At 75.8% G+C, this 57,671-nt stretch carries 43 protein-coding genes (1 of these 43 running past the window's edge); 22 read left to right on the plus strand and 21 right to left on the minus strand.

Annotated features, from left to right (window positions below):
- Together CP968_RS02215 and CP968_RS02220 are read right to left on the minus strand one after the other, a co-directional pair.
- On the minus strand, window positions 1-192 hold the start of the coding sequence (locus CP968_RS02215; RefSeq protein ID WP_150516368.1) for an FAD-dependent monooxygenase. The gene continues 1,038 nt to the left of window position 1, outside the view; the window shows 192 of its 1,230 coding nt (coding positions 1-192); the start codon lies at window positions 190-192; the stop codon falls past the left edge of the window.
- A gap of 134 nt (window positions 193-326) precedes the next feature.
- Entirely contained in the window at window positions 327-1,211 is an 885-nt protein-coding gene (locus CP968_RS02220) for a UbiA family prenyltransferase (RefSeq protein ID WP_229885807.1), read from the minus strand.
- A 76-nt stretch (window positions 1,212-1,287) separates the two neighbouring features.
- Between CP968_RS02220 and CP968_RS02225 the strand changes: the two genes are divergently transcribed.
- The 3 genes from CP968_RS02225 to CP968_RS02235 are packed head-to-tail and all read left to right on the plus strand — an operon-like array spanning window position 1,288 to window position 3,937.
- Window positions 1,288-2,349: a type III polyketide synthase gene (locus CP968_RS02225; RefSeq protein WP_150516369.1), complete on the plus strand. Its 1,062-nt coding sequence runs from the start codon at window positions 1,288-1,290 to the stop codon at window positions 2,347-2,349.
- A 5-nt stretch (window positions 2,350-2,354) separates the two neighbouring features.
- Window positions 2,355-2,915 (plus strand): isoprenylcysteine carboxyl methyltransferase family protein, encoded by a 561-nt coding sequence (locus CP968_RS02230; protein ID WP_150516370.1) that lies wholly within the window; start codon window positions 2,355-2,357, stop codon window positions 2,913-2,915.
- Window positions 2,912-3,937 (plus strand): NAD(P)/FAD-dependent oxidoreductase, encoded by a 1,026-nt coding sequence (locus CP968_RS02235; RefSeq protein ID WP_150516371.1) that lies wholly within the window; start codon window positions 2,912-2,914, stop codon window positions 3,935-3,937. The genes CP968_RS02230 and CP968_RS02235 overlap by 4 nt, the downstream gene beginning before the upstream one ends.
- 83 nt (window positions 3,938-4,020) lie before the next feature.
- Here CP968_RS02235 and CP968_RS02240 read toward each other — a convergent pair whose 3' ends face one another.
- Entirely contained in the window at window positions 4,021-5,328 is a 1,308-nt protein-coding gene (locus tag CP968_RS02240) for a hypothetical protein (RefSeq protein WP_150516372.1), read from the minus strand.
- A 188-nt stretch (window positions 5,329-5,516) separates the two neighbouring features.
- Between CP968_RS02240 and CP968_RS02245 the strand changes: the two genes are divergently transcribed.
- On the plus strand, window positions 5,517-7,226 hold the full coding sequence (locus CP968_RS02245; protein WP_229885808.1) for a carboxylesterase/lipase family protein: 1,710 nt from the start codon (window positions 5,517-5,519) through the stop codon (window positions 7,224-7,226).
- Window positions 7,223-7,708, plus strand: a complete 486-nt coding sequence (locus tag CP968_RS02250) for an HAD domain-containing protein (RefSeq protein ID WP_150516373.1) — start codon at window positions 7,223-7,225, stop codon at window positions 7,706-7,708. The genes CP968_RS02245 and CP968_RS02250 overlap by 4 nt, the downstream gene beginning before the upstream one ends.
- 7 nt (window positions 7,709-7,715) lie before the next feature.
- Here CP968_RS02250 and CP968_RS02255 read toward each other — a convergent pair whose 3' ends face one another.
- From CP968_RS02255 to CP968_RS02275, 5 genes are all read right to left on the minus strand, one after another.
- Window positions 7,716-9,629 carry an SWIM zinc finger family protein gene (locus CP968_RS02255; protein WP_150516374.1) on the minus strand — a complete coding sequence of 638 codons (1,914 nt, stop codon included), beginning with the start codon at window positions 9,627-9,629 and terminating at the stop codon, window positions 7,716-7,718.
- Window positions 9,626-13,330, minus strand: coding sequence for a vWA domain-containing protein (locus CP968_RS02260; protein ID WP_150516375.1), 3,705 nt, complete (start codon window positions 13,328-13,330; stop codon window positions 9,626-9,628). Before CP968_RS02260 ends, CP968_RS02255 begins: the two co-directional genes overlap by 4 nt.
- On the minus strand, window positions 13,327-14,478 hold the full coding sequence (locus CP968_RS02265) for an ATP-binding protein (RefSeq protein WP_150516376.1): 1,152 nt from the start codon (window positions 14,476-14,478) through the stop codon (window positions 13,327-13,329). The genes CP968_RS02260 and CP968_RS02265 overlap by 4 nt, the downstream gene beginning before the upstream one ends.
- A gap of 285 nt (window positions 14,479-14,763) precedes the next feature.
- Window positions 14,764-19,722, minus strand: a complete 4,959-nt coding sequence (locus tag CP968_RS02270; protein ID WP_229885858.1) for a DNA-binding protein — start codon at window positions 19,720-19,722, stop codon at window positions 14,764-14,766.
- An 89-nt stretch (window positions 19,723-19,811) separates the two neighbouring features.
- Complete coding sequence (locus tag CP968_RS02275; protein ID WP_150516377.1) at window positions 19,812-20,681, minus strand: DUF4132 domain-containing protein; 870 nt, start codon at window positions 20,679-20,681, stop codon at window positions 19,812-19,814.
- Window positions 20,682-20,882: 201 nt separating this feature from the next.
- Between CP968_RS02275 and CP968_RS02280 the strand changes: the two genes are divergently transcribed.
- Entirely contained in the window at window positions 20,883-21,620 is a 738-nt protein-coding gene (locus CP968_RS02280) for a GmrSD restriction endonuclease domain-containing protein (RefSeq protein ID WP_229885809.1), read from the plus strand.
- On the plus strand, window positions 21,617-21,910 hold the full coding sequence (locus tag CP968_RS02285; protein ID WP_150521658.1) for a hypothetical protein: 294 nt from the start codon (window positions 21,617-21,619) through the stop codon (window positions 21,908-21,910). The genes CP968_RS02280 and CP968_RS02285 overlap by 4 nt, the downstream gene beginning before the upstream one ends.
- A gap of 77 nt (window positions 21,911-21,987) precedes the next feature.
- Here CP968_RS02285 and CP968_RS02290 read toward each other — a convergent pair whose 3' ends face one another.
- The 6 genes from CP968_RS02290 to CP968_RS02315 all read right to left on the minus strand — a co-directional run bounded on the left by CP968_RS02290 (window position 21,988) and on the right by CP968_RS02315 (window position 31,012).
- On the minus strand, window positions 21,988-23,061 hold the full coding sequence (locus CP968_RS02290) for a hypothetical protein (RefSeq protein WP_150516378.1): 1,074 nt from the start codon (window positions 23,059-23,061) through the stop codon (window positions 21,988-21,990).
- Window positions 23,062-23,119: 58 nt separating this feature from the next.
- On the minus strand, window positions 23,120-23,590 hold the full coding sequence (locus tag CP968_RS02295) for an ankyrin repeat domain-containing protein (protein ID WP_150516379.1): 471 nt from the start codon (window positions 23,588-23,590) through the stop codon (window positions 23,120-23,122).
- 178 nt (window positions 23,591-23,768) lie between these two features.
- The gene (locus tag CP968_RS02300) at window positions 23,769-23,966 is read right to left on the minus strand and encodes a hypothetical protein (protein WP_150516380.1); all 198 of its coding nucleotides are present in this window, start codon (window positions 23,964-23,966) and stop codon (window positions 23,769-23,771) included.
- Between the two features lie 248 nt (window positions 23,967-24,214).
- Window positions 24,215-26,392 carry a protein kinase domain-containing protein gene (locus tag CP968_RS02305; RefSeq protein WP_150516381.1) on the minus strand — a complete coding sequence of 726 codons (2,178 nt, stop codon included), beginning with the start codon at window positions 26,390-26,392 and terminating at the stop codon, window positions 24,215-24,217.
- Window positions 26,393-26,487: 95 nt separating this feature from the next.
- Window positions 26,488-28,953 (minus strand): outer membrane protein assembly factor BamB family protein, encoded by a 2,466-nt coding sequence (locus CP968_RS02310; protein ID WP_167536748.1) that lies wholly within the window; start codon window positions 28,951-28,953, stop codon window positions 26,488-26,490.
- A 37-nt stretch (window positions 28,954-28,990) separates the two neighbouring features.
- Complete coding sequence (locus CP968_RS02315; RefSeq protein WP_150516383.1) at window positions 28,991-31,012, minus strand: serine/threonine-protein kinase; 2,022 nt, start codon at window positions 31,010-31,012, stop codon at window positions 28,991-28,993.
- 412 nt (window positions 31,013-31,424) lie between these two features.
- Here CP968_RS02315 and CP968_RS02320 point away from each other — a divergent pair, with 412 nt between their 5' ends.
- The 3 genes from CP968_RS02320 to mtnB are packed head-to-tail and all read left to right on the plus strand — an operon-like array spanning window position 31,425 to window position 33,339.
- Window positions 31,425-32,009: a 1,2-dihydroxy-3-keto-5-methylthiopentene dioxygenase gene (locus tag CP968_RS02320; RefSeq protein WP_150516384.1), complete on the plus strand. Its 585-nt coding sequence runs from the start codon at window positions 31,425-31,427 to the stop codon at window positions 32,007-32,009.
- Window positions 32,006-32,731: an acireductone synthase gene (mtnC, locus tag CP968_RS02325; RefSeq protein WP_189828797.1), complete on the plus strand. Its 726-nt coding sequence runs from the start codon at window positions 32,006-32,008 to the stop codon at window positions 32,729-32,731. The genes CP968_RS02320 and mtnC overlap by 4 nt, the downstream gene beginning before the upstream one ends.
- Window positions 32,728-33,339 carry a methylthioribulose 1-phosphate dehydratase gene (mtnB, locus tag CP968_RS02330; protein ID WP_189828798.1) on the plus strand — a complete coding sequence of 204 codons (612 nt, stop codon included), beginning with the start codon at window positions 32,728-32,730 and terminating at the stop codon, window positions 33,337-33,339. Before mtnC ends, mtnB begins: the two co-directional genes overlap by 4 nt.
- A gap of 145 nt (window positions 33,340-33,484) precedes the next feature.
- Here the strand turns inward: mtnB and mtnA are convergent, their stop codons facing one another.
- Window positions 33,485-34,525, minus strand: a complete 1,041-nt coding sequence (gene mtnA, locus CP968_RS02335) for an S-methyl-5-thioribose-1-phosphate isomerase (protein ID WP_150516385.1) — start codon at window positions 34,523-34,525, stop codon at window positions 33,485-33,487.
- A 306-nt stretch (window positions 34,526-34,831) separates the two neighbouring features.
- On the opposite strand from mtnA, the gene CP968_RS02340 reads away from it, so the two are divergent.
- From CP968_RS02340 to CP968_RS02375, 8 genes are read left to right on the plus strand one after another with little or no spacing between them, the layout of a single operon-like run.
- Window positions 34,832-35,893, plus strand: coding sequence for a BMP family ABC transporter substrate-binding protein (locus CP968_RS02340; protein WP_150516386.1), 1,062 nt, complete (start codon window positions 34,832-34,834; stop codon window positions 35,891-35,893).
- Window positions 35,874-37,427, plus strand: coding sequence for an ABC transporter ATP-binding protein (locus CP968_RS02345; RefSeq protein ID WP_150516387.1), 1,554 nt, complete (start codon window positions 35,874-35,876; stop codon window positions 37,425-37,427). The genes CP968_RS02340 and CP968_RS02345 overlap by 20 nt, the downstream gene beginning before the upstream one ends.
- Before the next feature lies 1 nt (window position 37,428).
- Entirely contained in the window at window positions 37,429-38,538 is a 1,110-nt protein-coding gene (locus tag CP968_RS02350) for an ABC transporter permease (protein ID WP_150516388.1), read from the plus strand.
- On the plus strand, window positions 38,538-39,395 hold the full coding sequence (locus CP968_RS02355) for an ABC transporter permease (protein WP_150516389.1): 858 nt from the start codon (window positions 38,538-38,540) through the stop codon (window positions 39,393-39,395). Before CP968_RS02350 ends, CP968_RS02355 begins: the two co-directional genes overlap by 1 nt.
- Window positions 39,392-40,171 (plus strand): nucleoside phosphorylase, encoded by a 780-nt coding sequence (locus CP968_RS02360; protein WP_150516390.1) that lies wholly within the window; start codon window positions 39,392-39,394, stop codon window positions 40,169-40,171. The genes CP968_RS02355 and CP968_RS02360 overlap by 4 nt, the downstream gene beginning before the upstream one ends.
- Window positions 40,168-41,475: an amidohydrolase gene (locus tag CP968_RS02365; protein ID WP_150516391.1), complete on the plus strand. Its 1,308-nt coding sequence runs from the start codon at window positions 40,168-40,170 to the stop codon at window positions 41,473-41,475. Before CP968_RS02360 ends, CP968_RS02365 begins: the two co-directional genes overlap by 4 nt.
- The gene (locus CP968_RS02370; protein WP_150516392.1) at window positions 41,472-42,086 is read left to right on the plus strand and encodes a sulfite oxidase-like oxidoreductase; all 615 of its coding nucleotides are present in this window, start codon (window positions 41,472-41,474) and stop codon (window positions 42,084-42,086) included. Before CP968_RS02365 ends, CP968_RS02370 begins: the two co-directional genes overlap by 4 nt.
- Window positions 42,073-42,831, plus strand: coding sequence for a ferredoxin reductase (locus CP968_RS02375; protein ID WP_150516393.1), 759 nt, complete (start codon window positions 42,073-42,075; stop codon window positions 42,829-42,831). The genes CP968_RS02370 and CP968_RS02375 overlap by 14 nt, the downstream gene beginning before the upstream one ends.
- A gap of 107 nt (window positions 42,832-42,938) precedes the next feature.
- On the opposite strand, the gene CP968_RS02380 is transcribed toward CP968_RS02375, so the two are convergent.
- Window positions 42,939-44,369: a nucleobase:cation symporter-2 family protein gene (locus tag CP968_RS02380; RefSeq protein ID WP_150516394.1), complete on the minus strand. Its 1,431-nt coding sequence runs from the start codon at window positions 44,367-44,369 to the stop codon at window positions 42,939-42,941.
- A 327-nt stretch (window positions 44,370-44,696) separates the two neighbouring features.
- Window positions 44,697-45,428 (minus strand): helix-turn-helix domain-containing protein, encoded by a 732-nt coding sequence (locus CP968_RS02385; protein WP_150516395.1) that lies wholly within the window; start codon window positions 45,426-45,428, stop codon window positions 44,697-44,699.
- Window positions 45,429-45,969: 541 nt separating this feature from the next.
- Here CP968_RS02385 and CP968_RS02390 point away from each other — a divergent pair.
- Entirely contained in the window at window positions 45,970-47,685 is a 1,716-nt protein-coding gene (locus tag CP968_RS02390; RefSeq protein WP_268253222.1) for a nucleobase:cation symporter-2 family protein, read from the plus strand.
- A gap of 43 nt (window positions 47,686-47,728) precedes the next feature.
- Here the strand turns inward: CP968_RS02390 and CP968_RS02395 are convergent, their stop codons facing one another.
- Complete coding sequence (locus CP968_RS02395; protein WP_150516396.1) at window positions 47,729-48,451, minus strand: hypothetical protein; 723 nt, start codon at window positions 48,449-48,451, stop codon at window positions 47,729-47,731.
- A 105-nt stretch (window positions 48,452-48,556) separates the two neighbouring features.
- On the opposite strand from CP968_RS02395, the gene CP968_RS02400 reads away from it, so the two are divergent.
- Window positions 48,557-49,192 carry a TetR/AcrR family transcriptional regulator gene (locus CP968_RS02400; RefSeq protein ID WP_150516397.1) on the plus strand — a complete coding sequence of 212 codons (636 nt, stop codon included), beginning with the start codon at window positions 48,557-48,559 and terminating at the stop codon, window positions 49,190-49,192.
- Between the two features lie 134 nt (window positions 49,193-49,326).
- Here CP968_RS02400 and CP968_RS02405 read toward each other — a convergent pair whose 3' ends face one another.
- Both CP968_RS02405 and CP968_RS02410 read right to left on the minus strand, forming a co-directional pair.
- The gene (locus tag CP968_RS02405) at window positions 49,327-50,460 is read right to left on the minus strand and encodes a CU044_5270 family protein (protein WP_189828799.1); all 1,134 of its coding nucleotides are present in this window, start codon (window positions 50,458-50,460) and stop codon (window positions 49,327-49,329) included.
- Window positions 50,457-51,095 (minus strand): RNA polymerase sigma factor, encoded by a 639-nt coding sequence (locus tag CP968_RS02410; protein ID WP_150516398.1) that lies wholly within the window; start codon window positions 51,093-51,095, stop codon window positions 50,457-50,459. Before CP968_RS02410 ends, CP968_RS02405 begins: the two co-directional genes overlap by 4 nt.
- 560 nt (window positions 51,096-51,655) lie before the next feature.
- Here CP968_RS02410 and CP968_RS02415 point away from each other — a divergent pair.
- Window positions 51,656-52,642, plus strand: a complete 987-nt coding sequence (locus CP968_RS02415) for a hypothetical protein (RefSeq protein ID WP_150516399.1) — start codon at window positions 51,656-51,658, stop codon at window positions 52,640-52,642.
- 118 nt (window positions 52,643-52,760) lie between these two features.
- On the opposite strand, the gene CP968_RS02420 is transcribed toward CP968_RS02415, so the two are convergent.
- Window positions 52,761-53,498, minus strand: a complete 738-nt coding sequence (locus tag CP968_RS02420) for a dienelactone hydrolase family protein (protein WP_150516400.1) — start codon at window positions 53,496-53,498, stop codon at window positions 52,761-52,763.
- Window positions 53,499-54,404: 906 nt separating this feature from the next.
- On the opposite strand from CP968_RS02420, the gene CP968_RS02430 reads away from it, so the two are divergent.
- On the plus strand, window positions 54,405-57,542 hold the full coding sequence (locus CP968_RS02430; protein WP_150516402.1) for a non-ribosomal peptide synthetase: 3,138 nt from the start codon (window positions 54,405-54,407) through the stop codon (window positions 57,540-57,542).
- The last annotated feature ends 129 nt before the right edge of the window (window positions 57,543-57,671 follow it).

Here is a 57,671-nt window from a genome sequence, read left to right on the forward strand (position 1 = left end):
GATGGCGTCCTCGATGCCCATGCGGCGGGCGACCTCGCGGCCGGCCCCGCGGACGTCGATGTTCTGGCCGTCCTCGCGGAGTTCGGCGAAGCGCTCGACGACGGTGGTCCGCCAGCCCCGGGCGTTGAGCCAGTAGGCCAGGGCGGGTCCGGCGATGCTCGCTCCGGAGATCAGGACGGTGGGTGAGCGCATGGGAACCCTTCGACGAAGTGACTTCGAGAGTAGGTGCTGGCCGGCCCGCCCACCGCGTCGGCTTCGCACCGCGTCGTGGCCTTGCCCCCGGGCCGCCGCGCGGTGCACCACGGCGACCGGGCCCGCCGCCGGGCTCAACCCGTCCCGCGGAGCCGCACCACCAGCAGGACGGCGTCCGCGCCGGCCACGGCCATCACGGCCAGGAACGGAAGCCGTCCGCCGGCGCCGCGGCCGGCCGCGAGGGCCGTCGCGGCCAGCGCGGCCGTCGACACCAGCAGCCCCCAGCCGTACGCGGTCACCGGCCCCGGCGGTCCCACGGCCAGGACGGCCGTCGAGCCGAGGACGAGGAGCGCGGCGGTGGCGGCCGAGCGCCGGGCACCGAGGCGTTGGGGCAGGCCCCTGATGCCGGTGGCGAGGTCGTCGGCGATGTCGGGCAGGACGTTGGCGAAGTGGGCGCCCGCACCGAGCAGGGCGGCGCCGGCCGTGAGCCACGGCGGCGGCCACGGGGCCCCGGGCAGGCCCAGCGTCACGAAGGCGGGCAGGAGGCCGAAGGCGACGGCGTACGGGAGCCAGGAGGCGGCCGTCGCCTTCAGCTTGAGGTTGTACGCCCAGGCGGCCGCCACCGCGACGAGGTGCACCGCGCCGGCCGCCCACCCGGTGGCCAGCGACAGCGGGACGCAGAGCGCCAGGGCCAGGCCGGCTGCGCCGGCCACGGCGGCGGGTGGCACCGTGCCCGCGGCCAGGGGCTTGTCCCGGCGGCCGGTGGCCAGGTCGCGCCGGAGGTCGGCGCGGTCGTTGCACCAGCCCACCGAGAGCTGGCCGGCGGCGACGGCTCCGACGGTCGCGGCGGCTCCGGGCAGCCCGCGCCCCACGGCGGCCGTCAGCGCGGCGGCGAGCAGGGTGACCGCGGCCGCGGGCAGCGGATGGCAGGCGGCGAGCAGCCCGGACAGGGCGCGGCCGGGGCTGCCGGCGGAGGCAGTCGGCGGGGCGGGGCGGGGTCTTGCGAGGCGCGCGGGCACGGGGTCACGGTATGCGGCGCCGCGCCCGGCCGGCCCGATTCATCACGAAGTGTCAGTTATTTCCTATGGTGATCGAATGACACGTGTCCTGGCAGTGAGCAGCGTGTTCCCTCCCCACCGCCACCCGCAGTCCGAGATCACGGCGGCGCTCGCCGGCTTCCTCCCGGCGGGCGCCGACAGCGCCCTGCTGCGGCGGGTGCACGCCTCGGCCCGGGTGGAGTTCCGGCACCTCGCGCTCCCCCTGGAGCGGTACGGGCCCGGCAACGACTTCGGCACGACGAACGCGCTGTTCGTCGACGCGGCCCTCGACCTCGCCTCCCGGGCCCTCGAACACGTCCTCGCGCGGACCGGACTGACGGCCCGCGAGCTCGACCTGGTCATGTCGACGACGGTGACCGGGCTCGCGACCCCCTCGCTGGAGGCCCGCCTCGCCACCCGGGCCGGTCTGCGCCCCGACGTGCGCCGGGTGCCGCTCTTCGGCCTCGGCTGCGCGGCGGGGGCGGCCGGCCTCGGCCACGTCCACGACCACCTGGCGGGCCACCCGGACCACGCGGCGCTGCTGCTGTCCACCGAGCTCTGCTCGCTCACCCTCCAGGCCGCGGACACCTCGATGGCGAACCTGGTGGCCGGCGCCCTGTTCGGCGACGGCGCGGGCGCGCTGCTGGCCGTGGGCCGCGGGCACCCGCTGCACGCCACCGCTCCCGGCCCCACCGTGGTGGCCTCGCGCAGCCGGCTGTATCCGGGCACCGAGCACCTCCTGGGCTGGGACATCGGGCACTGGGGCTTCCGCATGGTGCTGGGCCGCGAACTGCCCGACCTGGTGCGGCTGCACGTGGCCGAGGAGGTCGAGACGTTCCTCGCGGCGCACGACCTCAAGCCCGGGGACGTGGACGCCTGGATCTGCCACCCGGGCGGGCCCAAGGTCCTCGACGTGCTGGAGGACGCGCTGTCGCTGCCGCCGTCGGCCTTCGCCGCGAGCCGCCGTTCGCTGGCGGCCGTGGGCAACCTGTCCTCGGCCTCCGTCCTGCACATCCTGAGCGGCCTGCTGGAGTCGGGGCCGCCGCCGCCCGGATCGGTCGGGCTGATGCTCGGCTTCGGTCCGGGCTTCGCCTCCGAACTCGTCCTGCTGCGGTGGTGACCCCCATGACCTGGTACCTGCTCCTCATCGGCCTCGTCTGCGCCGAACGCCTCGCCGAGCTCGTCACGGCCCGCCGCCACCGCGCGTGGAGCCTGGCCCGGGGCGGCGTCGAGCACGGCAGCGGCCATTACCCGGCGATGGTCGCCCTGCACACCGCCCTGCTGGCGGGCTGCGTCGTGGAACCCCTGGCGGCCGGGCGCCCGTTCGTCCCCGCGGTCGGCTGGCCGGCCCTCGCGGTGGCCCTGGCGGCCCAGGTGCTGCGCTGGTGGTGCATCCGCACCCTCGGGCCGCGCTGGAACACCCGGGTGGTCGTCGTGCCGGGGCTGCCGCTGGTGGCGTCCGGGCCGTACCGGCTGCTGCCGCACCCCAACTACGTGGCGGTCGTCCTGGAGGGCGTCGCGCTGCCGCTGGTGCACACCGCCTGGCTGACCGCGCTGGGCTTCACCGTGCTGAACCTGGCCCTGCTGCGCGTGCGCGTCCGCTGCGAGGACGCCGCGCTGGCCGTGGCGGCCCGGCCGGCCGCGCCCGCCTCCGTACCGGCGCCGGCGACGGGCGCGGCCGGATGATCGACCTGCTGGTCGTGGGCGGCGGGCCGGCCGGGCTGGCCACCGCCATCCACGGCGCCCTCGCCGGGATGCGGGTGGTGGTCGCGGAACCGCGCCCGACCCCCATCGACAAGGCCTGCGGCGAGGGCCTGATGCCCGGTGCGGCCCGCCGTCTGCGGGAGCTGGGCGTACCCGTCGGCGGGCAGCCCTTCCACGGCATCCGCTACGTCGACGCGGTGAGCGGCCGGCGGGCCGAGGGGCTGTTCCGCCACGGCCCCGGGCTGGGCGTGCGCCGCACCGCCCTCCAGTCGGCGCTGGCCGAACGCGCCGACCGGCTCGGGGTCCGGGTGGTGGCGCGCCGGGTGGACGAGGTCCGGCAGGACGAGGACCGGGTCCACGCCGCGGGCATCAGCGCCCGCTACCTCGTCGCGGCGGACGGGCTGCACTCCCCCGTGCGGCGCGCCATGGGCCTGAGCGCACCGCCCGTCGCCGGCCGCCCCGCGCGCTACGGGCTGCGGCGGCACTACGACGTCGCGCCGTGGAGCGAACTCGTCGAGGTGCACTGGGCGGAGCGCTGCGAGGCGTACGTGACCCCGCTGGCGCCCGACCGGATCGGCGTGGCCCTGCTGACCTCGGAGCACGCGCCGTTCGACGTCCAGCTGGCCCGTTTCCCGCTGCTGTCGGCGCGGCTGCCCGGACCGGCCGGATCGGCGGTGCGCGGTGCGGGGCCGCTGCGCCAGGGGTCGCGGGTCCGGGTCGCCGGGCGCGTGCTGTTCGTGGGGGACGCCGCGGGGTACGTGGACGCGTTGACCGGCGAGGGCCTCACCCTGGCCGTGACCGCGGCCGGCGAACTGGTGCGGTGCGTGCGGGAGGGTCGGCCGGAGGCGTACGAGCGGGCCTGGCGGGAGCTGTCGCGCAGCTACCGCACGCTGACCGCGTCGCTGCTCTGGGCCCGCGAACGGCCGCCGCTGGCCCGGCGGATCGTCCCGCTGGCCGCCCGGTGGCCGCAGCTCTTCACCGGCGCGGTGAACCTGCTCGCGTGACGCGCCGGGGGCGGCGCACGCGGAGCGGCACCCCGCGCCGGTGGCGCGGGGTGCCGCTTCTCCGCGGGGAGCCGGTCCGGCCGTCAGGCCGGGTCCTCCTGGCGGTTCCTCAGCGCCAGTCCGGCCAGGACCGCGCCGGCCGCGGCGCACATCACCGTGACGATGCCGGCCCAGGCCAGGGTGCCGCCCAGGGCCGAGGCCAGCGGGTCGTAGTGCGCCACGCCGCCCACCACGTGCAGGGCGACGACGCCGAGGGCCGTGAGCGCCCCCACCCGCCACACCGTCGGGGTGTCCCGGACGGCGAGCAGCACGCCCGCGCCGAGGCACAGCACGGTGACGACGATCGGCAGGAGCTCCGCCGGGGACGCCGACGGCGGGACCGTCAGGTCCGCGGGCAGGTGCAGCGCGCCCGTGACCAGCAGGGCGATCGCCACGGGCCAGCGCAGCACGTGCCGCAGGGCGGACGAACCCGGTGCGCGCGGAGCCGACGCGGCGTGCGGGACGGGGGCCGCGCGGGGGTGCGGCTCCTTCGCCGGGGGCGCCTCGGACGGTTCCCGGTGGCGGGGTGCCCGCGCCTGCGCGTCCCGCGCGGGCCGCGGGGCGGGGCCGGCGGGGTGCGCGTCGGGTGCGGCCGGCCCGTCGGTGCCGAGGATGGTCACCAGCCGGGCCACGTCCTCGATGGACCGCCCGACCGCCGCGGCCTGCAGCGTGACGTCGGCCTCGTCCACCTCGTGCGGGGGCTCGCCCAGGAGGGCGAGCATCTGCCGCACCTCGTCCACGGGACGGGTCACGGCGGCGGTGCGCAGTGCCTCGTACCCGGGGTCGGGCTGCCCGTTGTCCTTGAGGATGCTCACCAGTGCGGTGACCTCTTCGAGCGGGCGGCAGGTGGCGACGGCGTCGACCAACGTCCTTATGGTCGCCGCGCCGGGCCCGTCCGGGACGGGTGCCTCCGGATCGGGGGCGTCCGGGACGGGCGCCCCGGCGACCGGGGCCTGCGGATCCGCGCCGGCCGGCACGGCGGCCGGCTCCGCAGGAGCCGGCGCGGCAGGCGCGGGCGCGACAGGGGCCGGGGCCGGGGCGGCCGCCGCCGAGACGAGCGGTGCCGAGGCGGCCGGCGCCGAGACGACCGGCGCCGGTGCGGCGGGTGCGGCCGCGATCGGGCCCGCCGGCGGCGGCGCTTCCGGGAGCGGATCCGCCCGGACGGCGGCGTCCGGGAGGGGGTCCGCCCGGACGGGGGTGTCGGCGACCGGGGCGACCGGGGCGGGAGCGGCCGCTGTCGGAGGGGCGACCGCGACCGGGGTGACCGGTTCGAGGACGGCCGGGACGGGAGAGTCGGGGAACCCGTGGCGGGCTTCGGTGTCCGTCGCCGCGAGCGTGATGGGGTCATTCATCGGAAGCTCCGTTCGCCGACGTACGGGTCTACGCGTCGCACGCCGGTCATCGTGCGTCATGGGATGAGCACGCTTTGTTACATTTAGTGCCAGATTCGTTCACTGCGCCATTTGGGGCGCGCAAACGGGGCTCCGCGCAGGCGCCGCCCGGGCTCCGGCCGGGTCTCACCGGGAAAGGTCGTCGCACCGTGACCGCCACGCAGCCCATCCGACGCCGGGCCCTCGCCCTGCCCGCGGCCCTGCTGTTGCTGCTCGCGGGCGCCGGTGCCGCGCCCGCCGCCGGCTCCGGTCCCGGACCGGCGCGGCCCGTCGTGGAGACCGGCCGGGGGGCGGTGCTCGGGCGGGCGCACGGCGCGTACGACACCTTCGAGGGGGTCCCGTACGCCGCTCCCCCGACCGGCCCGGACCGCTGGCGGCTCCCGCGGCCCGCACCGCGCTGGCAGGGGGTGCGGGACGCGGGCGCCCCCGGGGCGCGCTGCGTGCAGCTGCCCGCGCTCGGGCCCGGCGGGCCGAGCGGTTCGGAGGACTGCCTGTTCCTGAACGTCACCGCGCCGGCGGCCCGCGACCGCGGGCCGCTGCGGCCCGTGATGGTCTGGTTCCACGGCGGCGGCTTCGTCAACGGGGCGGGCGACTCCTACCGCCCGGACCGCCTCGCCGTCCTCGGCGACGCGGTGGTCGTCACGGTGAACTACCGGCTCGGCGTCTTCGGGTTGTTCGGCCACCCGGAACTCGGCGGGGCGCCGGACTTCGCCCTCGCCGACCAGCAGGCCGCGCTGCGCTGGGTCCGGCAGAACGCGGCCCGCTTCGGCGGCGACCCGGGCGCGGTCACGGTGTTCGGCGAGTCGGCGGGCGGGCTGAGCGTCTGCGCCCACCTGGTCTCGCCCGCCTCGGCAGGGCTCTTCCAACGGGCGATCGTGCAGAGCGGCTCGTGCTCGACCACGATGCCGCCCCGGTCCCTGCTGCCCGGCCTCGGCACGTACCGGCCCTTCGCGCCGCAGCGGCGCGCGGTGGAGGCCGGAACCGCCACCGCGGCGGCGCTCGGCTGCGCCCGGCCGGCGCGGGGAGCGTCCGGGACGGCGCTGGACTGCCTGCGCCGGCTGGACCCCGGCCGGCTCGCCACCACCGAGCTGATGCAACGCTTCTCCTCCGTCTCCTACGGCACGGCCCTGCTGCCCGAGGAGCCCCGACGGGCCCTGCGGGCGGGCCGGTTCCACCGGGTGCCGGTGGTGCAGGGCACCACGCGCGACGAGATGCGCATCTTCGTCGGGCAGACCCTGGCGGCCTACCCGATCGGCGACGCCGCCGCCTACCGGGCCCGGCTGGAGCGCTCGTTCGACGCCCGGACCGCCCGCGCCGTCGGGGCGCGGTACCCGGTGACGGCCTATCCGACGCCCGCGGTCGCGTGGTCCGCGCTGCTCTCGGACGCCTCGTTCACCTGCCCGGCCCTGCGGGACACGGCGGCACTGGCCCGGTACGTACCGACGTACTCCTACCTCTTCGCGGACGGCGACGCACCCGACGCCACGGGCCTGCCGGAGCGGCCCGAGCTGCCGTACGGCGCCTCGCACGGCTTCGAACTGCCCTACCTGTTCAGCTCGGTGCCGCTGGCCGCCCCCCAACGCGCGCTGTCCGAGGCGATGATCGGCTACTGGACCCGTTTCGCCCGTACGGGCCGACCCGGTTCGGCCCCCGGCGCCCCGCCCTGGGAGCCCCACCGCTCGCCGTCCTCCGTCCTGTCCCTGGCACCGGGCCCCGGCGGCATCCGCACCGTGGACGCACGGACGCGGCACCACTGCGCCCTGTGGGACGCCCGGTGGCCCGACCCCCGGCCCGGCACGTCCGGGATCGCGGGGCCGTGGACCGTCGCGGAGGTCACGGCGGCTACGGTGCCGCCATGACCCCCGCACCCGCCCCTCCCCCGCTCCTCTACCTGGACGTGGACGGCCCGCTCGTCCCCTTCGGCGCGGGCCCGTACCCGCCCGCCGACGACCCCAACCCGCTCCTCGCCCGCATCGACCCGTCCCTCGGGCCGGGGCTGGCCGCGCTCGACTGCGTACCGGTGTGGGCCACGACGTGGATGGCGGGGGCGAACCGGTGGGTCGCGCCCCGGCTCGGCCTGCCCGCACTGCCGGTGGTGGAGTGGCCGGAGCCTTCCGCGGAGGACGGGCGGGGCGGGGTGCACTGGAAGACCCCGGCCCTCGTCGCGCACGCGGCCGGGCGGGACTTCGTCTGGGTCGACGACGAGATCACCGGCGCCGACCGGGCCTACGTGGCCGCACGGCACCCCGGCCGGGCGCTGCTGTACCGCGTCGATCCCGGCCGGGGCCTGACCGGTCGGGATCTGCTCGTGCTGGAGGAGTGGCTGCGCGCCGGACCGTAGGGATCCGTCAGGCGGCCGCGCCGGGACCCCAAGAGGCGGCGACCAGCAGGTGTTCCGCCGCCGCGAGGTGGGTGGCCGCCGCCAGCCAGGCCCACGCGTAGGGCTCGGCTGAGGGGTCCGTGAGCCGCCCGAACACGTCCCGGGGCCGGCGGTCGGCCTCGGCGGCCAGCGCCCCGGCGCGGTCGGCCGCCGCGGTGAACCCGGCCCGGCACAGCATCCTGCGGCCCGCCGGATCGGCGTCGCCCCGGGCGGACTCGGCGAGGGCCCGGCGGCCTCCCGCGACCCCCGTCTCCAGCAGCCGCCGCACCCGCCACAGCGGGGAGTCGGCCAGCGGGTCCGGCCCGGGCGCCGCGACGGGCTGCGCGACGGGTTCGGCGGTGCCGGGCGGGAAGTGAACGCCCTGGAGCCGGTCGTAGCCGAGGTCGGCCCGCCCGAGCCATTCCTCGGGCAGCCGCAGGGTGTACGGGGCGCCGGGTACGGGGCCCACGGCGAGCGGCCTCAGCGTGGCCGCGCGGTCGAGGTCGGGGCGGCCGACGACCCGGACCAGCAGGCCCGGGTACCCGGCCAGCCGGCGCAGGTTGGCCGTGTGCGCCAGCTCGGGGTGGGGGTGCGCGGCCCGCAGCCGCAGCAGGGGGGCGTCCGGCCGTACCTCGCGGACCAGGAGGTGGTCGCCGGCCGCCGCGACGACGGCGACGTCGCAGCCGAGCAGCGCGGGCTCGGACCCGTCCGGCGTCGCGAGGCTCTCGGCGACGGCCTCGGCGGCCGGGCGGGCGAAGAGGGCGGCGGCGGGCCCGTCGGTCCAGGGGGTTCCGCGCAGCGGGGTCGCCTTGACCCCGCGTCCGGCACCGAGCCTGCCGTCCGGCGAGACGGTCGCCCCGACGATGCGCAGCCCGCCCCGGGCGAGCCCGGCGTGGTCGAGGGCGCCGCCGCCGAGGGCGACGGACGCGGTGCCCGCGCCGCGGGCGCGGGCCAGGCCGCCGGGGCGTACGTCGGAGACCGAGTAGGGGGTTCCGTCCGGGGCGAGGAGGTGGGTGACCACGCCGCCGTAGCCGGTGGCGGAGAGCACCGGCTCCCGGCACAGGCCGTACACCTGGAGGCTGCCCCCGGGCGCGTAGGCCCGGCGGGCGGCGCCGGCCAGGGCCGGGTCGGCGGAGCCCGACGCGAGCCGTGCCGCCGTGGCGAGGAGGTCGAGGAAGGCGGCGGTCAGGTCGCCGAGCCGCTGGCCCGACCGGCGCTCGCGGGCGGCGCGCAGGCCCCGTACGACGCGCAGGGCGGCGGCCTCGGCGCGCGGGAGTGCGGCGAGGCGGGCGGTGTGCGCGGCGCGCAGCAGTTCGGCCTGGACCACGGCGCCGCCGGCGGTGACCCCGGCGGCGAGGGCCTCCGCGGCCGCCCGCCAGAGCGCGGCCGCGGCCGTCAGCTGGGCGGCGCTCAGGGCCGGGACGGGAGGTCCGACGGGAGGGGCGGGGAGGGAGGGGCCGGTGGGACCGGTGAGGCCGGTCGGGTCGGTGGCGGGCGTGGGGCCGGTCGGGCTCGTGGCCCCTGGGGCATCGGCCGGGACCGCGACCGCGGCGGGACCGGCGCGTCCGACGTCGCCGTCCGGCTCCGGAAGCTCCGGCCCGGCCGGCGGCGCGTCGGCGAGCGGGGCGGCGCCGAGTGCGGCGGCGCGGTGCAGGCAGCGGGGGGCCAGGAGGCAGGTGCAGGTGGCCTGTTCGGGCCGGGTGACCGTGCCGTCGGGGCCGGGCCGCAGGGTGACGAGGGCGTCCTCCCCGAACCGCAGGCCGACGCTCCCGTCCGCCTCCGGTGCGGCGCTGTCGGCGCAGGCCGCGGTGGCGGCGTCGAGCTTCTTGCGCAGCCGGGCGGTGAGCTGCTCGACGGCTTCGGCGAGCACCTCGGGTGCGACGGGCGGGAGCGCGGTGTTCAACGGGCTTCTCCACGGAGGCGGTCGCCGACCCAGCGGGCGAGGGCGAGGGGGCTGAGGGCGGCCACGGGCATGCCCGCGGCGACGAGCTGCTCCGCGACCGGGACGGAGTACCGGGGCGTACCGGTGTCGTCGAGCGCGGCGCAGCCCAGGAGCTGGGCGCCGGAGGAGGCGAGCGCGCGGACCTCGCCGAGCAGTCCGCCGATCGGGGCGCCTTCCTCGAAGTCGCTGACCACGACGACGAGGGTGCGGCTCGGGACGGTGATCAGGGAGCGGGCGTGGGCGAGGCCGGCGGCGATGTGCGTGCCACCGCCGACACGGACCTCCAGCAGCAGCGACAGCGGGTCGTCGACCCGGTCGGTGAGGTCCACGACCTGCGTGGAGAAGGCGAGGAAGTGGGTGGAGAGGGTCGGTACGCCGCCGAGCACCGCGGCGGTGAGGGCCGACCAGACGACCGAGGCCTCCATGGAGCCGGAGACGTCGACGACGAGGATCAGCCGCCAGTCGGCCTCGCGGGAGGCCCGGGTGGCGAAGACGGGGTGTTCGGGGACGACCACCACGCTCCCGTCGGGACGCCGGCGTGCGTGGGCGAGGTTGGCCCGCAGGGTGCGGGCCAGGTCGAGCCGGCCGCCGGGCCGGCGGGTGGGCCGGGGGGTGGCGAGGCCGGAGAACGCCGGGCGCAGCCGGGTGGCGAGCTCCTTGGCCAGTTCGTCGACGAGCCGCTTGACCAGGGGTCGCAGCCGGGCCAGTTGGGCCTCCGGCATGCCGCCGGCGAGGGAGAGGACGGAGCTCAGCAGTTCCACCGAGGGCCGTACGCTCGCCGGGTCGAGCTGGGTGAGCACGTCGGTGCGGCCCGTTTCGGCCGCCCCCGCGAGCACCTCCTCCCGTACGTCGGCGCCGAAGAGCGACTCCAGTTCCTCCGACCACTCCCGGGCCGTGGGGAACGAGGCCTCCCGGCCCCCGCCGCCTCCCCCGCCGTCGAGGGCGGTGGCGCCCTCGCCGCGGCCGGCTCCGTACAGCTCGTCGAGGGCGTGGGCGTAGCGGCGCGCGCCGGCGGGGAGGCGGTCGCGTTCGCGTCCGAGGAGCAGGCGCCAGCGGTCGGCGGGGCCGATGCGCCGCGCGTCGGTGCGGGTCTCGTCCGCGGCCGGCCCGGCCGTGGTGGCGGGGGCCGGGGCGGACGGGGACGGCCCGGGAGCCGGCGGCGGCGTCGCCCGGGCCGCTTCGGGCAGCGGCAGTTCCCTCAGTGCGGCGAGACCGGCGGCGTCGGCCGCGGCCCACAGCGCGAGGAGGGCGGGCGGGGCGTCGAGGGTGAGGTCGGGCCGGTCGCCGAGCCGTTCGGTGACGGCGGCGAGCAGGCGGTCGCGGGCGGCGGGCGACAGCGCGTCGAAGCCGCCGCGCAGGGCGGGGAGGCGGTCGAGGAAGTCCGGGTCCGTCAGGTGCTCCACCCGGTCGAGGAGGGGGGTGAGGGCGGTCGGTGAGGACTGGAGCAGCGGTCCGGCGGCGGTGAGGAGCCCGGCGAGCCTGCGGGTCAGCGAGCGGCGGGCGTCGGGGGTGACCGCGCCGTCGATCCAGCCGGCGGCGCGGGCGCCGAGGGAGGCGGCCGGGTCGAGGTCGAGCAGGACCCGGACCGCGAGGGCCGCGCCCTGCACCAGCGGGGAGCCGTTGGCCGCGAGGTCCGCGAGGACGGTGTCGGTCCGCAGTCCGAGGTGGTGGGCTGCGGCCCGGTCGGCGAGCGCGACCAGGGCGGCCGCGTCGGCGGGGTCGTCGCTGCCGGCGAGGCCGGGCAGGGAGCGTACGGCCGCTTCGAGCAGGTCGCCGGTGACCGCGGCGGCGGTGGCCCTCGCCCCGGTGTCCGTGCCGGGGAGGTGGCCGCGGTGCAGTGCCTCCAGGAGGTCGAGGGCGTCGAGGAGTTCGGGCAGGGTGGCGGTCCGCGGCAGGTCGGTGGCCGCCTCGTGCAGCCGTACGCCGACCAGCTCGGGCAGGTCGCAGCGTGCGGCGGCGGTCAGGCCGGCGAGGATCTCGGCCGGGGTGGGGCCGCCCTCGGCGGCGGCGCGGCGGGCGGTCTCGCGCAGGGTTCCGGCGGCGGCCTGGGCGGCCGTGACGCCGCGGACCCCGGCGAGGTCGAGGCGGGCCGGGACGGACGGGGTCCACGTCAGCCGCCATTTGGTGCCGAGGGCGGTGCCGTCGCCGGTGGCGGTGACGGCCAGCGGTTCGCCGTAGGAGGCGCCGCAGACGAGGAGCCGCTGGAGCAGGACCTCGCGGCGGCCGTCGAGGGCGGAGCGGAGCGGGTCGAGGCGCAGTTCGCGGGCGGCGGGCTCGTCGGGGCCGGGCAGCCGCAGTTCGGCCAGCTCGGCCTCCACGGAGGGCCCGAGGCCGGAGCGGGGGGCGTGCGGGGTGATCCGCCCGCGGGCGGTGCCGACGAAGACCGCCTCCAGGGCGCGGGCCAGCGCCCGCCCCCGGCCGAGGGGTTCGCCCTGGCCGAGGACGGTGGTGACGGCCTCCAGGAGTTCGCCGCGGCCCGGCGCCGGCAGCCCGCGCAGGACGGCGAGGTCGCAGGCGAGCCGCAGTGCCTCCGCCGCCTCCCCGGTCCCGGCGGTGTGCCCGGCGCGGCGCAGTTCGCGGCAGAGCCCGGTGACGGCGACGGACGCGGCCTCGCGGACCAGTGCGGGGTCGCCGGCCGCGCGCAGGACGGCCTGCTGCCAGAGCGGGTCCCGGATCCCGGCCGGGTAGCCGGAACGGGAGTCGAGCAGGTCGAAGGAGTACGGGACGAAGGAGGTCACGGCCTCCGGGTCGCCGGTGCCCGCGCCCCGGGCCGGGGGCGCCCCGGCGGGTGGGGCGGCGGAAGGACCCGGCACGGCGGCGGCCGCGGCGAGCGGGGCGGCCGCAGGGGTGTCCGGAAGGGCGGCGACGGCATCCGTCGGTCCGAGGAGGGCCGGGGCGTGGAAGGCGCCGATGACGGCGGCCACCCGGTGGCCGCCGGCGGCGGCCCGGGCGATCACCTGCCGCATGTGGGCCTCGCGGGCCAGGTCGGCGGCGGGGACGGACGCGTCCTCGCGCAGGGCCCAGCCGACGCCGAGGGCCGCGCGGCGTACGGCCTCCGGGGTGCACCCCGGTGCGAGGACCTCGACGGCGCGGTCCCACATGTCGTCGCCGTCGCGTCCGGTGCCCGAGGCGGCGAGTCCGTCCGCGTAGGACCGCCGCTCCGGGCCCGGGTGTCCGGGAACGCCCCGCTCCGCGTCCGGCCGCGCGGCCTCGTCGGGGCCGGCGTCCGCGTCCGTGTTCGTGCCGGGGTCCGCGGCCGCGTCCGGCGGGCCGGTCTCGGACCAGGCGCGGGACGCCAGCGGCAGGTCGCAGCACAGGACGGCCGCGCCGCGCTCGCGGGCCCAGCGGATCGCGGCCAGTTCGGGAGAGAAGTCCGCGAAGGGGTAGAACGCCAGGCGGCCCCCCTCCCCGGTGCCCGCCAGGGCCACCGGGGCCACGGTCTCCGGGTCGGCCAGGTGCTCCAGCCACGGCTGGAACTCCGTCGGCAGTTCCACGCAGATCGCGTCCGCGCCGGACGCGTCCAGCAGGGCCGGGACCACCGCGGCCAGGGCGGGGCTGTGGTGCCGTACGCCCAGCAGGTACGGCGCGCGGGACGCGGCCAGCGCGTCCACGGCGGCGCGCGGGTCGGTCCGCGAACCGCCACGAGGGTCGGTGCGCGTCATCGCAGGCTCCCGCGCAGGTCCCACAGGCGGCGCCACATCGCCGAGCCGTCCTCGGCGCGGCGGCGCACCGGGCCGTCCCAGTAGCCCAGCAGCCGGCCGTGGTCGGCAGGGTCGTCCTTGCGCACGACGCCCAGCAGGTGGCCGGGCAGCAGGTCCAGCACGTCACCTCCGGGCAGGTAGGCGGCGGAGACGCCCAGCGACGCGGCCACCTGCACGGCCTCGGCGGTGGACATGACCGTACCGGGGCGTTCCACGTCCCACCCCTCGGCGGAGCGTCCCGAGCGCAGGTCCCGGAAGACGGTGACGAGCGCGTCGAGGACGGCGTCGTCGACCCCGAAGGCGGCGCCCGCGCGCTGGACGGCGGCGACCGCCTGGCGGCGGATCAGCGTGGCCTCGGCGTCGGCGTCGGCGATCGGGGCGACGGTCTCGAAGTTGAAGCGCCGCTTGAGGGCGGCGGACATCTCGGATACCCCGCGGTCGCGCAGGTTGGCGGTGGCGATGACGGTGAAGCCGGGGGCCGCGGACACCACCGCGTCCTCGGTGGCGGTGAGTTCGGGGACGCTGACCCTGCGGTCGGACAGGATCGACACGAGCGCGTCCTGCACCTCGGGCAGGCAGCGGGTGATCTCCTCGACCCGGACGACCCGTCCGGTGCGCATCGCGGAGAGCACCGGCGAGTCGACGAGCGCCTGTGAGGTGGGGCCCTGCGCCAGCAGCAGGGCGTAGTTCCAGCCGTAGCGGAAGGCGTCCTCGGTGGTGCCCGCGGTGCCCTGGACGGTGAGGGCGCTGGTTCCGCAGACGGCGGCGGCGAGGAGTTCGGACAGCATCGACTTGGCGGTGCCGGGCTCGCCGGTCAGCAGCAGGCCGCGCTCGCCGGCGAGGGTGACCACGCAGCGTTCCACCAGGGCACGCTCGCCCACGAACTTGGGGCTGATGACGAGCTTCTCGCGTCCCTGGGGCAGCGTGAGCGCGACGCCCTCGCTGCCGCAGACGAACGTGACGACGGCGCGCGGGGTGAGGGCCCAGCCGGGGGGCCGCGGGCCCGGGTCCTGCGCGGCGAGGAAGGCGAGCTCGGCGGCGTGGCGCTCTTCGGCCGGGATGACCTGGCGGGCGGAATCGGCCGCGGCGGGCTGGTCGGTGTCGGTCATCGGGGTGGTCCTCCGGAGGAAGTCGAGGGAATGACGGGCGGACGGGGGCGGGGCACCGCGGAGCGGAACCGGTGGGAGGGTGAAGCGGGTGCGCGGGTGAAGCGGGTGCGCGGTGGGCCGCGCATCCGGCCGGGGCGGCGCGGTGCGGGCGACCGCGGCGCGCACGGCGGCGGAGTCCGGCAGGGCGGACGCGGCGCCGTCCGCGGCGGCCGGGGACACGTGCCGCGCACCCGGCCGGGCGGCGCCCACACCCGCCGGGGGTGTGGGCGCCGGTCGGGCGTGCGGTCAGCCGCGGCGCTTGCGGGTCCGCTTGACCTGGAGCTGTTCGAAGCGCGGGGCGTCGCCCTCGCGGACCCGCTGCCAGGCCCGCCGGTAGAGGTCGGCGGCCGGTTCGCCCGGGACCAGGACGCCCAGGCCCGGGGCGCCGCCCGGGGCCAGGCCGTACATCGGGAGCTTCCACTGCTCCACCGGCAGCACCGGGGTCGACGGCTCGGCCCAGCCGCCCGGAAGGAACAGCGTCCGCCCGGCCCGGGCGCGGCTGCCCGACACCACCAGTTCGGTGGCGGCCAGTTCGGCGCGGGCGGCCTTGAGCCGGGCCGGCTTCCAGCCGGTCCAGCGGGCGGTGTTGCGGTCCGTCGGGTCCGGCATGGCCAGCAGAGCCAGGTAGAGCACGGCCGCGTCCGCGCCGAGGCCGTACGTGGCGGAGACCTCGGCGACCACCTCGGGCACCGAACGGCCCGGGTCCTGCGGCCACCAGGTGCCCTCCGCGTCGGCGGCCCCCGCCGCCGGGGCGCCCGGGTCGGCGAGCAGCGCCGCGAAGCCCGGGTCGTACACCGCCCGCAGCGCCGCCTCGACGGGCAGCGGGTGCTGGTCGTCGCCGCGCAGCATCGGCAGGTAGGGGTCGGAGCCGGTGGAGTCCAGCAGGGCCGGGCGGACGGCGGGCCGGGGCTGGCCGTCGTGGGTGGCCATGACCACCGCGCCGTAGCGCTCGTGGTCGGTGGCGGTCTCGGTGGGTGTGCCCGCGGCCTTGCGGAAGTCGGCGAGGCTGGTGAAGTACCCGACGCTGAGCATCAGCTCGGGTGCCGCGAGCCGCTGGCGCAGGGCGGTGAGCACGGGCGGCAGCGCGGCCCGTACGGGGTCGCCGGCGGGGAGCCGGTGGGCGAGCCAGGCGGCCGCGGCGATGCTGCCGGTCAGCACGTCGGAGGTGAAGGGGTGCTCGGCCGGTACGGCCGGCTCCACGTGGTCGGTGACGACCTTCCAGGGGAGGTCGGTGGAGAGCTCGGGCGCGGCGGCGGGGTCGAGCAGGGCGGGCAGCGAGCGGTGGACGGGCCAGCTGCCGCGGACGGCCCGTGCGGCCTCGGTGGCAAGCCAGTCCGGTACGGGCGTACGACGGCCCACGCGCCGGATCCAGACCTCCGCGGCGGCCGCCGCGTCGGGGCCCTCGTCCCAGAGGCGTGCCGGGTCGGCGGGGAGGAGCGCGGCTATCACGGCCCGGCGCACGTCGACGTCGAGGTTCTTGAGCTCGGCGCGCGCGGCGGCGGCGTCGGCGGCCTTGAGGCCGAGGGCCTTGCGGAGTTCGGCGGGAAGGAAGTTGCGCTCCCAGGCGTCGAGGTGCGGCATGCCCGCGAGCACCAGTCGGGCGGTGGTGCCGGAGACCCCGGTGAGGCGGGAGAACTCGGCGACGGCCTCGGGGAAGAAGGGCGCCGTACCGCGGTCGGCGGCCGCCGTGCGGAACGCGGTGAGCCAGCCGGGGCCGCGCAGCGGGTCCCCGACCGGGGCCGCGCCGCGCAGGGTGTAGGGGGCGGGCGCGGCGAACCGGCCGGTGGGGTCGTGGAACAGGGCTCCGTACTCGTGCCCGTCGGGGACGTCGTGGCCGTGGTCGGTCACGGCGAGGACGGCGCCGCCGCCGAGCGGGAGCACGGCGCGCTGATGGACGTTGCGCTCCGTGCCGGCGGGGCCCGAGAGGTGGCTGCGGTCCAGGTGGAGCAGGACCCGTCGCCAGTGGGGGGCCGAGCCCTCGGCGGAGGCCAGGCCCTGCTCGTCGATGGCGGCGAGCAGGCCGAGGAGGGCGTGCCGGTGCTCGTCGGCGGTGCCGAGGGCGACCGCGCGGTACGCCACCGCCGCGGGCTGGTCGAGCAGCGGGGCCCACGGCAGGCCCGATTGGGGGGGCGCGGGGACGTCGAAGTGGAGCCGGCCCGGTACGGCGGTCGCGTCGGTGGCTCGGCGGGCGGCGGCCAGGTCGTGCAGCAGGCGGTGGGCGGTGTTGTCGTCGCTGCCCCAGCGGTAGTAGCCGGAGCCGATGATCCCGCTCAGCGCGTCGCCGATGAGCCGGTCCGAGGCCCCTTCGACCTGCTCGGCGGCGCGGGCGGCCCGGGAGTCCGGGTGGAGCCGGGCGGCGACGCCGTCGAGTTCCTTCTGCTGGGCGAGGGTGAAGCGCAGGACCTCGACGATCCCGCCGATCAGCCGGGGTGCGGTGACCTGCGGGAGGGCCGCGGCGACCAGGCCGGCGAGCGCCTCGCCGCGTTCGGCGGCCGCGGCGGCCTTCAGCAGGGCGGCGAGCGTCTCCCGGTCGGCCGTGCGCAGCGCCGCGGAGCCCTCGGGGTCGCGGGGGCGCAGCGCGTACCAGTGGGACAGCGGCGGGAGTTGGACGCTGCGGGTGGCGAAGGCGGCGTGGCTGCTGTCGCTCCGGGAGCAGGTGGTGACGACGCCGTCCGGGTCGGTGAGGCTCACCGCGCGCCAGCTCCGGGTCAGCGCGCGGGGGCGGTCGTCGCCGGGCAGGACGAGCGCCGCGACCGGCATGTCGTGGCCCTCGGGGACGGTGACGGTGCGTCCGACGGGGTCGGCGGCGTGCCAGCCGTGTCCGGGGACGCGTACGGTGCGCCAGCCGTGCAGGCCGCGGGCGCCGAGGACCGATCCGGGGACCTCGGGTCCCGGGCGCAGCCAGGCGGTGCGCTCGGCCGGGACGGCGCCCTCGGGGTGGCCGGTCAGGGCGTCGGCGAGGAACGCGGGGCGGGAGAGGCGGCCGTAGGAGGGGCCGGCCGGGTCGTACTCCACCCAGCCGGTCTCGCTCTCCTGGTCGCGGTCCCGCCACACCCAGTACGAGACGCCGTCGCAGAGCACCGGCCGCTCGGCGGGCAGCCGGGTGTCGCCCCGGTGCAGGACGCCGGCGCCGGTGGCGCGGCCGCCGGCGGCGAGCGGCAGGGTGCCGTGGTCGGACCGCAGGGACCAGTGGTTGCGGTCGCCCTCCAGGGTGAGGACGGTGCCGGGCGAGTGGTGCCAGTAGCCCTGGGTGACGCTGTCGGTCCAGGAGTACCAGAAGACGAGCAGCTCGCCGTCGACGTAGTGGAAGCCGAACCGGTGGCGGTTGCCGGACGGGCCGCGGAGGTCGTGCGTGAGGACGGTGGAGTCGGCGTCGACGACCCGGACCTGGGTGTGGTTGGCGACGATCAGGTACGGCCAGGCCTCGACCACGGTCAGGTCGGACGAGTCGCCGTGGGGGGCGAGTTCGGCGACGGCGCTCTCCCAGGCGGGCCACGCGAGCTCCTCGAAGAGGCCGCTGCGCAGGGTGCGGGCGAGGGTCTCGGCGAGGTCGGTGGCGGCCGCGGCGGCCACCGCGTCGGGGGCCAGCGCGAGGGCTTCGGCGGGGAGCCAGGCGAGCCGGCTGATGGCTTCGGGGACCGCCGGGAGTCCGGCGGCCGTGGAGGCGGCGGCGACGTCGTGCGTCCACGCGGCGAGCAGCGGGCGGCCGCCGGGCGAGGCGGCGACGCGGCGGATGATGTCGGAGCCGCCGGTGGCGTCGCCCAGCGCGTCGAGCGCGCGCCGGAACGCGGGCCGGAAGCGCGGGTCGGCGGCGAGGGCGAGCAGGTCGCGGCGCTGGTCGGCGCGGGCCCAGTCGCGCAGGTTGAGGTGGCCGTGTCGGCGGCTGTGGTCGTTCTCGTCGGGGTCGGCGACGGGCACGCCGAGGGTGAGCAGGAGGTCCAGCAGGTCCGCGTCCTCGACGCCGACGCGCAGGCCGTGCTCGCGGCCGGGCCGGGCGAGTTCGGCGCGCAGCCGCTGCGCGCAGCGCTCGACGAGGTCGAGCAGGGCGGGCAGGGTGGGGCGCACGTTCCAGCCGTTGTGGCGGGCGGCGTGGAAGCGTTCGAGCCAGCCGGCCGCGCCGTCGGCGCAGCGCTGGTCGGCGGGGAGGTCCTCGCGGAGCAGTCCGGCGGTGGCGCCGGACTCGGTCAGGACGTCGAGCCACAGGGCGGTGAGGGCGCCGTCCTCGCCGCTGGGCGGGGTGAGTTCCAGGAGGGTTCCGCGGACCGCGGGGACGCGGCGGGCGAGGGAGACCAGCGCGCCGCGGTGGGCCTTCCACCAGCCGGACGCGGCGCGCAGGGTGGCGGGCAGCGGCAGCAGCTCGGCGAGGTAGTCCTCCTCGGGTTCGCTGCCGGTCAGCCCGGCGGCGCGGGCGAGGCGGCGCAGTTCGGTCGCGGCCTGCGCGGAGGGTGCGAGGCCGCCGGCGGTGCGGCGTACGCACAGGCGCCGGAAGCGGGCGTGGGCCTCGGCGGGGGTGACGCGGGTGGCGAGTTCCTTGCCGTAGCCGGTCAGTACCTTCACCGGCAGGGCGCCGGCGAGGGCGAATTCGAGGAAGACGGCGTCGAGCCGGTCCTCGTCGACGGTCAGGCCGTGCTGTGCCTCGGCGGTGCGGGCGCGGCCGAAGAGCTGGGCGGCGTAGGTGGTGTTCTCGACGGCGAGGAAGGTGCGGGCGGCCTGTTCGTAGAAGACGGGCAGGAAGTGCGGGACGGCGGCGCCGAGGCGGCCGGCGAGCTCGTGGCAGGCGTCGAGGGCGGCCTTGGGCTTGCTCTTGGCCTGCCGGGCGAGCCGGTCGAGTTCGGGGACCACGGCGAGGGCGTGGTGGCCGTCCTCCGGGTGGTGCACGAGGACCCATTCGGGGAAGCCGAGGGCCTGGCGGCGGCCGAGGCCGACGACGGGCGGTTCGCCCGGGTCCCGGACGAGCCCGAGGAATCCGGCGGCGAGGTCCTCGGCCGCGCCGAGTTCGGCGGCGGCGAGGCGGACGACGACGCGGTCGTCGCCGAGGGCGGGGTGCCGGTAGGCGCGGGCGGTCAGGTCGACGGCGTGCGGGCCGGCGCCGGTGGTGCCGGGGGGCAGGACGGCCCCGGCCTTGAGCAGCTGCCCGGCGCTGCCGGAGTCCGTGTCCGTGTCCGTGTCCGTGTGGTGCGCCTCGTCCGCCGTGCCCGTGCTCATGTCCGCCCCGTCCTTCTCTTCCGTCTCGTTCTTCACGTCGGTCCCCGCGTCGGCCGCCGTGCCGGTCTGCGTGTCGATCGGGTGCGTGCTCACGCGTCCCCGCCCTCCTCGATCGTGCGCCCGGCGTACAGCGCCGCGGCCATGCGCATGCCCTCGGACCAGGCGACCGGGCCGACCTCGGCCAGGCGCACGGCCCGGCCGTCCTCGTCGTGCCAGTTCAGGGCGCCGGTGCTGGTCTCGTCGTCGTAGTAGGGCTCGCCGATCCACACGGCCGCCTCGGTGGCACGCCCGGCGCCGTCGCGGACCTTGCAGGTGGCGTAGCCGCCGGAGACCCGGTAGCCGAGTGCCGTCGCCCGGGCGGCCAGGCTGAAGCGGGTGGGGAAGGACCCGCCGGCGTAGTCGCGGACCTCGGTGGCGCTCTCGGCCAGTCCGGCGGGCTTCTGCCAGGTGGGGCGGTGGATCTGCTCGACCCGCTGCTCGATGCCGAGTTCGGCGGCGAAGTCCCGTACGTCCTCCAGGTCGGGCAGGAGCACGGGGTGGGGCAGGAGCACGGTGCGCGGGGAGAGCCGTACGGTCTCGCCGTCGAGGTTCACCACCTTGAGCTCACCGGTGGCGGTGGCGTCCCGCAGGAAGCCCGCCTCCTGCGGGTCCTCGCCGACGACGGCCAGGTCGCGCAGGGCGCGCTGCCAGGCCTCGTCGGGCCAGACGCGGGCGATGAGCGCGGTCGGCACCGGCAGCGAGGACACCATCCAGGCGTCGACCTGGGCTACGCAGGACGCCTCGTGCCGGTCGAGCCAGTCGGCGAGCCGGCGCAGCCGGTCCACCTCGGGATGGTCCTTCAGCGCCTTGGGCAGCGTCTTCAGCTGCCGTCCCGCCGCTCGGCCGGAGGCGGACCGTGCCGCCACCCGCCCTTCCACCAGGGCGATTTCGTATCCTTCGCCCGCAGCCAGCCATGCCATGTGCCTGTCCCTCTCGCGCGTGTCCCGCCCGGTTCCGCGCAGCCGTCGACGAGGGGTTCGAACCCCTGTGGGCTGCGGTATGCGGGGAGACTAGCGAGGGCGACTGACATTCCACCCGGGAGGGTCGCGGTCCGGTTGGATGTCCGGTTCTGGGTACGCTCCACTGGACATTGACGCACGGTCGGTTCGAGGTGGAATTCCATGGTTCGTCACATTCATCTGCCGGGAGCGGTCCTGGCGGCGGGCCTGCTCCTGGCCGTCGCGGGATGTTCGGGTCAGGTCGCGACCCCCGACGGGAAGGCGCCGTCCGAGGTGCGGCCCCCCTCGGCGTCGGCGCCCGCGGGCGGCGGCAAGCCCGCCGACGGCAAGCCGGCCTCCGGGGACGTCCTGCCCGGCATGGTGACGGTGGCCGTGGCCCGGACCCGGCTGGCCGCGCTGAAGGTCGGGCAGCCCGGCACGATGGCCGGCTACAGCCGGGACAAGTTCACGCACTGGGCGCAGCAGGGCAACAAGTGCGACACCCGCGAGGTCGTCCTCAAGCGCGACGGCGCCGACGTCACGCAGGACGCCGAGTGCCGGGCCGTGTCGGGCACCTGGAAGAGCCTGTACGACGGGGTGGTGGTGACCGAGGCCGGGAAGATGGACATCGACCACATGGTGCCGCTGGCCGAGGGCTGGCGCTCGGGTGCGGCGGGCTGGGACGCGGCCCGGCGCAAGGCCTTCGCCAACGACCTGACCCACCCCCAGCTGCTGGCGGTGACGGCGGCGTCGAACCGGTCCAAGGGTGACCAGAGCCCGGACCTGTGGCAGCCGACGGACAAGTCGAGCTGGTGCCAGTACGGACGGGCCTGGACCACGGTGAAGTCCGAGTACGCCCTGACGGTGACCGAGCCGGAGAAGAAGATGCTCGGCACGATGCTCGACACGTGCGCGTCATGACGGGTGCGGCGGCCGCTCCGCGGGAGTGGGAGGACGACGTGCAGGCGGGCCCGGGCGGCGCCATGACCGACGAGGTCGGCGTGATCACCGGACCGCTGACCCTGCGCACGGTGGAGCAGGAGGGGGACTCGGTCCGGTTCGACGTCCAGTACAAGGACGCCGACGAGTGGTACACCCTGACCGGCAGCCCCCGACCCCACCACGGCGACCCGGATTCCCTGCACCGGGCCGCCCTGGCGGCGGTCCGGACCGGCGGCGGCGCGCAGGCGCCGGAGGGCGGCGGGGCGTAGGGCCGGCCCGCGCCCGTGCCGCCTCCGCCGCCCTCCGGGCCGGTGGTGCGCGCGCCCCGGCTCCCCCGGGGCCGGGATCAGGTGATGCGCTTGCCGATCAGCGCGTTGTCCGGGTAGAGCGTGCTCCGGGCGCGGTTCCACCGGATGGTGACGGTCCACGTGTCGTAGGTGGCGTTGACCGCGGGGGTGGCGCTCGACGGGGCGGGGGATCCGGAGGGCTGCCGCCATCCGGTCCAGGAGGCTCCGCCGTCGGAGGAGCTGTTGATCCACGTCATGCCGTCGGAGCCGGTGCACGAGATGAGGATGCGCTGCTGGTTGGCGTAGCCGCCGGCGCCGGGCCGCACCACCGCGGTCTGGTTGCCCAACCGGGCCGCCGAGACCCCGCTGTGGCAGATGCCGCCGCCCGGGACCTGGTCGACGTTGGTCACCTGCCCGTTGCGCTGGTCGGTGCGGGCGCGGTAGACGTGGCCGTCGCCCCCGGTGAAGTAGCTCTGCCACTCGGGCCAGCCGTAGCCCCACAGGGCGATCTGGCTCTCGCCCTCGATGTCCCGCGCGTTCCCGGCCAACTGGAACCCGAGGCTGTAGGTCCACGAGGTGCCGGGCCTGATGGTGCCGTTGTCGTGCATGAGGTACTCGTAGTTGATGCGGCCGTCGTAGCGCGGTACGTCGATCCGCAGGCTGCCGGTGACGGAGCTGAGCGACAGCCAGGGGCTGCCCATGGCCCAGGCTCCGGAGGCGATCTGCTGCCAGGGCGTCCAGAAGTTCGCGGAGCCGTTGTTGGCCTGGCTGTAGAAGATCTCCGAGTTCATTCCGCGAATGGCGACGAAGGCCCGGCCGGGCGGGAACTCGATGATCCGGGGCGGGGACGCCGTCCGGGCCGCTTCGAAGTTCCCGAGGGCGCGCCAGCCCCCGCCGTTGAAGCGGAACCAGACGTTGCCGTCGCTCCCCCGGACGACGTCGTAGACGTTGCCGCCGATGGTCGCGCTGTACATGGCGGACTGGGCGGTGGCCTGGCCGCCGAGGTTCTGCCAGGAGCCCTCGGCCGCGGCGGCCGGGCCGGTGGTGGCGAAGAGCAGGGACAGTGCGGCGGCGAACGCGACCAGCGCGGCCCGCCATCGGGGGAGGAGGCTTCTCCCGCGTGTCGATGTCATGGTGTTCCCCTTTCCTTCGCTCCCGACCGTAGGAGGAAGGGCCGGCGCCACCCGTCCGTCAGTGCGCGGGTTCTGTCCCGTGAGCGCACGAGGGGCGCGGTCGTGCACGGGCGGCCCCGGCCGTCGGCCCGCCGCCGAGCAGCTCGGCGACGTGCTCGTGTCCGCAGCGGTCGGCCCAGGCGAGGGGGGACAGGCCGCGGCCGCCGTCCTCCCGCTGCGCGGGATCCGCTCCGTACCGCAGCAGTTCCGCGACGACGTCCGCGTACCCCCAGCAGGCCGCCGCGCACAGCGGTGTCCCCTCGTCGCCGCTCCCGCTCTCCAGGGACGGCGAGGCCCCCGCGTCCAACAGGGCCCGGACGGCCGGGGCGGCGCCCTGCACGCAGGCGGCGTAGAGGGCGGTGGTGCCGTACCGGTCCGGTGCGTCGACCCGCGCGCCCGCCCGCAGGAGCCGCCGCAGGGCGGGTACGTCGCCGGCCCGGGCGGCGCCGACCAGCCGGCCGGAGGTCTTCTTGGCACGTCGTCTGTTCACGATCGGTGACGATAGCCCTCGGCGGCCGCCCGGCGCTCCCCGGATTCCGGTCGACGGCGATGCCTTCGCCTGCGCCGGAGCCGCGAGCACCCGGTCTCCCGTACCGACTCGTGTTCTGAGTCCTGTTCCGACCGCACCCATGCGACGGGCGTGGTGGCGGAGGGGCCGCGGGTGGCCCCTACCTCCTGCCGAGGGGATTCCTCCTGCGGCCCTTGCCGGGGTGGTCGGGGTCGTCCTCGGCCGTCGGCAGGGCGGCGTGCCCGTCCGCGTGCGAGTTCACCCAACCGCACAGCGGGCAGGCGTAGCGGCCGTTCAGGCCGGCGATCAGCGTTCCGCACTGACGGCACTCGGTCTCGGTGATCTGCAGCGCCGACAACGGGGGTTCCTCATTCCCCGGTGGAAGCGCCGGTTCCCATCGCGTCATGGGTGCACGCTACCTCCGTGCCGCCCGGTACGGCGGCTGACCAGCCGCAATAGTTCGTGCAGATCCACCGCCCATCGCTCCCCTGCTGGGCGGCAGCGCCACAGTTTCCGCAGTTCACGGCTCCCCCTCTCGGCTGCGTCCCATGGTCGGGTACGCAGGACCCGCACCTCAAGGGCCGGCCCGGTGCGGGCCGGCGGAGCTCAGTCGAGGGGGACGGCGGCGATGCGGTCGAGCGTCTGCGCGTAGAGGCGGTTGCCGCGCTGGACCAGTCGGTCCGCGCCGTCGGACATGCCGAGCGCGCCCGCGGACAGGGCCCACGCGGTCCGGCGCTTGTCGGTGTCCACCGCGACGACGGCCTGGCCGCCGCCGCCCACCGCCGTGTAGAGCTCGCCGCGGAACGGGTCCGCGACCGCGACGTGGCGGACGTCCCAGTCCGTGTCGTGGGTCCACGTCTTCTTGCCGGTCGCGTCGTCGTAGGCGTGGAGCGCCTCGTCCGCGACGTAGACGGCGCCGTTCAGGCAGACGGGCTCGCGGAGCAGCCCGTTGCCCCCCGGTTCCACTCTCCAGGCGACGGTGCCCGCCACCAGGTCCACGGCCGTGACCCTGCCGTCGAAGTCGAAGGCGTGGCGGTCCGAGGCCGCCGGGGGGTACGTGCCGCCCGCCACCCCCTCGGGAGACGCCACCTGCTGGTCGGTGCGCAGCCGGCAGGACCACAGGAGGCGGCCGTCCCGCACGTCGACGGCGAAGATCCGCCCGGGGTCCGAGCAGATCAGGCGACCGCCGGAGACGACCGCCGACATGATCAGCGACTGGTCGCGTCCGCGGACCGCGCCCTCCATGCGCTGACGCCAGCGCACCTGCCCGGCCGCCAGGTCGTAGGCCACGGCCCAGGGCGGATCGCCCGGTCCGTCGGAGCGGTACGACGCCTCCAGGTAGAGGCAGGTGTCGTCCGCGGCCAGGACCTCGGTGGTGTAGGCGAGCTCGCCCAGGACGGCCGGGCCGGGCGCGTCCGCGCCGAGGCGGCCGGTGCGGGGGTCGAGGTATCCCGCGCTCGCGTTGCCGTCCACGTCGAAGACGAGGCCCGCGAGCCGGTTGCCGGCCCGGGCGATCCCGACCCGGCTGGTGTCGGCCTCCCACACGACGCGGCCGTCGGCGGGGGACAACCCGCGCAGGACGTCGTCGTGTTGGACGAGGACCTCGTCGGTCGCCACGGCCGGGCCGGCGGTGAACGGCACGACGACCGACCAGAGCGGGGCCGGAGGAGTGCCGGGCGGACGGGGGGTGGACCGGCCGGGACGGGGGGTGGTCGTGGGGCCGCCGGAGCCGGAACGGGCGCCGGAGCCGGTACCGGGGAGCGAGCCTGTGAGCCAGAGCGCGGTGATGCCCGCACCGGTGACGGCCGCGGCGGCCGTGCCCGTGAGCACGGCCCGGCGGGAGAGGGTGCGGCGCGGCGCGGGTTCGCGCAGCGGGGCGACGCCGACCGCGGCGATCTCGCCGAACCGGCGCGACAGGTCGGCGAGCAGTGTCTGCGGGAGCTCGTCGGCGAACGCGTCGGCGTCGAACCGCCCCCAGGAGGCGAGCAGTCGGTCCGGCGAGGGCCGGTCGTCCGGGTCGGGCGCCAGGCACGCGGAGAGCGTCCCGCGCAGCCCGTGCGCGTCGTCCGGTACGTCGGACAGGTCGGGGGCGACGCCGGCCCGCAGCAGTTGCAGGGTGTCCGCCGGGCCTCCGGTGTCGTACGGGCCGTGCCCGGACGAGGCGAAGACGAGCACCCCCCCGAGCGCGAAGACGTCGCCCGCGGCTCCGGGCCGTTCGCCGCGGGCCTGTTCGGGGGACATGTACGCGGGTGTGCCCGTGACGCCTCCGGGCACGGTGAGCCGGGGGCTGCCCGGGGCCTGGGCGAGCCCGAAGTCGATGAGCCGGGGGCCTTGCGCGGTGATCAGCACGTTGGACGGCTTGAGGTCGCGGTGGACCAGGCCGGCGCGGTGCAGGGCGGCGAGTGCCCCGGCGAGCCCGGAGCCCAGAGTGCGGACGGCCGCTTCGGAGAGGGGTCCCCCGGCGGCCACCGCCTCGGTGAGCGAGGGGCCGATGAGGTACGCCGTGGCCAGCCACGGCAGCGCCGCGTCCGGGTCGGCCCCGAGGAACGAGGCCGTGTGGTCCGCTCCCAGGACCCGGGCCGCCTCCGCCTCCAGGACCAGCCGCTCCCGGTATCCGGGCCGGTCGCGCAGGTCCGCCCGGACGGTCTTCACCGCGGCGAGCCGTCCGCCCGCGGAGCGCGCCAGGAAGACGGTGCCCATGCCGCCGCCGCCCAGCCGGCCGATCAGCGCGTACCCCCCGAGCTCCTCGGGGTCGTCGGGCAGCAGGGGCAGGACGGTGGACATGGGCGGCGGGCTCCTTCGTGCGGGACGGACGGAACGGGGCGGACGCGGCGGGCGGGGCGGGGCGGGCGGGGAAGGCGTGGGCGGGCCGTCGCGGGTCAGTCGGACGGAACCGCCACGACGGCCGAGGTCCGGGCGGCGAGCAGGAGGCCGGGGACGGCGACGAGCTGGAACGGCTCGCGGGGCGCCGGGCCCTCGGCCAGCCCCGTCTGCCACAGCCGTTTGCCCGAGGCCAGGTCGGTGGCGGTGATCCGGTGGAGGGTGGACAGGAACAGCGTGCGGCCGGAGGAGCTGACGACCATGGGCCCGAGCATCGTCCACTCCAGGTTCTCGTCGAGGCCCTGTTCCCAGAGCGTCCTGCCGGTGTCCGCGGCGACGGCGACGACGGGACCGGTGCCCGCGTCGTTCACGCACAGCACGCCGCCGCCGAAGACGGGCGGGCCGTTGGTGTCGCCGACCTGGGCCTGCGATTCCCACAGCCCGGCGCCGGTCGTCAGGTCGTAAGCCCGCGCACGGCCGCGCGAGAGCAGGAACAGGCGGCTGGTGGCCGGGTCGACGGCGGAGGCGGCGCCGCCGTACACCTCGGGGTACGAGCGGTTCCACAGCATGCGTCCGGTCCGCCGGTCGAACCCCGCGATCGCCAGGGTGCGGACGGCGCGGACGTCGCGGTGGACACCCAGGTCGGGCGGTGGCACCTCGACGAAGACGGCCCCGGGTCCGACGGTGACGGTCAGGGTGTAGCCGAATCCGTCCGGGAGCGGGGTGCGCCACGTCTCCTTGCGCCGGTCCAGGTCGAAGGCAGCCAGCTGGTTCCCGCCCTGCGGGGTGCCGTTGCCCACCAGCAGCCAGGCGGTGGTGCCTTCGACGGCGAGCACCTTCGTGAGGTCCTCGTACCGCTGGAGCCACTGGGTGCGGCCGTCGCTCAGCGCGCAGAGCGCGAGCCCGGCCCGCGTGCTCATCAGCGCGCGGTCTCCGGGCACCGCGACGGGCAGGTTGAGCCGGTCCACGCCGGTGAGCTGCCAGGCCTCCCGGCCGGTGCGGAGGTCGTGCGCGTACAGCATTTCACCGCGGGTCAGCAGGAAGCGGCCGGTGCCGTACACCGGGAGCAGCCGGGTCCGGGCCGTGTCGTCGTCGACGCGCCACAGGGCGGCCGGCGGCATCCCGGGCACCCGGGGATTCGCGGTGGCGCGGGCGCCGGAGGGCGCGGACCCGTCGCCGTCGCGGGTGAGGGCGGACCAGGAGAGCGTCCCGCCGACTCCCAGGGCGGCGCCGGCGGCGCCGGTCAGCAGGCCGGAGAGGACCCGGCGGCGGGTGGGAGCGGAGGAGGGGGTGTCGGGGGCGGTCGGCGCCGTGCCGACGGCCGGTGCGGGGGCTTCGGCGGCACGGTCCTCCGGGAGCGCGCCCGCGTCCCCGTTCCGTCCGCCGGCTGCGTCCCCGCCGGTCCCGTTCCCGGGTCCCTCCCCCGGTCGGCCGCCCAGGGGGAAGGTCGCGACCAGCGTCGCGGGGCGGCCTGCGGGCCCCCCGTCGTCCGCGTCCAGGTCGGCGACCGCCTGTGCGCGCACGGCGAGGGCGGCCACCACCCGGCCGGGCAGCGGGCCCGGGTCCCACCCCGGGCCGTCCGCTCCCGCGGTCAGCGCCCGGCACAGCTCGGCGGCCGTGGGGCGGTCGGCGGCGGAGGGGGACAGCGCCGAGGCGAGGGCCTCGCCCGCCCCGCCCGGGAGGGAGGGCAGTTCGGGCCGGTCGTGGAGGGCCCGGTAGGCCAGGACGGGCGGCGGACCGTCTCCGAACGGCAGCCGGCCGGTGGCCGTGTGGACCAGCAGCACGGCGAGTGCGTACACGTCGGCGGCGGCGGAGGACGGCCCGCCGGTCGCCACTTCCGGGGCCATCCAGGCGGCCGGCACGGTCGACACGCGGCTGTGCGCCTCGGGCGCCGCGGGTCGCGCGCTCCGCGACGTCCGGCCGGCGCCGCCCCGCTGGTATCCCGGCTCCGGCTGCCGTCCGTGGTCCGGATCCGGCTCGGCCCCGGTCGCCGACGCAGTCGCAGCCGTCGCCGTCGCCGTCGCCGTCGCCGGGAGCGTGCGGCAGGCGTGCAGGGCCATGAGCAGCGGGCGGCCGGAGGTGAGCCAGACCCCGTCGGGTGCCACCGCGCCGTAGCCGATGCCGCGGGCGTGCAGCCCTGCCAGGGTGTCGGCCACCGCCGCGGCCAGTCGCACCGCCCGGTCCGGTGCCAGCGCTCCGTCCGGGGAGCCGGGCCGCGCCACGTCGGCGAGGGACACCGCGGGGGTGTACGCCAGGGCCAGCCACGAGGGGGCGGCGCCGGTCCGCAGCTCCAGCAGGTCCGCAACCCCCGGGACGGGGTCGCGGCGCAGTGCCTCGGCCGCCGCGTGCGCGGTCGGCGGTAACAGGCAGACCACGGCGTGCCCGTGGGCCCGGTCCCGGCCGAGGTACATGCCGTTCTCCGGAGGCGCCGGCCGGGGTCCGGGCCAGCGGGCCAGCAGCCGGTACGGCCCGGCGGCCCGCGGGTCCTCCGCAACCAGCCCCTTCTCCAGATGTCCGCCCCGCATGGTCACCCTCCCCTTCGTGCCGTCCGGTCGGGACGGGTCACATGCCCGGCAGGGCGCGAACCGCCCGGCCGCGTTGCCACACCGCGCTGCCCAGTACGACGGCCCCGCGCCAAACGGCATCGGCCGGTACGTCCCCCGGCAGCGCCGGTGCGAACACGTACTGTTCGGCCGCCCGTCCGGTGTGGACCGCGAGGATGCCGAGCTCCGGTGTGCGCAGCGCTGCGAAGACTCCTGATCCGGACACCAGCGGGGCCTGCTCCTGGGCCAGTCGGTCGCCGGCCAGGACCGTCCAGGCCGGTGCGCCGGAGCGCGCGTCGACCTTTCTGAGCTGCCTTCCGTCCGCGACGTACACGCCGTCGCCCGCGAGGCCGGGCGCGCCGAAGCCCGAGTCGTCGTCCGCGGACAGCCCCCACAGCCGGCTGCCGTCGGCGGTGCTCAGGCAGGTCAGGTCCCGGCCAGCGCCCACCACCACGGAGCGCGCGGAAAGGGCCGGGTGCCCGGGGCCGGTCGCGGCGGGAGCCCGCCACAGGGTCCTTCCGTCGGAGGCGGACAGGGCCGCCAGGCCGCCGTCCGCTGAGGACACGAGCAGCAGGCCGTGCCCGGCGGTCGCGGAGAGCGTCCGGCCCGGCACCGGAGCCGGTACGCGCCAGCGCACCCCGCCGTCCGCCGCCTTCAGTGCCGCCATCCGGCCCGCGTCGTCGCGTACGTACACCTGGCCGTCGCCGCCGGCGAGCAGCGCCTTCGCTCCGACGGACACGCGGCGGCGCACCGCGCCGGTGCCGGGCTCCAGCAACAGGACGGTGCCGTCGGGTGCCAGGGCCGCCGGCCGGGGGCCGCCGACGAGGCCGGCGACCAGCGGACCGCGCCCGCGGGCTTCGCCCGAGACCGGATCGTGGACGGCGGCCTCGCCCCCGGCGTCCGCGAGGCACACCCACCCGTCGGCGCCGACCGGCCCGAAGGCCGGGTTCGCCGCGGCGTCGTCGTAGGACCACAGGGGCTGCGGCACCGTGCCGGGCGGCCCGCTCCACCGGGCGGCGGGGGCACGGGTCGAACCGCCGCCCCGCCGCGCGCCGAGCAGGGAAGCGGCGCCGGCCCCGGCCAGGAGCACGGCCGCGCCCGCGCCGAGCAGCAGTCCGCGCCGGGCGGGCAGCCGCGGGCCCGCGCCCAGGGCGGCGGCGGCGCGCGCCAGTTCGGCGGCGTCGGCGAGCACCGCGGGCGGCAGCCAGCGGGCGGCGGACCGCAGGGCCGCGCCCCGGGGGTCGAGCCGGCGGGTCACCTCGGCGGCGGTGGGCCGGTCGGCGGGCCGCTTCTGAAGGCAGCCGCGGATCAGGGGCACCAGCGTGCCGGGCACTTCGGCGAGGTCGGGGTCCTCGTGGGCGATCCTGAAGTCCGCGTGGACCGCGTCGCCGTCGAAGAACACGTGCTGCCCGGTCAGGGCGAACACCAGGATCGCGCCCAGGCAGAACACGTCGCTCTCCGGCCCGAGGGGCCCCTGCACCACCTGCTCGGGCGACATGTAGCCGGGCGTTCCCGGGCGCTGCCCGGCGGTGGTGAGGGTGGCGTCGCCGATCACCCGGGCGATGCCGAAGTCGACCACGCGCGGCCGGTCGGCGCCGAGGATCACGTTGGACGGTTTGAGGTCCCGGTGTACGACGCCGGCCCGGCCGAGGGCGGTCAGCGCGCGGCCGAGCGCGGCGGCGAGGGCGCAGGCCGCAGGTACCGGCAGCGGGCCGTGCCGCAGTACGGCGTCGCCGAGCGTCGGGCCGGGCACGAACTCGGCGGCCAGCCAGGGCACTCCCTCCGCGGTAGAGGAGCCGAGCACCTCGGCGACGAAGGGGCTGCGCACGGCGGCCGCGGCCGCGGCCTCGCGGGCGAAGCGTTCCCGCAGGTGCGTGTCGCGCAGCAGCTCGGGCCGGATGGTCTTGAGCGCCACCGGCCGCCCGTGGCGGCGGGCGAGGTAGACGGTGCCCATGCCTCCGGTTCCGAGGATCCCGAGGATCCGGTGACCGCCGAGCTGGGCGGGTGCGCCGCCGGGCAGGGCGGCGATCACTGGATTCATGCGGCGATCGTATCCACGCCGGGCCCAACAGGCCCCTGGATCAGGCAAGTCGGGCGGAGGCACGCCGTCGCCCGGCCCGGTGCGTCGGCCACCCCCCGGGGGCCCGGGGCCGCGACCGCTCCGCAGGGCCGCTTCTCGGGTAGTGAGACGTACCGGCCGTGACCTGCCCCGGGGGCCCGCCCGGGGTTACGATCCGCTGATCGACGGCATATTCCGGGGCGGTGAGGTGGCACGTGGAGACGGCAGGCGGGACGGCGGTCCGGCACGGTGCCGGCGCGGCGTGTAGCAGCGGCTGAAGAGCCGCCCCACCCCCGTTGTACCTCCGCGCGACCCCCTTCGTGGCGAGCCTCCGACGCGCCGGCCTCCGCGGCCCCCGTCGCTTCGACCCTCCCCGTTCCTTCTTGGAGTTCACATGACCCTTCTGACCACGTGGCCCGAATCCGGGCCGGAGACGACCGTGCGCCGTACGTCCGATCCCGCCGAGATCGCGGCGGCGCTGGCCCCGCTCGGCGTGCGGTACGAACAGTGGCCCGTCCGGCCCGACGTGCCCTTCGACGCGGACAGCGAGACGGTGTTCGCCGCCTACGGCCCGGAGATCGACCGGCTGAACGCGCAGGAGGGCTTCTCCACGGTCGACGTCCTCGGGCTGCACCCGAGCGACGACCCGGGGTTCCCGGCGAAGGCGAAGGCGGCCCGGGAGAAGTTCCTGCAGGAGCACACGCACGACGACGACGACGAGATCCGGTTCTTCGTCTCCGGTTCCGGCATCTTCTACCTGCACGTGAACGGCGAGGTCCATGCCGTGCTGTGCGAGAAGGGCGACCTGCTGGGGGTGCCGCGGGGCACGACGCACTGGTTCGACATGGGCACGGCCCCCTCGTTCACGGCGATCCGGTTCTTCCACGAGGAGGACGGGTGGATCGGGACCTTCACCGGGGACGGGATCGCCGGCAGGTTCCCCGACTTCGACACGATCACCGCCGGGTACCGCGCGTGAGCACGGCCGTGCCCGACGTGGACGCCGTGGTCCTCGACATCGAGGGCACCACGAGCGCCACCGGGTTCGTGGTGGACGTGCTGTACCCGTACTCGCGCTCGCGGTTCGGCGCCCTGCTGGCCCGGCGGGGCGACGATCCCGACGTGGCCCGTGCCGTCGGGCAGGTCCGGGAGCTGATCGGGGCGCCGGACGCGGACGCGGCCCGCGTCGAGGAGGTGTTGAACACCTGGCTGGACGAGGACCGCAAGGCCACCCCGCTCAAGACGCTGCAGGGCCTCATCTGGTCCGAGGGATTCGCCCGCGGTGACCTCGCCTCGCACTTCTACGAGGACGTCCTTCCGGCCCTGCGCCGCTGGCACGCGGCGGGCATCGCCCTGCACGTGTACTCGTCGGGTTCGGTGGCGGCGCAGCGGGCGTGGTTCGCCGCCGGCCCCGAGGGCGATCTGCTGCCGCTGGTGGACGGCCTGTACGACACCGAGAACGCGGGCCCCAAGCAGGAGGCGGACTCCTACCGCCGGATCACCACCGCGCTCGGTGTCCCGGCCGGGCGCACCCTCTTCCTCTCCGACCGGACCGGTGAACTCGACGCCGCCCGCACCGCGGGCTGGCGCACGGTGGGCGTCCGGCGGCCCGGAGAGCCGTACTACGAGCACGGCGTCGGCGACCATCCCGAGGCGCGCGCGTTCGACGAGATCGATCTGAGCACGAGGAGCACACCGTGACCACTGTGGACCTGAGCCGCACGGAGCTGGAGGAGGCCGGAGCGGTGCTCGCGGCCGAGTCGGGGCGCTTCGCCTCCTTCGGCTGGATGCGCGGCACCTCGGGCAACCTGTCGACCGTCGTGTCCCGTGATCCGCTGCGGCTCGTGGTGACGGCGAGCGGCCACGACAAGGGTGAGCTGGGCCCGTCCGACGTGGTGTTGGTCGACGGTGCGGGCGCCGCCCTGGACGGGGGCACGCCGTCGGCCGAGGCCGCGCTGCACGCGCGGGTCGCGGCGCTGACGGGCGCCGGGGCCGTGGTGCACGTGCACACGGTGGCGTCGGTGGCGATGGGGCGGCGGAAGCCGGGGGGCATCGTCTTCAGGGACCTGGAGATGCTCAAGGGCGTCGGCCAGCCGGCCCACGACACCGAGGTGACCCTTCCGGTCATCGCCAACAGCCAGGACATGGAGGAGCTGGGAGACCGGTTGGCGCAGGCCCGCGACCCGCGGATGCCCGCGGTGGTGGTGGCCGGGCACGGCCTGTACGTCTGGGGCGCCACGCCGCGCCAGGCGCGCCATCACACGGAGGTCGTGGAATGGCTCCTGGAATTCGCCCTGACGCAGGGCTAGGGAGTGTCGTCGACGTCGTGTCGTCCGCCCGGAGGCCGGCCGGACGGACAGGACGTCGACGACACGGCCCAGTCCGGCCGCGCGCGGCCGGAGGGGGCGGGCCACCCGCGGACTTCCCGGGGATCTCCCGCCCCCTCCAGCGCGATCAGGCGAGCCGGTCCGCGGGCAGTTCGCCCGCCGACACCTCCAGCACTCCGTGCTCGGTGACCAGGCCCGTCACCAGGCGGCCCGGTGTCACGTCGAAGGCCGGGTTGTGGCCCCGGGAGCCGGCGGGGGCGGTGCGGACGCCGCCCCACTCCAGCACCTCCGCCTCGCCGCGCATCTCGATGTGGATGGCGTCGCCGGAGGGGGTCGCCAGGTCGACCGTGCTGGTCGGCGCGGCGACGAGGAAGGGGATGCCCGCGTCGGCGCAGGCGAGTGCGACCCCCACCGTGCCGACCTTGTTGGCGGTGTCGCCGTTGGCCGCGATGCGGTCGGCCCCGACGACGGCCGCGTCGACGTCACCGCGCAGGATGGTGCCCGCGGCCGCGCCGTCGGCCTGGACGTAGTGCGGGATGCCCTCCTGGTCGAGCTCCCAGGCGGTCAGGCGCGCGCCCTGGAGCAGGGGGCGGGTCTCGTCCGCGTAGACGACCTCCAGCAGGCCGCGGGCGTGGAGTTCGCGTATGACGCCGAGGGCGGTGCCCCAGCCGGCGGTGGCGAGCGCGCCGGTGTTGCAGTGCGTCAGGATGCGCAGCGGGCGGTCCACCGCGACCTTCTTGAGGAGCCAGTCGGCACCGTGCGCGCCCATGGCGCGGTTGGCCTCGATGTCTTCGCGCTGCACGGCGACGGCCTCCGCGAGGACGGCGTCGACGCCGTCGGCGAGGCGCTCGACGACCCGGTCGACGCACACCATCAGGTTGACCGCGGTGGGGCGCGCGGCGCGTACGCGGGCTATCTCGGCGCGCACGCGCGTCTCGCTCCAGCCCTCCCGACGGCCCTGGAGCAGTGCGAGCGCGACGCCGTACGCGCCGGCCGCGCCGATCGCCGGCGCACCCCGGACGACCAGTCGTTGGATGGCGTCGACGAGGCCGTCGACGTCGCGTACGTGGAGGATCCGCGTGTGGTGCGGAAGGGCGGTCTGGTCGATCAGGGCAAGGGCGTCGCCGGTCCACTCGACGGCGCGCAACTCCTGTGGTTGTTGGGACATGGGTGGCTGCTCCTGCATCTCCGGGCCGGCTGCCCGGGTGGGTCCTTCGAGGGTGCGCGCCACCGTACATGACCTGGGGGAACCACAGTTCGAGACGGTCGTACGGGGGTGTGAATCCGAGTGTTACCCTCCAGCTCCGCCGTATCACCGGATGGCCGAAAAACGTCGAGGAGGGACCGTGCTGCTCACCATGCGCCGCTTCCTCGACAACGGCCGGTGTACGAGCGACGCCTGTCGCGGCTGAACCGCGCCCGCGTCCCCCCTGCTCTCGAAGCAACTCCCGCATTTCCTCCGGAAGGCTCCACCATGCCCAGCAGATCCCGCTCGCTTCAGTTCGCCGCCCTCGCGGCCGGTGCCGTCCTCGCGGTCACGGGCTGCAACGCCGCCGCCAAGACGGACGGCGCGGGCGGTTCGGCGCCGAAGGACGCGAAGGCCTTCACGCTGATCACGCCGGACCCGGTCGGGCAGAACGAGTTCCTGAAGCTCGCGGTGACCGGTGCGGAGGCGGCGGCCAAGGCACACGGCGGGAGCGCTCCGAAGGTGTTCCAGAGCTCGGACGCGGCCTCGCAGCAGCAGAACCTGAAGGCGGCCGTGGACGCGGGCCCCGACGTGGTCGTGCTGGTCGGCTTCGAGTTCGCGGACGCGGTGGCGCAGCAGGCCCAGGCCCACCCCGACCAGCAGTTCCTGATGGTGGACGCGTGCACCCAGAAGACGTTCCCGAACGTGAGCTGCGCCGTGTTCCGCGAGCACGAGGGAGTGTTCCTCGCCGGCGCCGAGGCCGGACTGCTGAGCAGGAGCGGCAAGGTCGGGGCCGTCGACGTCCTGGACACGCCCCAGTTCCGACGCTACAGCGACCCGTTCGCGGCGGGCGCGAAGCACGCGGCGAAGGACCCGGGGAAGGTGCGGGCGTCCACCCGGTTCGTGGGCGGCCAGTCCCCGTTCGACGACTCGGCGCGCGCCAAGGAGCAGGCCGGCTCGCTGATCTCGGACGGCACCGACCACATCATGGCCGCGGCCGCCGCGGGCAACTACGGCGTGTTCGAAGCGGCCAAGGCGAAGGCCGCGTTCGCGTACGGCGTGGACGTCAACCAGTGCCCGGCCGCGCCCGGCACGGTCGTCGACAACGTGGTCAAGCGCACCGACGTCGCCGTCGAGCAGGGCATCGCCCACATCCTGGGCGGAGACGCGGGCAAGACCGTGTCGTACGGCCTGAAGGAGGGCGGCATCACGCTGACCGGCCTGGGGGACGACGTGGCCGCCTCGCAGTGCGTGATCGCGGAACACGAGGACGTGCTGAAGCAGGTCGCGGCGCTGCGCGACGAGATCGTGTCCGGGAAGCTGAAGGTCGATGACCCCGCAGCCGTCTGAACCGGACACCGGCGCGATCGCGGTCGAACTGCGCGGCATCACCAAGGCGTTCCCCGGCACCCTCGCCAACGACCGCGTCGACCTCACGGTGCGGCGCGGCGAGGTCCACGCCCTCATGGGCGAGAACGGGGCGGGCAAGTCGACCCTCATGTCGATCCTGTACGGAATGCTGCGCCCGGACGCCGGCACGGTGCGGGTCGACGGCCGCCCGGTCTCCTTCGCGAGTCCCGGTGACGCGATGGCGGCCGGGCTCGGCATGGTGCACCAGAGCTTCAAGCTGTTCAACTCCCTGACGGTCGCCGAGAACGTCGTCTACCGGGCGGAGCCGCGCCGCTTCGGGTTCGTGGACCGGGCGGCCGCACGCCGGCGGGTGACCGAACTCGCGGCGGCCCACGGGCTGCCGGTCGATCCCGACGCACGCGTCGCGGACCTGCCGGTGGGGGTGCGGCAGCGCGTGGAGATCCTGAAGCTGCTGCACCGCGGCGCCCGCACCCTCGTCCTCGACGAGCCGACGGCCGTGCTGACGCCGGCCGAGGCGGACGCCCTGTTCGCGGTGTTGCGGCGGCTCGCCGACGAGGGGCACTGCGTGATCCTCGTGACCCACAAGCTGCGCGAGGTGATGGAGGGCTGCGACAACGTGACGGTGCTGCGCGACGGCCGCGTCGTCGCACGGCTGCGCACGGCCGACACGTCGGCCGACGCGATCGCCGGGGCGATGACGGGCCGCGCGGTCGAGCTGGACCGGGTGCACCCGCCCGGCACCGCGGGGGACGAGGTGCTGTCGGTGTCGGGGCTGTCGGCGGCCGGGGTCCGGGGCGCGGAACTCGGCGTCCGGGCGGGCGAGATCGTCGGCATCGCGGGCGTCGCGGGCAACGGCCAGAGCGAGCTGATCGAGGCGCTCGCCGGGCTGCGGCCCGTCACCGCCGGACGGGTCACCCTGTCCGGCCGGGACATCACGCACGCCTCGACGGCACGCCGGCGCCGGGAGGGCCTCGCGCACGTCCCCGAGGACCGGCACGCCGTGGGTACCGCACCCGCCGCGTCCGTCGCCGACAACCTCGCCATGGGCCACCACCGCACCTCGCTGTCGCACCGGGGGTTCCTGCCGCCGAGGGCGGTGCGCGCCCACGCGCGCGAGCTCATCGGACGGTTCGGCGTCAAGGCGTCCTCGCACCGCATCGCCGCGGGCTCGCTGTCCGGCGGGAACCTGCAGAAGCTCCTCATCGGACGCGAGCTCGCGCACGACGCGGCGCTGCTGCTCGTGGAGCAGCCCACGCGCGGCGTCGACATCGGCGCCGTCCAGAACATCCACGACCAGCTCGTCGCCTACCGGGACGCGGGCCACGCCGTCCTGATGGTGTCCGCCGAGCTGAGCGAGATCCGCGGGCTCGCCGACCGGGTCCTGGTCATGTACGAGGGCCGGATCGTGGCCTCGTACGCGAAGGGCGAGGCGGACGAGCGCACGCTCGGTCTCGCGATGGCCGGCGCCGTGCCCGTCCCGGTCCCCGGCCCGACCCCCTCGAAGGAGGTGTGACATGGCGAACACCCGACCGCTCGTGGGGCGCGTGCTGCGCTCCCCCGTGTTCTTCTCCGTCGCCGCGGCCGTCGCCGTCGGGGCGCTGTTCCTGGTCGGCACCGGCGCCGACCCGGTGACCGCCTACGGCGCCGTGTTCACCGGTTCCCTCGGATCCGACGGCATCGGCTCGACCCTGACGACCGGCACGAGCGTGCTCGGCATGGCCCTGGCCCTGGCGATCCCGCTGCGCGCCGGGCTCGTCAACCTGGGCGGTGACGGCCAGCTGGTCGTCGGCGGCATCTCCGCCGCCGCGGTCGGCCTGTACGCGCCGCTGCCCCCGGCCCTCACCACGCTGCTGGCGCTCCTGGCCGCGATGGCGGCGGGCGCCCTGTACGCGGCGCTCGCCGCGGTGTGCGACATCCGGTTCGGGGTGCCGTTGCTGGTGAGCAGTCTGCTCCTGTCGTACCCGGCGTCGTCGCTCGCCTCCTATCTGGTGCGCTATCCGCTGAAGGAGCCGGGCTCCAGCCTGCCGCAGACCCGCCGGCTGCCCGAGGGCGTCGAGCTGCCCGCGTTCGGGGCCTCGACGGTCACGGCGGGTCTGGTCCTCGTGGCGCTCGCGGCCGTGGCGTACCACGTCGTCGACACCCGCACGGCGGTCGGCTACGAGATGCGGATGACCGGGCTCAACCCCCGCTTCTCCGCCGCCGCGGGCGTGGCGCGCGGGCCCCAGACGCTGCGCCTGATGGCGGTTTCGGGTGCGATGGCCGGACTCGTCGGCGCCGTAGGGGTGCTGAGCTTCCCGTTCCGGTTCCTCGACGGCGCGCTGACCGCTCCCGGCTACACCTGGACGGGGCTGACGGCGGCGCTCCTCGCGGGCGCCGCGCCACTGGGCACGGTGCTCGCGTCGTTCTTCTTCGCCGCCCTTCAGGTCGGGGGGCTGGCCATGGAGCGGACCACCGAGGTTCCGCGCGAGCTGGCGCAGGTGCTGCAGGCGGTCGTGATCGTCTTCCTCGCGGCGCGGCTGCGCATCACCTGGCGGCCCGGAAGACGGCGGGACGCCTCCGCGCCGAGCGGCGCGGACCGGGGCGCGACCGGCCGGATCACCACCGAGAAGGCGGAGGCCCTCTGATGCTCCTCGACTCCGATCTCGTCCTGTCCGCGCTGCGCGCGCTCACGCCGATCCTGCTGGCCGCGCTGGGCGGCGCCCTGTGCGAACGGGCGGGCGTCTTCAACATCGGCCTCGAAGGCATGATGCTGATGGGATGCTTCACCGCCGTGGCCACCAGCTGGTTCACCGGCAGTCCGTGGCTCGGTGTGCTCGCGGCGGCGCTGGCGGCCGGTGCGTACGCGCTGGTCCTGGCGGTGGGCGCGGTGACCATGAAGGGCGATGCGGTCGTCCTCGGTGTCGCCATGAACCTCCTCGCCGTCGGCCTGACGGGCTTCCTGCTGCGCACGGTCTTCGGCGTCCAGGGCACCTTCGACGACCCGGGCCTGGCGGGCCTGTCCGAGGTCGCCGGGTTCTCGCCGCTCGCGTGGCTGTCGTGGGCGGCCGTCGCCCTGACCGCCGTGCTGCTGTCCCGGCACGCGTGGGGCCTGCGGCTGCGCGGCGTCGGGGAGGCGCCGGAGAGCGCCGCGACGCTCGGCGTGAGCCCGACGAAGTACAAGTACGGCGCCGTCCTCGCCTCCGGGGTCCTGTGCGGTCTCGCCGGCGCGCAGCTCTCCCTGGGCAACGTGACACTCTTCTCGGAGAACATGACGGCGGGCCGCGGGTGGATCGCGGTCGTCGCCGTGATGCTGGGACGGGCACTGCCGTGGGGCGTGCTGCTCGCCGCGCTGCTCTTCGGACTCGCGGAGGCCGCCGGGTTCCGTCTGCAGGGCATCGGCCTGCCGCAGCAGGCGACGGACGCGGCGCCGTACCTGGCCACCCTGATCGCTCTCTTCCTCACCACGGCCAAGCGCCGACGCACCACTGGAGCAACCACATGAGCACCACCGCACCCGACCTGCTGCCCATCACCCGGGTACCGCGCACGGGTCTGCCGCCGCGCGCCGTCGTCGTCGGAGACCCCGCACGCGCGGCCGCCGTCGCCGGGCTGCTGGACGACGCCGAGGAGGTCTCCTCGCACCGCGAGTACCGGGTGTTCCGAGGCGTCTGGCGCGGCCTGCCGGTCACCGTCGCCTCGCACGGCGTCGGCGGCCCCGGCGCGATCCTGCTCTTCCAGGAGCTCGCGGACGCCGGGGTGCGCACCCTGATCCGGTTCGGGACGGCCGGGGCGATGCGGCGCGGCATCGGCGACGGCGACCTGGTCGTCGCCGAGGCGGCGGTCCGCGACGACGGGGTGACGCAGCAGCTGGTGCCCGCCGAGTACCCGGCGGTGTCGGCGCCCGAGGCGGTGCTCGCCCTGACGCGGGCGGCCCGCGAGGCGGGCGCTCCGCACCATCGCGGCATCGTGTGGACGCGGGCGGCGTTCCAGCCCGGTCTGATCCCGCTGACCGCCTACGACCGGGCGGAGCTCGCCGCGATCGAGATGGAGCTGTCGGCCCTGTTCGTGACCGCGTCGCTGCGCGGACTCGTGGCGGGCGGCGTCCTCGTGGTGGACGGCGCCAACGCCGACGAGCTGGTCGACGCGGAGGGCACCGGGGGCTACAACCCGCACCGCGACGTCGTGGCCGAGGGCGTGGCCCGCGGCAGCGTCGTGGCCCTCGACGCGCTGCGCATCCTGTCCGAGGACGCGTCCCGGGCGGGGGACGAGGCACGATGAGCGACCCCGTCGACCTGCTGGTCCACGGCGGCACCGTGCTCACCATCGACGCCGCGTCGACCGTGGTCCCGGACGGAGCGGTCGCCGTCCGGGACGGTGCGATCGTCGCGGTCGGGCCGGCCGCGCAGTTGCGCGCCCGGCACGCCGCCGCCGACGAACTGGACGCGCGCGGCTGTCTCGTGCTGCCCGGCCTCGTCAACACGCACACCCACCTCGCGATGACCCTGCTGCGCGGCATCGCCGACGACGTGACGCTCCAGGAGTTCCTGGACCGCGTCATCCCGGAGGAGGCCCGCCTGCTCGACCCGCGCACCGTGGCCGCGGCCGTCCGCGTGGCCGTCGCGGAGAGCGTACGGGCGGGGGTGACGTCGGCGCTCGACATGTACTGGTTCCACGAGGCCGCCGAGGAGGCGGCCCGTTCGGCGGACTGGCGCCTGCACACGGGCCCCACGTTCATGGACGTACCGGAGCCGCCCGACGGCCGCGCGTACCCGACCCGTCTCGCGTGGGCCCGCCGTGACCTGCGGGCACGCGCGCAGCGGGCGCGGCTCCCCGGGACCCGTCCCGTGGTCTTCGCCCACTCGGCCTACACCCTCTCCCCCGAGCAGCTCGTCGAGATCTTCGCGCTCGCCCGGGAGTTCGGTGCGCTGATCCACGTCCACGCCGCGGAGAACGCGGCCGAAGTCGCCACCGTCGAGGAGCTCCACGGCAGGCGCCCCGTCGACCTCCTCTCCTCCCTGGGGCTGTTGGGGGACGACGTGCTCCTCGCCCACGCCGTCGAGCTGACCGGTGCCGAGATCACGGCGCTGGCCCGGGCGGGGACGGCGGTCGCGCACTGCCCGGTGTCCAACCTCAAGCTGGGCTGCGGCATCGCCCCCGTGCCCCGGCTCCTGGAGGCCGGGGTGACCGTCTCCCTCGGTACGGACGGCCCCGTGAGCTCCAACTCCCTCGACCTCCTCGCCGCCGTCCGGCAGGCCGCGCTGATCCACAAGGCGGCCGGCGACCCGACCGCGGTCGGAGCCGAGCAGGCCGTACGGATGGCCACCGTCGAAGGGGCGCGGGCCCTCGGGCTCGGCGATCGGCTGGGTTCCCTGGAGACCGGGAAGCGGGCCGACCTGATCGTCCTCGACGCGAACCGTCCGCACCTCACCCCGCGGCACGACCCCTGGTCCATGCTGGCGTACGCCGCCCAGGCCTCCGACGTGCGGGACACCGTGGTCGACGGCAGGGTGCTGATGCGGGACCGCGTGCTCACCACGCTCGACGAGCGTGCCGTCCTCGCCGACCTGGAGGCGCTCACATGACCGGCCCGCAGGCCACGCGCGGTTTCGTCGGCCGCCCCCGCGTGCACGACCCCGGGCTGCCGCCGGGCCAGTACGACGCGCGCGACGACTGGCCGGTGCTCTCGGCGGAGGTGACCCCGGCGCTGTCCACGGGCGACTGGACGTTCCGGGTCGACGGGCTGGTCGCCGAACCGCGCACGTGGACGTGGGACGAGGCCCAGGCGCTGCCGGCCTCCGCCTACGAGGGCGACATCCACTGCGTCACGACGTGGTCGAAGTTCGGGATGCGCTTCGGCGGGGTCTCGCTCGACGTGTTCCTCGACGCGGTGCGTCCGGACCCCTCGGCCACCCACGTGGTCGCCTATTCGTACACGGGATACACCACGAACCTGCCGCTCGCCGACGTCACGGGCGGCCGGGCCTGGGTCGCGTTCCGTCACGAGGACGCGCCGCTGCCGTCCGAACACGGCGGCCCGGCGAGGCTGCTGGTGCCGCACCTCTACTTCTGGAAGAGCGCCAAGTGGCTCACGGGCCTGCGGTTGCTCGACCACGACGAGCCCGGTTTCTGGGAGCAGAACGGGTACCACGCACGAGGCAACCCCTGGGAAGAACAGCGCTATGCAGGTGACTGACCGGGCGACCGGACCGTTCGACCCCCCGACCGCCTTCGCCGTGCCGGGCCGCATCGCCGTGAGCAACCGGGCCGCGGCCGTCTGGCAGCGCGCCGTGCTCACCGAGGTCCGCCGCGAGACCCCTACGGTGTCCACGTTCCGCTTCGCGGTGCCGGGCTGGCAGGGCCATCTGGCCGGCCAGCACCTGATGCTGCGGCTCACCGCCGCGGACGGTTACACGGCCCAGCGCCACTACTCGCTGGCGTCCCCGCCGGACGACTCCGGGCACATCGAGCTCACCCTCGCCCACGCCGAGGGCGGGGAGGTCTCCGGGCATCTGCACACGGTCGCCCGCGTCGGTGACGCGGTCGAGGTGCGCGGCCCGCTCAGCGGCTTCTTCGCCTGGCCGGGCGACCGGCCGGCGCTGCTGCTGGGCGCGGGCTCGGGGGTCGTTCCGCTGATGTCGATGGTCCGTCACCACCGCTCGCACCGGCTCGCCGTCCCGCTGCGGCTCTTCGTGTCCGCGCGCACCCGCGAGGACCTGATCTACGCCGGAGCGTACGGAGAGGAGACGACGCCGGTCCTCACCCGCGAGGGAGAACGCCGGCGCCTGGCACCCGACCACCTCGCGCCGTGCTTCGGCGTCGGAGCGCCCGCGTGGGAGGCGTACGTCTGCGGGTCCAACGCCTTCGCCGAGCACGCCTCCCGGATGCTCGTCGACCTCGGCCAGCCCGTGGAGCGCATCCGCATCGAACGCTTCGGCTGAACCGCCCGTTCACCCCACGGAAGGCCACCCCTCGACGACCGAGGGGTGGCCTTCGCTTCTGCGACGGTGCGCGACCGGCGCGGTGGCCCCTGGTGAGAGGGCCGGTGTCAGTGGTGGGCGGGTGTGTCCGGGGCGAGTTCGGGTGCGTCGGCGGGTTCGGCGCCGAGGTGGTTGAAGGCGAGGTTGAGCAGGACGGCGACGGCGCAGCCGGTGCTGATGCCGGAGTCGAGGACGATGCGGGCGCTCTCCGGGAAGGCGTGGTAGAAGCCGGGGGCGGCGATGGGGATGATGCCCGCGCCCAGGGAGATGGCGACGATGAGGACGTTGTCGCCGCGTTCGAGTGCCGCGCCGGTGAGGGTCTGGATGCCGCTGGCCGCGACGGTGCCGAACAGCACGATGCCGACGCCGCCGAGGACGGGCTGCGGGATGAGGGCGACGACGGACGCCAGGACCGGGCAGAGCCCGAGCAGGATGAGGATCACACCGGCGGCCGCGACGACGAAGCGGCTGCGGACCTTGGTGATGGCGACCAGGCCGACGTTCTGGGCGAAGGCGCTGGCGGCGAACCCGTTGAACAGGGGGCTGATCGCGGTGCCGAGGCCGTCGGCGCGCAGGGCCGCGGCCAGGGTCTTCTCGTCGGCGGGACGCTCGACGATCTCGCCGAGCGCGAGGACGTCCGCGGTGGATTCGGTCATCGACACGAGCATGACGATGCACATGGACACGATCGCGGCGGCGGCGAACTGCGGGGCGCCGAAGTGGAACGGGGTGGGGAAGCCGATGAGGTCGGCGTCGGAGACGCCGCTGAAGTCGGCGACGCCGAGGACCAGCGCGATCAGCGTGCCGGCGACGAGCCCGAGGAGGATGGAGATCTGCTTGAGGAACCCGCGCAGCAGCCGGCGCAGGACCACGGTCACGAGCAGGGTGGCCGAGGCCAGGCCTATGGAGGTGAGGCTGCCGTAGTCGGGGGCCTGCCGGTTGCCGCCCTGGGCCCAGTTGAAGGCGACGGGGAGCAGGGAGACGCCGATGAGGGTGATGACGGTGCCGGTGACGACCGGGGGGAAGAACCGGATGAGTTTGCAGAAGTACGGCGCCAGGAGGAAGCCGAAGACGCCTGCGACGATCACCGCGCCGTAGATGACGGGCAGGGCGTCCTCGGGGGACTCGGCCTTGGCGATGGCGAGCATCGGGGCGACTCCGGCGAAGGAGACGCCGTTGACGAAGGGCAGGCGGGCTCCGACCTTCCAGAAGCCGAGGGTCTGGAGCAGTGTGGCGATGCCGGAGGTGAACAGGCTCGCGCTCATGAGGAACGCGATCTCCGGGGTGGACAGGCCCACTCCGATGCCGACGACGAGCGGTGGCGCGACGACGCCCGCGTACATGGCGGCGACGTGTTGCAGCCCGGCGCCGAGGAGCTTCAGCGGAGGCAGCATCTGGTCGACGGGGTGGGGGCCGGCGGCCTCGGCCGCCGGGTCGGGACGGGTGCCGGTACCGGTCTCGGGCGTGTCCGGTGTGGCGGCGGGGGGATTCTCCGACATGACGTCGTACCTCCTGGCTGCGGCGCGGATTCGGGTGCGCGGGCAGCGGTCGGTGGAGCGGGCCCGGTGGGGCCGGCTCGGCGGTGGGCGGTGTGGCACGGATGTGCGGCAGCGCGGTGGGAGCCCGGTGACGGTCCGGTGGCTGTGCGGGGGGGCGCCGGAGAGCGGGGGGAGCAGGCCCTGGGAGAGCGGCAGGAGGCGGAGGATTGTGTCCCCGGAGGTTCCTGCGCGTCGTGCGGGCAGCCGTCCCGCGCGTGTCCACACGGCGGGTGAGCGGCACTCCGTCCGGCGGAGTCGGCCTAGTTGTTCACGGCCGGGCGGCGCGTGTCAAGGGGTGGCGCCGCCCGGTCCGGGCGGGGTGGGGCCGCTCGGGGATCGGAGCTCCTGCCAGAGGTACAGGTCGATGTGGTCCAGGAAGGCGGCGGCGCGTGCTTCGGCAGCGGCCGCGGCCCGCGGTGACGCGCCGCCCGCGTTCTCCAGCCGTTGGTAGGCCAGATAGAGCTGTTCGAGCGCGCCCCGGACGGCCCCCGGGTCCAGCGGCACGACGCGCGTGACCGAGGTGACGTAGTGGGGCCACCAGCTGGTGACGGCCTCCCGGAGCAGGGCCCTGAGCTGTGCGGTCCTGCCGCAGGCGGCGACGAAGCAGGCCGGCGGCGGGCGCAGGACGCGCAGCAGGGCGCCGGTCTGGGCTTCGGTGCCCTGCCAGCGGTTGCGCCGCTCGGCCTCCTCCCACCGACTGCGGGTCATGCCCAGTTCGGCCGCGGTCTCGCCCGGTGAGAGCCCGGCCACGGTGCGGCACTGGGCGAGCGTGGCCGGCTCGCCGACCAGTGCGACGGGGGAACACCACAGGGCGGCGGCCAGCGCCTTGACCTGGCCGCCGTCGGGCACGGCCGTACCCGCTTCCCACTCCTGGAGCACCGCGGGATGCAGGGGCTCCCCGCGGTAGGCGGCGACGGCCCAGGCGACCTGGCCGAGGGTGAGGCCGAGCTGCTCCCGTGCGGCGACGGCGCGCGCGGGATCGAAGGGGGGCAGAAGGGAGGGATCGTCAGCGGGGGGCATAGCGGCACACCGTAGGCACCGATCGGGATCCAGCCAAGGGGCCGGGAGTCGCCGGTTCGGACGAGGGCCGCGGGCGTGAGCCGGCCGTCCGGCGCCGGCCGTGGCGGACCGTTCGGCCGCGAACGGCCACGGGAACCCAGGTGACCTGCCAATTCATCGGGAGAAGAGCCCTGTTGGGAGGATCCGCCAGGGGGACACTTTCGGGTGTTTCTCCAAACTTCTTCTCCCTGCCACTGCCCCGCTTGGGGCTATTGACGAGTGGCCTGACGCCTACCTAGAGTCCCGTCTCGTCCACAACGGAAGTTTGTTTCCGTTATGCGAAATCTGACGGTGGATCCCTCTGCCCACCCCCGCAGCGCCACCGCCTTCCCCGCCCGGACGGGCCGTCCCCCGTCTTCGTCCTCGCTCCATCCGCACGCCCCCGGTCACGCCGTACCGGTGGGCGGTGTCCCAAGGACCCAGATTGCCGTCCCGCGCCTCAGCCCGAACGCCGGGTGCGCCCGCGCACCCGGTCGACGAACTCCTTCCCGTCCGCCGCCTGGTGCCCGCCGCACTCCAGCACGTGGCCAGCATGTACGCCGGCCTCACCGCCCCGCCCCTGATCATCGGCAGCGCCCTCGGCCTGACGACCGCCCAACTCTCCACGCTGCTCGCCGCCGCGCTGCTGGTCGCCGGTCTGGGCACCATCGCCCAGACCTACGGACTGTTCGGCATCGGCGCCCGCCTGCCCCTGACCAACGGCGTCTCCTTCGCCGTCGTCTCCCCCGCCCTGGCCACCGTCGCGGCAGAGGAACGGAACGCCCTGCCCGCCATCTTCGGCGCCACCCTCGTCGCCGGCGTCGTCTGCCTGCTGCTCGCCCCCGCCTTCCGAGGGCTCGTCAGGTTCTTCCCGCCCGTCGTCAGCGGCTGCGTCATCACCCTCGTCGGCCTGTCCCTGCTGCCCGTCGCCGGCACCTGGGCCCGCGGCGGCGACGTGGCGGCCCCCGACTTCGGCTCGTCCTCCAACCTCGCCCTGGCAGCCGCCACCCTCGCGATCACCCTGGTCATCCACCGCGTGCTCGCCGGCCGCTTCCTCGGCCGGGTCGCGATCCTGCTGGGCATCCTCGCGGGCACGCTGATCGCCGTCCCCCTCGGGAAGGTCGACCTCGCCTCCCTCGGCCGGGCCCCGCTGCTGGCCCTGCCCGAACCGTTCGCCTTCGGCGCCCCCGCTTTCGTGCCCTCCGTGATCGCCACCGCCGTGGTCGTGATGGTCGTCTCCATGATGGAGTCCACCGCCTCGCTGCTGGCGCTCAGCGCGGTCACCGGCCGCCCCGCCCAGGACCGCACCATCACCGGAAGCCTGCGCGCCCAGGGGCTGGCGACCGTACTCGGCGGCGTCTTCGGCGCGTTCACCAGCACCGTCTACGCCCAGAACGTCGGCCTGGTCGCCCTCAGCCGCATCCGCAGCCGCTACGTGATCACCCTGTGCGGCGCGATCCTGGTGCTCATGGGGCTGGTGCCCGTCCTCGGCTCCCTCGTCGCCCTGGTCCCGCTGCCCGTCCTCGGCGGCGCCGGAGTGGTCTTCTTCGGCTCGGTCGCCGTCGCGGGCATCCGCACCCTGGCCAAGGCCGCCCTCGGCTCCGGCCACAACAGCCTGATCGTCTCGGTCGCCCTCGCCGTCGGCCTGTTCCCCATCGCCGACGCCGGCTTCTACGCCCGCCTGCCCGCCCCCGTGGCCACCGTCCTCGGCTCGGGCATCACCGCCGGATGCCTCGTCGCGGTCCTGTTGAACTACGCCCTCAACCACCTCGGCGGCGGCGCCGAGGACGATCCGGAGGTCACCCCGGCCGAACCGGACGGGCTCCCCGGCACCCCCGACGCGGCGCCCGGCCCCCGTCACGCGGGCCTCCGCTTCGACCCCCACCCGGCCGCCGCCCGGACGGGCGCCCCGCCGCGGCTCGGCGGAGCCGCGCGGGCGCCGCAGCCCTTCGACGCGTGGCCCCCCTACGTGACGCCCGCACCCGACCCCGCCCCGCAGTACCCCCCGTACCGGGACCCGACCGCCGGCGCAGCGGAGCACACCTCCGCGCCCCCGCCCGGAACCATCCCGTCCACCGGACCCGCCGAAGCCGCCCCCTCGGCCCCCGTCTCCTTCCCGGGCCCCCTGCACCCCCTCCGCACCCGCCACGCACGCCCCAACCACCCCGAACCGGCGGCCGATCCCACCGCCCGGCCCGGACAGCACCCCCCGCCGCCGCCCCGGCCGGGTGACCGCTGACCCCTGACGCCGCCCGGCACGCGCCCCCGCCCGAGCGGGCCCGCTACGGCACGGACCCCGCCGGGCCGCCTCCGGAAGGAGCGCCGGCCGGAGCGGGGCACGGTACGGAAGGCCGGGCGACGAGGCAGGTGAAGGCGCCCAGGAGGAAGCCGTACACGGCCACCAGCCCGTGGCCGTTGGACTGCGCGCACCACATGGCCAGCCCCAGCACGGGAACCCCCGCGGCCAACAGGCCCTCCGTGCTCCGCGCCCCGCCCCGACCGGCCCGGACGACGCGCACGAGCAGGGCCGCGGCCAGGGTCGCACCGAGGAAGTAGGTGGCGCCCGAACTGCCGGCGAAGTTGCGGGGGTCGGTGCTGTGGTGTCCGCCCGCGCCGACCAGGGCGTCGATGTGCTCGGGCAGGAGGATGCCGCAGAGGAACAGGCCCAGCGCGATCGGGGTCCCCCAGAACCAGTCGGCCAGGGCGGCGACGACCGCGAGCGTGGCGATGTTCCAGGCCCCACCGAACACTCCGCCGTTCTGCACGAACACCGAGGTGACCACCCGCCACCAGCCGGACCGGGACGGATCGCCGTCCAGGGCGTCCATCGCGCCGGCCCAGCACAGTTGGAGCGCCACCCCGGCCAGTGCGAGCCCGGTCAGCACCACCGCCGTCCACGGGACGCGCCGCCCGCGCAGCGCGCCCTCCCCCGACAGGGCCTGTCCCCCCTTGAACATCAGAACCATCAGTGCCGCCGTGGTCACGTTGAACACCAGTGCACCCATCGCCACCGCCCCCCCTTCGGTCTTCGCCGCTTCCGGCAGGAACGACCGTAGCCGCACGACGGGCCAATTTCAAACAGTGTTAGAAAACCGGGTAGGCTCTCCCCCGTGAAGCTGACAGCGGAGAAGATCATCGACGCCGGCATGGCCGTGTTCGCCGAATCCGGCTACCACGGGCTGTCCATGCGGCGGGTGGCGCAGCGTCTCGACGCCCAGGCCGGGAGCCTGTACTACCACGTCCCCAACAAGAGCGCCCTGGTCCGGCTCATGGCGGACCGCGTCGCCCGGCAGGCCTACGACGCGGGCACCGCCGCCCTCGCCGCGCTGCCCCCCGGGGCGCACTGGCGGCAGCGGATCGAAGCCCAGCTCCTGCCGCTGCGCCACAGCATCCGCCGCCATCCCGGCGGCGCGATCATGCTCGCCGACAGTCCCAAGGTGCTCAGCCCCGGCGCGATGTCCTTGATGGAACGCCTGTTGGAGACCCTGCGCGAAGCCGGGATCCCCGTCGAGCACCGCGCGGTCGGCGCGGACACCCTGCTCAGCCACGTCACGGGCTTCGTGCTGCAGGAACAGACGCAGTCGCCCACCCGGGCCGTCACCGCCGAGGACGCGGCCGCGCTGCGGGAGAGCTTCCCCCTGACCGTCGCCGAGGCCGGCGCCCTCACGGAGGACGAGAAGTTCACCCGCAGCGTGCGACTGCTGTGCGCCGGCCTCGAAACCCTCCTCCCGACGACGGTGCGCTGAGGCCACCGCACCGGCGCAACGCGCCGCGCCGGTGCCGGACCACTGTTGCCCGACCGCCGCTGCCCGACCGCCGCTGCCCGGCCGCCGTTACCCGGTCACCGTTGCCCGGCCGCCGCTGTCGCCGCGGGCCGCCCTCAGGCGGTTCCGCCCGACCCCGGGCGCATCTTCTGCGCGTCGACGACCCCCCGCTCCAGGACGGCGGTGCGCTCGACGACCGTGCCGGACTTCACCCCGTCGTACTCCCTGACCTGGACGGCGCGGCTGCCCAGGTAGGCGAAGGTCGTACGGTCGAAGACCAACTCGGTGCGCTCGCCGGTCCTGTCGTCCAGGCGGGCCAGCGCGAGGCCGGTGCGGCCGACCGCGTCCTGCGAGTTCTGGACGACGACCACGCCGGGGATCTTCGCGGCGGCGCGGTAGAGCGCGGCCGCGGTCGGGGCCGGCACGAGCTGCTCGTTGATGATCTCCTTGACCCTCTCGAACGCCTGCTGGTCCCGGTCGCGCGGGCCGTTGGCGGACGCGTAGATCGTCTTCAGCAGCGCCTGCGGGTCAGCCGGCTGGGCCTTCAGCCACACGTACGACAGGGGGGCGGCCTCGCCCTCGATGTCCTTGCCGTTCCGGGGCTTGGAGTGGGGGTTGTCGCTGCCGAGGCCGATGCCGCCCTTGGGCTGGTAGCCGGGCTCGTCGAGCCAGCCCCTGCTGGCGTCGGGGGACTTCCAGATCTCGCGCTGGTGCAGCGGCTGCACCCACGTCCTGGACTCGTTGGTGTCGAAGTTGTGCGAGGAGGACAGGAAGGACACCTTGCTGTTGATGTAGATGTACTGGCCGGGCTTCGGCTCCGGAACCTGCTGCGCGCTCGCGGCGTCGGCGATCCGCTGGACGGTCGCGACGAGCTGGATCGCACTGCCCTCCTCGACCGCGACGACGGGCGCTGCGACGGCGTCGGCGCCCGTACGCCCGTCCGTGCCACCGCTGGTCAGCACGCCGACGGTGAAGACGGCGGCGAGCGCGACGGCGGTGACCGGGACCGCGATCAACAGGGCGCGCCGGACCGGCCGCGCCGTGGGCTCGTGAGCCGGTGCGGGGGTGCGGATCTCGTTCAACAGGTGCTCCTCGAACAGCAGCTGGCGGTCGAGCGGCATCGGAGGGACCGACGGGCCCGGCAGCAGCCGGGCGAGCTCCGCGTGGTCCGGCTCCGCGTGATCCGGCTCGGTGCGGTCCCACGCGGTGTGGTCCACGGGCTCGGTCCGCTTCCAGAACTTGCGGGTCATCCGTACGTCTCCTCGTGCGACTCGTACGACCGGGCCGCGGAAGTGCGGCCGCCCTGTACTTGTCCGGGACGCGGAAGCGGTTCCCGGTTCTTCTTCAGTTCCTGCTCGGCGAGTTTGCGCAGTCGCGCGCGGGCGCGGGAGAGGCGCGAGCGCACGGTGCCGACGGGAACGCCCAGCGCCGCGGCGGCCTCCGCGTACCCCAGTCCGGACCAGACGCACAGGGTGAACACCTCGCGCTCGGTGCGGCGCAGCTTCTTCAGCGCCCGGTGGGCGGCGGCGAGCTGGTCGGCGTCGGCCATGCGTCCGACGAGTTCGTCGGCGAAGTCCGGGACGGTGTCGCGGGCGGGCAGGCGCCCGAGGGCCGCCTGGTGGCGGCGCGCGGCGCGCGTGGTGTTGCGCAGCACGTTGACGGCGATGCCCATGAGCCAGGGGCGCGGGCCGGCCTCGTGGTCGAGGAGCCGGTCCCGCAGCCGCCAGGCCTCCAGATAGGTGAGCGAGACGATGTCCTCGGCGAGGGCCCGGTCACCGGTCACGCGGACGGCGTGCCGGTGGACCAGGGGGGCATGGTCGCGGAAGAGTTCCCTGAACGCTTCGGGGTCCCCCGCGCGTATCCGGGCGTGCAATGAGTAGTCCACGAACTGCCTTGTCCACCGGGGGCGCCCGGTTCCGGTGACCTGCCTCACACGTGTCCGCGAGGACGGGTGGGAACCATGGTCGCAGGCAGGGGACCGGGTGGTGTGGTGCTGCGGGCCCCACCCCCGCACGGGGCACGGGGCGGGGCCGGGCAGGGGTCCGTCAGATCTGCTGGCAGTAGAAGGCAGGTGCTCCGTCGAACCACCATTCGCACTGGTCGCTGGCGTGACTGGTGCCTCCCAGACCGAGTGAGAGAACAGCCCCCAAGGCCACGACGGTCAGTGCCCTGCGCACAACGGACATGATGCTCCTTCGAGTAGCGGGACGCGGGACCTCTGCCCTTGCCGCGAACGCGGTGTCCCCGGAGGCATCCCAGCAGGTGCGCGAAGCCGCGGCCATCTTCTTGAAGATCCTCGAACCATCCACCCACGAGGCGAAGGCACGACCTCACCCGCGCAACCGCCGTACCGCCGTACCCCCTTACCGCTAAGTACCGCTGTACCGCCCTCCGCGGGCGTGCGATCCTGGCCGGCACCGCCCACGGATGCAGTCAGGAGAACGCGTGCTCCAGCCGTCCGCCGCAGTCGCGCTCGCACCACACGACTCCCTCCGGGTATCGGTGGTCCACCATCCGGGTACCGCCCTGTTCTGCCTGCTCCTCGATCTGCTCGGCATGTCGGGTCAAGGAGTTCCGTCCGCTCTGCGCGCGGCGGTCCGCTCGGCGGTCCCGGCCGGGGACATCGGCCGCCTGGAGACCCTGTTGCGGCCGTACGGGCTTCCCGAGTGCCTCGTGCCGCTCGCCGGACCCGACGTACCGAGCGGCCTGGAGCAGCTGAGGGAACAGGACCTCGCGGAGGTGAGCGAGCAGGCACTGCGGTGGACCGGGACGACCCACCGCGCCCCTACCGCCCCGTGGTCCCGTCTCATCGACCGCCCCGCCCCCTACGTCGCCGCCTTCGCCCGCGTCTTCTCCGCCATCTGGTCCGCGTACACGGCCGTATGGCAACGGGCGCAGCCCCTGCTGTGGCGCGAGACCGAACGCATCGGCACCGCGGCGGTGACCGGCTCGCTCGACGTCGTCCTCGCCGCACTCGCCAACCCGTGCTGGCGCGTGAGCGGCGACACGCTGTACTGCCCGCCCCTGCACACGGCCCAGGCACGTGTCCGGCAGCCGTACCGGCGGCTCGTGCTCACTCCCCTCGCCTGCGGCAGCGACACCCACGCGATCAGTCCCGGCGGCCCCGACGGCGCGACCCTCGCCTACCCGGCCCCCGGGCTGGCCCTGGCCCTGGCCGGCGCCCCGCCCCGGCCCGCCGGCGATCCCCTGACCGTCCTCCTCGGGCACGCCCGCGCCACCATCCTGCGCCTGACGGTTCTCACACCGACCATGGCCGAGATCGCCACGGCGCTCTCGTGCAGTTCCGGCACCGCCACCTACCACTGCGCCTTCCTGGAGTCCGCGGGCCTCCTCACACGCCGCCGACGGGGCCGCCAGGTCCGGCTCCACCTCACGCTCCGCGGCGAGGCCCTCCTCGACCTGCCGGCGTGAGCCATCCGTCGGGCGCGCCGCTCATCGAGGTGGGCCGGAACCTGGCCTCGATGAGCGGCGGCCCGATCGGCTGCGCCCACCGGTCATCGCCGGTCCGGTACGCAGTCGAAGCTGCGGCCTAGCGCAGGTGCCGGGCGAAGAAGCGGGCGCCGGTTTCGAGCTCGAACTGCGGCACGCCGGTGTGGCCGCCGAGATTGGCGTGCAGGGTCTTCTCCTGGGAGCCGAAGGCGTCGAACAGGTCCAGGGACGCCTGCCGGTCGTTGCGCTCGTCGTCCCACTGGAGCAGGACGTGCAGCGGAATGGTGACCTGGCGGGCCTCCTCGAACACGGCGGCCGGTACGAGGCTCCCGGCGAAGAAGCCGGCGGCCGCGATGCGGGGCTCGACCACCGCGAGGCGGACGCCGATGGAGATCACTCCCCCTTCGTACCCGACCGGGCCGCCGATCTCGGGCAGCGTCAGGAGGGCGTCCAGGGCGCTCTGCCATTCCGGGACGGCCCTGTCGACCAGCGGGAGGACGAGGGCGGCGACGATCTCGTCGCCGACCGGTTCGCCGGCCTCCATCGCGCGGCGCAGGTCGGCGCGGGCCTGCTCGGCGGCGGGCCAACGGGGCCGGTCGCCGCTTCCGGGGAGCTCGATGGTGGCCGCTGCGAAGCCGTACTGCGACGCGTAGTACCGGGCCCGCCCCGCCAGCCGGGGGTACATCGTGCGCAGTCCGAGCGGGGGGTGGCCGATGAGGATCAGCGGCGCCGGCCCCGATGCGGACGCGGGGGTCCACAGGATGCCGGGGATCTCACCGAGCGTGAACCGGCGTTCGTGGACGCCTTCGTCGAGACGCTGTTCGGAAGTGAAGTGCACGGTCGTGCCTTTCGGGAGTGTTCTTGAACGGCGCTCCCGGACGACCTACCGCCCGACCGTGACCCCGGAGGAGAGCACCCATGTCGATACTGCGTTCACGGGTACCACCTCCTCGTTCTCTCGCACGGCCTCCGGAAACGTAGCAGTGGCGGCCGGGGTCGGACAACAGGTTTCCGCGGAGGTGCGCGCCTCGCGCTGCGGCGCGGCGCGCCCGGACCGGGCGGAGGGCCGACCGGCTGGGGGTCGGCCGACAGGAGGGCCGGCCGGCCGGCTCGTGGGGATCGGCGCCTCGGGGCGGATCGGTGGCATGGGCGTCCCGAACGGTGCGGACATCGAGCCCGCGGGGGCGGCGAGGCGGCTTCCCGCAGCGACGCGCGGCCGGCCGCTCGCGTACGCCGACGGCCTCGCCGAAACCCTCCGCGGCCCCCTCGGCGACCGCCTCGGCCCGCTCCCCCGGTTGTCGTTGATATGCAGCCAGCCGCAATGGAATTGACGGTTCGTCAACAGTGATCGCGACTGCGAACGCCCAGGTGGGTGTCGGTCCGGACCGGCGCGCGAACGGCAGTTGCATCCGGGCGGCGGACGGCCCTTGACGGCGCATGGGGGGTGTGCGAATCTCTCGACAGGTCTGGACCAATTATTGTGCATCGGGCGAGTCCGGAGCCATCCAGACGTCTCGGCGGATCCCGGGACGTCCGGCGCTCCTGACCGCTCACGGCCGTCGGCCGGTCCCCGGGGGGTGGACCGGACGCCACACGGCGGCCTGAACCGACTCCCAACCCGGCTGTCGCAGCCCGCCGTCGGCATCTGAAGCCCCGACGTGCGGCAACCCGTACCTCGCTCCGCGTCCGCACGTTCACCCGTGCTGCTCCTCCACCCTGCTCCGACGTCCTAAGTGAGCCACCGATGTCCGAAGTCCTCTCCCTGCCCGACCGCATCCCGGCCTCGCCGGCCCAGCAGGGTGTCTGGCTGACCGATCGCCTGGGACTGGCCCGCGAGGCGTTCCACATGCCGGTGCGGATCTCGTTCGACCGGATCGACACGGCGGCGCTGGCAGCCGCGGTGACCGCCGTGGTCGGGCGCCATCCGGCGCTCGGCGCCCGACTGGTGGAGCGCGAGGGCCGGGTCTGGCAGGAACCCGCGGCGCGGCGGCCCGAACTGGTGCGGCTCGAAGCGCCCGCGGACGAGGCCGACCTGGAGAAGCGGCTGGAGGAGGACGCCGCTCGTCCGTTCGCCCTGGAGACCGGTCCGCTCAGCCGCTTCACTCTCTACCGGCGCGCCGACGGCAGTGCCGAGCTGCTGGTCACCGCCCACCACGCGGTCTTCGACGGCAACTCCAAGGACGTCCTGATCCGGGACCTGGCGGCCGCGTACCGCTCGGCGCCCCTGTCCGCGACCACCACACCGGCCCCATCGGCAACACCGGCCCCGTCGGTCGCACCGACCGCACCGGCCGTGGAACCGGACACCGTGCGGAGGGCTGCCGAGTGGTACGGGCCGCGATGGGCCGCCGCCAGCGAGCCGGTCCTGCCCGGAGCGCCGCGCACCCCCCTCGTCGCCGGAGCCGGTGCGGCGGTCGAGTGGCGCCTTGACGGCGCCGAGGCGGGCGAGTTGGCCGCCGCGGCCGCCCTCGCCGGCACCACCGTCTTCGAGTTCCTGCTCACGGTTCTGCACGGACTGCTGCGCCGCTACGGCGGCGAGGCGGTGCCGGTGGCCGTCCCGTTCTCCACTCGGACACCCGAACTCGCCTCGGATATAGGGCTGTTCGTCAACGAACTGCCTGTTCACGCGCCGGTGGCCGATGCGTCCGAGACCTTCGCCTCCCTCGCCGCCGCCGTCCGGGCCGAGCTGCGGGCCGGCTACCCGTACCGCGGTGTGCCCTTCGGCAGCGCCGTTGCGGGGCTGGGACCGCGCGTCGGCCTGACCCCGGTCTCGCTCGGCTACCGGCGGCGCGGACCGGACCCGGATTTCGCCGGCACCGGGGCCCGGATCGCCTGGGCCGTGTACAACCGCACCGCCCGCAACACCCTCCACCTCCAGATCGTCGAGGCCCCCCACACCCCCGGCACCCCGCACGCCGGCATCGACTTCAGCCTCCAGCACGACCCGGCCGTGATCGCCCCGGACACCGCCCGCCGGATCGCCGGCCACTACAGCACCCTGCTCGCCGGCGCGGTCGCCGCGCCCGCAGCCCGGTTGCTGGACCTGCCGCTGCTGGACGCCGCCGAACTCCGGGCCGTCACCACCACCCCGAACGCCACCGACCGCCCCTATCCGGCCGACCGGACCGTGCTCGACCTGGTCCGCGCCCAGGCCGCCGCCACCCCCGACGCCATCGCGGTCAGCACGACCGGACGCCACCTGGGCTACCGGGAACTGCTGGCCCGCGTTGACCAGTTGGCCGCTGCGCTGCGCGCCGACGGGGTGCGGCCAGGCGATCTGGTCGCCCTGCACCTGGACCGCACCGCCGACCTGCCCGCCGCGCTGCTCGCCGTCCTCGCCACCGGCGCCGCCTACCTGCCGCTCGACCCCGGCTACCCGGCCGAACGCCTCGCCCTGGTGCTGCGCGACTCCGGTGCCGTTCTGGTGCTCGCCGACCGCGAGCCCGCCCCCGCGGTCGCCGCCGCCGCACCCGCGGTCCTCCGGCTCCCCGCTCCGTCGGCCCAGGACCCGGCCCAAGGCCCGGCCGCGGCCGCCCCCCTGACCGCCCCCGGTCCGGACGACGTGGCGTACGTCCTCTACACCTCCGGCTCCACGGGCCGCCCCAAGGGCGTAGCGGTCGGCCACCGGGCGCTGGTCAACCTGCTCACCTCCTTCGCCGACCGGCTCGGCTCGGGCCCTCGGCACGCCTGGCTGGGCCTGACCTCCCTCTCGTTCGACATCTCCGCGCTGGAGCTCTACCTGCCGCTGATCACCGGCGGTCGCCTGGTGCTGGCCCCGGACGGCCTCGCGGTCGACGGACCCGGCCTGCTCGCACTGATCGGCGCCGAGGGCGTCACCCACGTCCAGGCCACCCCGTCCGGATGGCGGGTGATGCTCACGGCGGGGACCGGCGCGGACGCGCTCACCTCCGTCACCGGCCTGGCCGGCGGCGAGGCGCTGCCCCTGCCGCTCGCCCGCGAACTGCGCGCGCGCACCGCCCGGCTTTTCAACGTGTACGGGCCCACCGAGACCACCATCTGGTCCACCTGCGCCGAGCTTCCCGCCCAGCCCGACCACGTCAGGATCGGGCGCCCGATCGCCAACACCCGGGCCTATGTCGTCGACGAGCAGCTGAGCCCCACCCCGGTCGGCATCCCCGGCGAGCTGCTGATCGGCGGGGACGGTGTCGCCCACGGCTACCTCGGCCGACCCGGGCTCACCGCCGAACGCTTCGTGCAGAGCCCGTTCGGGCCGCCCGGGGCCCGGCTGTACCGCACCGGGGACCGCGCCGCGTGGACGCCCGAGGGCGAACTCGACTTCCTCGGCCGGATCGACGACCAGGTCAAGATCCGCGGCCACCGGATCGAACTCGGCGAGATCGAGTCCGCCCTGCTGGAGCACCCGGAGCTCGCCCAGGCCGCCGTTGCCGTCCGTACCGAGGACGACGGTGAGCCCTTCCTGGCCGGCTACCTGGTCCCGGCCGCCGGCGCCCGCCCGCCCGCCCCCGCCGAACTGCGCGACCACCTGATGCTCACGCTGCCGGCCGCGATGGTGCCGCAGCGCTGGCTCACCCTGGAGCGTCTGCCGCTCACGCCGAACGGCAAGCTGGATCGTCGGGCCCTGCCGGTACCGCCGCGCGAGGCTCCGACACCGCAGAACCACGACGACGCCGGCGCCGGCGACGAGACGACCGGGACGGTCCGCCGGATCTGGGCCGAGGTGCTGAACCTGCCCGATGTCGGCCCCGAGGACGACCTGTTCGACCTCGGCGGGCATTCGCTGACGGTGATCCAGATCGCCGCCCGGATCCGCGACGCGCTCGGCGTGGAACTGGACTTCGACGTCTTCTTCGACGTCCCCACCCCGGCCGGCATCGCCGCCGCCGTCCGCACACACCTGTAGGTCCCCCGCCCGGCACCGGGCACCCGGCACGGCGAGCACGACCCGCGCCGCGACCGGTACCCGGAGCACGTCCCGCCCGGCGGCCCACGGCACCCGAGTACACCAACCCACCCCGCCCGCGACGCCGGG

The sequence above is a fragment of the Streptomyces subrutilus genome (genome assembly GCF_008704535.1).
Lineage (GTDB): Bacteria > Actinomycetota > Actinomycetes > Streptomycetales > Streptomycetaceae > Streptomyces > Streptomyces subrutilus.

Bases quoted from the DNA above. Each gene is read 5' to 3' on its own strand.
- CP968_RS02430 (WP_150516402.1), top strand. From the start codon at position 54,405: ATGTCCGAAGTCCTCTCCCTGCCCGACCGCATCCCGGCCTCGCCGGCC.
- CP968_RS02265 (WP_150516376.1), bottom strand. From the start codon at position 14,478: ATGACCGACACCGACCAGCCCGCCGCGGCCGATTCCGCCCGCCAGGTC.
- CP968_RS02275 (WP_150516377.1), bottom strand. From the start codon at position 20,681: ATGGCATGGCTGGCTGCGGGCGAAGGATACGAAATCGCCCTGGTGGAA.
- CP968_RS02320 (WP_150516384.1), top strand. From the start codon at position 31,425: ATGACCCTTCTGACCACGTGGCCCGAATCCGGGCCGGAGACGACCGTG.
- CP968_RS02360 (WP_150516390.1), top strand. From the start codon at position 39,392: ATGAGCACCACCGCACCCGACCTGCTGCCCATCACCCGGGTACCGCGC.
- CP968_RS02380 (WP_150516394.1), bottom strand. From the start codon at position 44,369: ATGTCGGAGAATCCCCCCGCCGCCACACCGGACACGCCCGAGACCGGT.
- CP968_RS02230 (WP_150516370.1), top strand. From the start codon at position 2,355: ATGACCTGGTACCTGCTCCTCATCGGCCTCGTCTGCGCCGAACGCCTC.
- CP968_RS02395 (WP_150516396.1), bottom strand. From the start codon at position 48,451: ATGGGTGCACTGGTGTTCAACGTGACCACGGCGGCACTGATGGTTCTG.
- CP968_RS02260 (WP_150516375.1), bottom strand. From the start codon at position 13,330: ATGACGCGCACCGACCCTCGTGGCGGTTCGCGGACCGACCCGCGCGCC.
- CP968_RS02240 (WP_150516372.1), bottom strand. From the start codon at position 5,328: ATGAATGACCCCATCACGCTCGCGGCGACGGACACCGAAGCCCGCCAC.
- CP968_RS02370 (WP_150516392.1), top strand. From the start codon at position 41,472: ATGACCGGCCCGCAGGCCACGCGCGGTTTCGTCGGCCGCCCCCGCGTG.
- CP968_RS02345 (WP_150516387.1), top strand. From the start codon at position 35,874: ATGACCCCGCAGCCGTCTGAACCGGACACCGGCGCGATCGCGGTCGAA.
- CP968_RS02350 (WP_150516388.1), top strand. From the start codon at position 37,429: ATGGCGAACACCCGACCGCTCGTGGGGCGCGTGCTGCGCTCCCCCGTG.
- CP968_RS02225 (WP_150516369.1), top strand. From the start codon at position 1,288: ATGACACGTGTCCTGGCAGTGAGCAGCGTGTTCCCTCCCCACCGCCAC.
- CP968_RS02305 (WP_150516381.1), bottom strand. From the start codon at position 26,392: ATGTCCACCGTCCTGCCCCTGCTGCCCGACGACCCCGAGGAGCTCGGG.
- CP968_RS02250 (WP_150516373.1), top strand. From the start codon at position 7,223: ATGACCCCCGCACCCGCCCCTCCCCCGCTCCTCTACCTGGACGTGGAC.
- mtnA (WP_150516385.1), bottom strand. From the start codon at position 34,525: ATGTCCCAACAACCACAGGAGTTGCGCGCCGTCGAGTGGACCGGCGAC.
- CP968_RS02270 (WP_229885858.1), bottom strand. From the start codon at position 19,722: ATGAGCACGGGCACGGCGGACGAGGCGCACCACACGGACACGGACACG.
- CP968_RS02365 (WP_150516391.1), top strand. From the start codon at position 40,168: ATGAGCGACCCCGTCGACCTGCTGGTCCACGGCGGCACCGTGCTCACC.
- CP968_RS02375 (WP_150516393.1), top strand. From the start codon at position 42,073: ATGCAGGTGACTGACCGGGCGACCGGACCGTTCGACCCCCCGACCGCC.
- CP968_RS02290 (WP_150516378.1), bottom strand. From the start codon at position 23,061: ATGACATCGACACGCGGGAGAAGCCTCCTCCCCCGATGGCGGGCCGCG.
- CP968_RS02310 (WP_167536748.1), bottom strand. From the start codon at position 28,953: ATGCGGGGCGGACATCTGGAGAAGGGGCTGGTTGCGGAGGACCCGCGG.
- CP968_RS02280 (WP_229885809.1), top strand. From the start codon at position 20,883: ATGGTTCGTCACATTCATCTGCCGGGAGCGGTCCTGGCGGCGGGCCTG.
- CP968_RS02315 (WP_150516383.1), bottom strand. From the start codon at position 31,012: ATGAATCCAGTGATCGCCGCCCTGCCCGGCGGCGCACCCGCCCAGCTC.
- CP968_RS02235 (WP_150516371.1), top strand. From the start codon at position 2,912: ATGATCGACCTGCTGGTCGTGGGCGGCGGGCCGGCCGGGCTGGCCACC.
- CP968_RS02355 (WP_150516389.1), top strand. From the start codon at position 38,538: ATGCTCCTCGACTCCGATCTCGTCCTGTCCGCGCTGCGCGCGCTCACG.
- CP968_RS02340 (WP_150516386.1), top strand. From the start codon at position 34,832: ATGCCCAGCAGATCCCGCTCGCTTCAGTTCGCCGCCCTCGCGGCCGGT.
- CP968_RS02385 (WP_150516395.1), bottom strand. From the start codon at position 45,428: ATGCCCCCCGCTGACGATCCCTCCCTTCTGCCCCCCTTCGATCCCGCG.
- CP968_RS02405 (WP_189828799.1), bottom strand. From the start codon at position 50,460: ATGACCCGCAAGTTCTGGAAGCGGACCGAGCCCGTGGACCACACCGCG.
- CP968_RS02285 (WP_150521658.1), top strand. From the start codon at position 21,617: ATGACGGGTGCGGCGGCCGCTCCGCGGGAGTGGGAGGACGACGTGCAG.